The following is a 57,671-nucleotide window of genomic DNA, read 5'->3' on the forward strand; positions in this document are numbered from 1 at the left end:
TGTCGCTGCCGGCACCGGCGAGTTCGCTCACCACGTCCCCGAGCTCGGTGACTTCATAGATATCGCTGCCGTCACCGCCGGCCATCGTATCGGCACCACCACCGCCGATGAGCACGTCATTGCCCGCGTCACCATTGAGGATGTCGTTGCCACCCAGGCCGTTCAGGATGTCGTTGCCATCACCTCCGCTGGCCACGTCGTCGCCTGGCGTGCCGATAAAAATGTCGGCACCGGCGGTACCGACAAACACTGCACCGAGGGTCACCGGGGCCGTGGCGTCGGACGCAATGCTTTCGGCCACACCGAAGTCATCGACGAAATTGACCACCACGCGCACCTGATCGCCGACCTGATCCTGGCCAAGCGTGAATGTGCTAGTGGTGGCTCCGACGATGTCAACGAAGGTGACCCCGTTGGTCTCCTGCCACTGGAAGGTGAACTGCGGATTGCTGAGGCCATCGACGTCGACGATGGTCGACAGGTCGGCGGTCAACACCTGGTTCAGAAACGCAAACCCGAGGATGCCCGGCCCTGCGGTCGGTGCGTTGTTCGCCGACGAGTCGACGATCTCCAGCGTACCATTGCCATCCTGATACACCGCCCGAACGCGGATGTTCAGCCCGGCGACATCGTCCGCCACCAGATAGGTCGCGCCTGTCACTCGCGAAGCCTCGCCTGCGGCGATAACGGTGATGTCATCATAGATGCCCGAACCGGCAATGGTTTCGACCTGCCAATAGTAAGCCACCGGTCCGGTAACCGCACCGGTCGGATTGGCCGCACCCACGCTGTTGGCGTCGCGTATCGACTGACCGCTGACGCGCAGCAGTTGGCCGGCGACAGGCGCATCGACACGCGCACCAGTGGTAGCATCGAGGATCGCCAGACGCCCCACAGGAGCGCTGTTCGAGGCGGTGCCAACACCGGAGGCCTGCGCCTGGTCAGCGAACTGCAAGCGCTCGATGCCGGTCAGGCGATCGACGCCATCACGCCCGGCCACCAGGTCGGTCACGATGACGGCGTTGCCTTCGACAGCGACCGTGTACTCCGACGCGTTACCGGAATACAACGCAGTATCGAAGTTGTCAGTGCCGGTCAGAATCTCCCGCACGATGACCAGTTGGCCCGGGTTGTAGGTACCGTTGAGCATGAACGGCACCAACGGCTCCATGCTGTCGAACGTAGCGATTTCCGCGCCGGTGCCATCAGCGTTTGCCCGTACGCTGATGCGTACGTTCAGCCACTTGTCACCGTCGATGATGTCGTCACCACCGCGACCTTCGATGAGGTCGCTGCCGCTGCCACCGAGGATGATGTTGCCGCCGTCGAAGAACGTAGCTCCCGCTGCCAGCAGATCGGACAGGCCGTTGATCAGGCTGATGTTGGTCAGCACACTGCCGGTTGCACCCGCAGTAGGTAGCGTTGTCGCATCTGTGCTATCGCCGCGCAGGTAATCACCGTGGGACGAACCCGACAGACCTTCCATGGCGTCGAAACGCACCAGCGTCGACGCTCCCGATCCCGGCATCGGAGGTACATCGAAGAAGCGGTCGCTGAAATCGATGCTCACGCCTTGGGCGAGCCCCTTGAAGGTCGCCCAGTCATAGCCCGAGCCGCCGATATAGCGGTCACCAAAGCCGAGACTGCCGACCATGATGTCGTCGCCGCCTTCGCCGTTGAACTTATCGTTCTCGTTGCCGCCGACGTATACATCGTGGCCGATCACAGGGTCGTTGCCGAGCGGGTCGAAGTTGTCGCCAGGTGCACCGTCCGAAGTGCCCTTCTCGATCCAGTCGTCGCCTTCGTTACCCATGTCCTGCTCGTTGGCCTTGCTGCCCAGGATGAAGTCGTTGCCCTGGCCACCAATGGCTTCGGAGGCGTCCTCACCGGTAATGATGAAGTCGTTGCCGAACCCGCCAATGATCAGGTTGACGCCGTTGCCTCCGTGCAGCACGTCATTACCGTCGCCACCCTGGAGGTTATCATCGCCGCCAGTGTCGGTAATGATGTCGTCGCCGGCGCCACCGCGCAGCTGGTCGTTGCCGTCACCGCCTTCGATGCGATCGTTGCCGCCATCGCCCCAGACAGTGTCGTCGCCTTCACTGGAGATGAGGATGTCTGCGTCGTCGGTACCGCCCAGCACGATGTGCTCGTCACCTGTGTACTTGATGTAGTTGGTGTCCGCCCCCGAGGTCAGAGGGTTGTCGCGGAACACCACCTGCTCGCCATTCGGGCCGAGCGGATCGGCGGCGGCCAGGCCTTCGTTGAACTGCCTGCCCGGGTCCACTTCCAGGTAGAGTCCCGGGGTCGAGAACACCAGGCCCGGCAAGTGAGTGGCCGAAGTGTTGGCCATGATCAGCTTGGCAAACGAGTTGCTTTCAAGTTCGGCATTCATCGACAGGCCAGAGGTACGCTCCAGGTAGTAGAAGCGATCGCCATCCTGCAGTTTTTCCAGCTGGTTCTCGAACACGAAGTTGAAGGTCGAGCCGAGCATGCCGCCGAACGGAGTTTTCTGTTCGGCCAGGCCGCCGATCCACAGGTCGATGGCATCGACGCCCGTGATCGTGACATTTCTCAGGTCATCGGCAGTGCCCGCGATATTATCCCTGCCGGGCAGCGTCACGTTGGCAAAGTCACCGGTGCTGTTGAGGAAGTCCAGGCGATCAGCCGGCGCCCCCGCACCACCAAACACCAGCAACATCGCCGCAGCGCGTTTGCCCTCCAGCGTGGCCACCCCGGTGATCGTGTCATGCGTGCCATAGGCGGCGATGAAGTTGATCAACGACTCCGGATGCTTGAGGTGCTGCACCAGGTCGACCCAACTGTTGTACGGCTTGAGTTGGGTGTCACCGGTTTGGCTGTAGATATCGCGGCGGATCGCGTTGAGTGAGGGAATCCCCACATCGCGGCCACGGGCAATGTTGATCGCCGGCAGGTCGAGCGGCAGACCGAGCAGGTTATTGCGCAGCGCCTCGGTGACGAATTCGTCGATTTCGTTACCGGCTTGCCGAGTCACCCCACGTATGATCGCACTGGTCGCATCCTCTGCCGACACGCCACTGGCAGCGTACGCCAACGGGTTGAGGAACGCCGCGATCAGGCCCAGTTGCTGATCGGGATTGGCGCTGCTCGGATCGCCCACCACGTTGAAGTCGATATCGTAGCGATCGACAGTTTCGGTCAGCATCGAGTGGCCAAACCGGTACACGGTGTGGGCGAACTCGGCGACGATCGAGGGATCGAGGTCGACGTCATAGACCTGGGTCGGTGCGAAGAACAGGTCGATGTTGGGCTGGATGGTCCGCGCAAACTCCTCGAACACCAGGTGTTGATACTGCATCTCGGTGCCGAACTTGGCCGCCTGGAACAGGCGCTCGCCATTCCACTGCAGCGCATCGAACTCAGGCTGAGTGGTTGGCAACGAGACCACCGGAGTGAGCAGCCACTCGTTGAGGAAGGCCACGTCACCCGAATCGAGCACGGTGTCCTTGGTTTGCTGGACCAGGCGGTTGTGCTCGGAGTGGAAGATCGCATGCACCGCGGTCAGGCCGATGTTCTCGTTGACCCGGCCGTCGCCGGCGATGTAGTGCTTGTCGAGCAGCTCGTTGTCGTAGGTGCCGGCTAATTGCGGGCCGCCAATGGCGGTGTCCGCGTCAGGCGTCAGGCCGCCGGTCGGATCGGCGCTGTGCGCGATGTCGTTGAGGAAGGCATGGCCGGTGCGCACGGCGTCCGTCAGGCTGATCGGCGCGGCCCGGTTACCCTCGACGAGCACGTCATCGTCCGTACCGGGAAGGCCATCCGCGCCCACCATCACGACTTGTGGGAGGCCGTTAGGCCCCTTGATGAAGTTGCCGTAAGCATCGGTCGCCAGCAGCGGTACGTTGAACACGTCCGCATCAGTCAAGTTGATGCCGAGCAGATCACGGGCCTGGGCCTTGACGATTGCCCAGGTGGCCATGCCGCCCGAAATGTCGTCATCGGTAAACAGGATGCCGTCTACACCAGCAGTCCGATTCTCGATCAGCTTGCCGGTGGCGACCGGATCGCCGGCGGCGTTGAGCTCATAGGCACGCAGGAACACCTGGTGCGAAGGGTGCGAGCTATAGGTCTGGTTCTGGTCCACGAACGGCGAGGTGGTATTGGTGTGCTCATGGATGTCGTCGGGCGTGCCGAGAATGCCATCCTCCCCTGGCTGGTTGGTCGCACGGCTCAGTACCATGAAGTTGGTGTTGCCGCCTGGCACAAACAGCGGATCATCCTCTTTCAGCGGGATGAAGATGGTGCCCGAACCGCCTTTGGTGACCAGGTCCAGACCATGATCGAAGAACTGCCCGAAAAAGGTCATCCAGGCGTTGAACGGCGCGGACAATCCCGCATCCGCCGTGGTGTTCTCGAACAGGTACACATCGTGATCATCGCCAGTACCGAACTGACCATCCAGCCCTGGGCTGGCGACTATCCGTACGCCATCCTTGAGTACGTCGTCATTAAGCGAACCCACCACGCCGAAGTCGAGATGACCATTGGCGCCCGGGTCGAAAGCCGTGGCATAGGCCGCCGGGTTGTTCGACGTCTGGTCGACGATCAGGTTACTGATGGTGCGCGGCTGCGAGTCAAACACAGCGCCAGTGGTCTGCTGATACGTCGTTCCCGGGCCGGCCGGCGAGCCGGGACCAAAGAAGCCGGCAGGAGCACCTTCCGCCGGATTGAAGACCGGATCGGTCACCCGCGGAAAGAGGTTATCGGCGGCGCCGAACTCGGTGTTGTTGGTGCCGTTGAGGTTCAACAGGTTGTTGTTCGACCCGTCGACCGTACGTAGGCCCAACGGCGCGCGGATGTTCGGGATCAGCGAGAGGATGTCCTGACCAGACGCTTCAGCCTCGGCAATCTTGATCTGGTCAAGAATGAAGTTGAGGTCGGAGCGGACCATGTGCAGGCCCGCGCCACCCGCGGTGGCATCGACAACCGGGGTCTGCGCCGTTGGCACGACCGGCGCGCCGGGAGCCACCACTGAAGTGGGTTGCGAGAACAACACTTCAGTCGTGCCATGACCGTCCTGGTAGATCGCCTTGACCCGCAACGACAATCCGGCAAGGTCGGGAGATACCTTGAAGGTGGTGCCGTCGGCACTCTGGAACGCCAGATCGCCAGCCGGCAACAGGACGATGTCCTCGAAAACGCCGCTGCCTGGGTCTGCTTCGAATTGCCAGAAGTAGGACACCGAACCGTTGATCAAGCCCTGCGGATTACCCGCCGTGACGTTGTCGCCATCGCGCACCCCGGCCACGCTGACAGTCAGTATATCGCCCACGACTATCGCGCCGCCGTTGCCATCCGTGACAGTCGGACTGCCAGTCGGTTCGGCATTGAGTCCATCCACCAGCACCAGCTGGTTATCGGCGAATTGCAGGCGTTCGATATGCAGCAGGGTATCGGTGCCGTCACGGCCCGCTACGCTGTCTGTCACCGTATAGACGTCGTCCTCCAGATCGTCGGTACCGCGGTCGTCGACGGTCACCGTATACTCGTCCTGAAGCCCGGAGAAAATGGCGGTGTCGAAGGCCTCCCCGTCAGTCGAGGTGCCGGGCATGATTTCCCGCACGGCCTGGAGCTGACCAGGGTTGATGGTGCCGTCCAGCATGAGCGGAATCATATCGATCATGCTGTCGAAGGAGGCGATTTCGGGACCGGTATGGTTGACGTCAGCCGGATCATAAACGGCAATCCTGACGTTGATCCATTTGTCACCGTCGATCAGGTCATCGCCACCGCGACCCTCGATCAGGTCACTGCCATCGCCGCCGAGGATGATGTTGCCAGTGGCAAAACCGGTGGTCGGCAATCCGGCATCGGCCAGGAACTGCTCCAGCCCGCGGATCAACGCCACATTGGTCAGCGCACTGCCTGTGGTACCGCCGTGGTTGATGATGGTGTCGGCATTGACATTATCGCCTTTGAGCACATCGCCGAAGCTCGAACCGGACAAGCCCTCGACCTCGGCAAAACGGTCGAGAATCGAGGCCGGCGAGGCCCCGACCGGATTGAACACACCGGTGTTCTGGTTTGGCGCATTGCCGTGTGGCTGTGCCAGCGCGGCCATGGTCAGGTCGGCGGTCACGCCGGTCCTGTCATTCTTGTAGGTCACCCAGTCGAAACCGGACATGCCGTCCATCTTGTCCTGAGCGTCGCTGCCGGTGAAGATGTCATCGCCACCCTCGCCGATCATTTCGTCGAAGCCGGGACCACCGATAAAGATGTCGTTGCCTATCACGTCGTCATTGAGCAACGGCGAGGCGTTATCGCCAGGCGCACCGTCTTGGGTGCCCATCTCGATCCAGTCATCACCTTCGCCACCGGTAGGTGGCAGGTTGGTCTTGGCACCGAGAATGAAGTCATCACCCCGGCCGCCGAAGGTAAGGGAGATGTCTTCTGTGGTGATGATGAAATCCTGGCCATCGCCACCCAGGATCAGGTTTCCACCCGCCAGCATGCTGCCGGCCACGATCACATCGTTACCGTCATTACCTTCCAGACGGTTGTCACCGAACGAGTCGCTGATGATGTCATCACCCGCGCCACCCAGTACCGCGTCGTTCCCGGCGCCACCTTCGAGACGGTCGTTGCCGCCGTCGCCGTAAAGGGTGTCATCACCCTCGCCGGAAATGAGGATGTCATTGCCGGCGGTGCCGCCCATGACGATATGGTCTTCACCGGTGTATTGCAGGTAATTGGTGTCTGGACCCACGGTGTCTGGGTTGTCGCGAATCACCAGCGACACGACTTCGACGCCGTTGATCAGGATGCCGCCCGTCGGGTCGGCTCGGCCGTCCGCGCCAAGGCCGGTGAACTGAGCGGTCTGATCCACCTCGAGGGTGAACGTCGGTGTCAGGAACACAGTGTTCGACAGGTGGGTGACATCGGAGTTGAGCATGATCAGCTTGGCAAAGGAGTTGTTTTCCAACTCGGTGCCGAAGTCCAGGCCCGCGGTACGCGCCAGGTAGTAAAAGCGGTCGCCGTTCTGCAATGCCTCCATCTGGGTTTCAAACACGAAGTTGAAGGTCGAGCCGAGCATGCCGCCGAACGGCATCTTCTGTTCGGCGAGGCCACCGACCCAGAAGTCGATGTCGTCCACACCGGTAGTGGTGACGCCATTGACCATGGCGTAGATGCCCGAACTGTTAAGGAATGCCACGCGATCCGCTAAATCGGCGGTAAAGGTACGCGCATTGGCCGTGCCAGCATTGATCACCGCGCTACCGCCAAACACCAGGGCAGCAGCGACCGCACGCATCTCGGCCATCGTATCAACATCGGCTGCCGTCAATGCCCCGTGGGTACCGAAGGCCGCGATGAAGTTGACCAGCGACTCGGGGTGCTTTAGGTGGTCCGCCAGGTCAGCCCAACTAATGTACGGCCTCAGTTGGCTGTCGCCGGTCGATGCGTACATCTCACGACGCGCTTCATTCAAGGTAGGGATGCCAGTGTCGCGACCACGCGCCAGGTTCAGAGCCGGCAAATCGAGCGGCAGACCGAGCAGGTTGTTGCGCAAGGCTTCGGTGACGAACTCATCGATCTCGTTGCCGACCTGGCGGGTCACACCTCGAATGATCGCCCCTGCCGCTTCGTCCGCGGTCGCTCCGCTGCCGGCGAACGCCAGCGGGTTGAGGAAGGCCGCGATCAGACCCAGCTGCGAGTCCGGATTGTTCGGATCAGTGAGCAGCGGATTGAACGCAGGGTCGAAGCGATCGACGGTCTCGGTCAACATCGAGTGACCGAAGCGGTACACCACGTGGGCGAACTCGGCGAGGATTGCCGGATTGATCGAGGTGTCATACCCGCTGGGCGCAAGGAACTCGTCGATCTGTGGCTGAACGGTACGCCCGAATTCCTCGAACACCAGGTGTTGGTACTGCATTTCAGTACCGAACTTGGCGGCCTGGAACAGGCGTTCACCATCCCACACCAGTGCCGCGATCCCGGCGGGTGTAGTCGGTATCGCAGCCACGTCGTCAGCCAGCCACTCATTGAGGAAGGCCAGGTTACCGGAGGCAAGGATAGTGTCCTTGGACTGCTGGACCAGACGGTTGTGCTCGGAGTGAAACACATGGTGCACGGCGGTCAGGCCGATGTTCTCGTTTACCCGGCCGTCGCCGGCAATATAGTGGGCGTCGAGCAGTTCGTTGTCATAGGTCAGGTTGTTGCCGGTCGGGCCAACGGGCTGCGCATTGCCGACAAGGGTGTCGCCATCCGCCTGCAGAACGCCACCGACGACGACGGGTGCAGCATTGTGGGCAATGTCATCGAGGAAGGCATGCCCGGTACTCACGGCGTTGGTCAGACTGATCGGAGCAGCCCGGTTGCCTTCAACCAGTTGCGTGACGTCATCCGCTGTCCCGGCGATGCCGTCGGCACCGTTACTGATGCGAATCACCACCTGCGGCATGCCGCCAGGCCCGCGAATGAAGTTGCCGTAAGCATCGGTTGCCAGCAACGGCACGTTGTGTACATCGGCATCGGTCAGATCGATGCCGAGCATGTCACGGGCCTGCGCCTTGACCACTGCCCAGGTCGCCATGCCGCCATTTTCGCCGCCGGTAATCAAGCGCCCCGTGGCAACAGGGTCACCTGCCGCGTTGAGGACGTACTCACGCAGGAACACCTGATGCGAGGGGTGCGAGCTGTAGGTCTGGCTTTGGTCGACGAACGGCGAGGTGGTGTTGGCCTGGCCATCATCAGCCGTGCCGACTACGCCGTCCGCACCAGCGGTACGCACGGCACGTGACAGCACCATGAAGTTGGGGCCGCCCGTTACGAACAACGGATCGTCCGGCTGCAGCGGAATGAACACAATCTCGGTAGCGCTCTTGGTGACCAGGTCGAGACCGTGGTCGAAGAACTGGCCGAAGAAAGTCATCCACGAGTTGAAGCCGGCGGTCAGGCCGACGTCCGGTGACTCGTTGGGAATGAAGAACACTTCCTTGTCATCGGCCGTGCCGAACACGCCATCCAGGCCAGGGCTGATCACCGGAGTGGCGCCGCCGTTCGCCGCTACCGCGGCCGGGTTGTTGGCAGTCTGGTCGACGATCAGGTTACTGATAATCCGTGGTTGCGGATCGATCACCGTCCCGGTTCCTGCGTATTGCGCCGATAGAAAGGAAGGATCAAGCAGGCGCGGAAAATCAGCGTCCGCCGCGCCGAAATCAGTCTGGCCAGTGACCAGGTTGTTAAAGCTGCCATCGACGGTACGCAGACCGAATGGCACCTGAGTGTTGGGAAGCAAATCAATGAGGCTGGTGCCGGCGGCATTCGCTTCGGCGATAAAGATTTGCTTGAGGATGAACTCCAGGTCCGCTTGGGTGAAATTGGCCATTTTGGATTGCCCTCGATCTGTCTGGGTAAAGGCGCGGGACGAGAAAATCCTCCCGCGCCAAGTCAAGTGCTGGCTTGCGCAGTGTGTTGGTCATGTTTTTTTGCGAGAGCTGGCGTTACCCGGAACCCGGGATACGCGCCTGGAATTCGCGTAGTGAATGGCTCGCCGAACGGTCAGGCAGAGCAAGTACGACCCTTGGGCGGGCCATGGAAACAGGAGGTAAAGGCAAACTTGCTGGAAAGCCCCTTCACTCTGCAAAAGAACGCAATGATCGACATGCTCTGCTCCTTCCGGGAAATCACCGCGCCTTGCGTTGCCAAAACGATGACAAGCTTCAGGCGGGCGGGCCCCCCGATAACTAAGACTAAAGTTCCATAGCAAAACTTTGTCAATTTTACGTCGTTAAAACAGACGACCGGTGTTAGATCGCACAACTAGCTGTTTTTAAACGACATATGTAATTCTGAGTGCAGGTATAGAGCGAAATGTTATTTCTAACTGCCGGTGTGCAAATAACAAAGGAATAACGTCGCAGCACGTAACTGCCTAAGTACCTTTCATGTCCTTCCAGCCTTGGGTGGAGAGATTGCGCGCGCCGAACCGGAGGTACGGGTGGCCGTCGAAAAAGGCCTGAAGCAAATACAGAAAGCCTGGGCCGATCGTCTCGGCAGCCCTGATGCTGCATGGGCCGTCATCGCTCAATGTATGGGAGCGCTAGTCCTGTCCCGGGCAGTCGAGAAAGAACGAACTCGAAAGGAAATCATTGCCTCGACCCGCAAAGCGCGAGAGCAGTTCGCAACGCCAGATCATCGCTATCGCGGCAAAACCCTGGTCGATTCAGCCCTCCCTGAATTCCCACATCGAACGCATTCATGAGGCAATTGAGTGGAAGGAGAACGGGAGGGCATCCATTGCCCTCCCCTCCGTTTTCCACGTTCCCTGCGACAGTACTGACCAGTACCTCAAGTGGCCAGAATGAAGTCCGTCTGATCAACGGTCGCGCTGTTGACACCCACAAGGCGGATGGAGTCCGCTCCGATCCCGACCACCGTGTCCGCCCCGTTAGCCGTTATGGTCAGGCTGGGAGCGAACGTCGCGCTGGTGATCCCCATCGGCCTGAGATCGAGCAAGTCCTGTCCTGCGGCCGGATTGGCTGAGAAGTTCAGGATCGTGTCGTTGCCGAAACCCGCGGCACCAAACACGAACGTATCGTTGCCGGCCACGCCACCACTCATCACGTCGTTACCCCCAGCGCCGACGATGAAGTCGTTACCTGCACCACCCACGATCGTGTTGGCCAGCCCGTTGCCAGTGCCCACAAAGTTGCCGTTGCCGCCGAAAAACAGATTCTCGACGTTGGCATCCAGGGTGTAGCTCGCGAGTGAGGTCCAGATCGTGTCGTTGCCGCCACCGGCGTTCTCGCCTACCACGTCCCCGAGGTCGGTGACTTCGTAGACATCGCTGCCGGCACCGCCGACCATCGTGTCGGCACCGCCGTTGCCGATGAGGACGTCGTTACCCGCAGCGCTCACGAGCATGTTGGCCAGCTCGTTGCCGGTGCCCACGAAGTTGCCGCTGCCGCCGAAAAACAGATTCTCGACGTTGGCACTCAGGGTGTAGCTCGCGAGCGAGGTCCAGACCGTGTCGATGCCGGCACCGGCGAGTTCGACCGCCTGGTCCCCAAGGTCGGTGACTTCATAGATATCGCTGCCGCCACCGCCGACCATCATGTCGGCACCTGCGCCACCGACGAGGACGTCGTTACCCGCTCCGCCCGCGATCGTGTTGGCGAGCTCGTTACCGTTGCCCGCGAAGTTGCCGCTGCCGCCGAAAAACAGATTTTCGACGTTGGCACCCAGGCTGTAGCTCGCGAGCGAGGTCCAGACCGTGTCGCCACCACCACCGGCGAACTCGATCACCTGGTCCCCAAGGTCGGTGACTTCGTAGATATCGTTGCCACCACCGCCGACCATTATGTCGGCACCTGCGGCACCGATGAGGATGTCGTTACCCGCACCGCCCACGATCGTGTTGTCGAGCACGTTGCCGCTGCCCGCGAAGTTGCCGCTGCCGCCGAAAAACAGATTCTCGACGTCGGCACTCAGGGTGTACCTCGTGAGCGAGGTCCAGACCTCGTCAATGCCGCCACCAGCGAGCTCGGTCACCACGTCCCCAGCGTCGGTGACTTCGTAGATATCGTTGCCAGCACCGCCGACCATCGTGTCGGCACCAAGACCGCCGATGAGCACGTCATTGCCCGCGTCACCATTGAGGATGTCGTTGCCGCCCAGGCCGTTCAGGATGTCGTTGCCATCACCTCCGCTGATCACGTCGTCGCCTGCCGTGCCGGTCAATATGTCGGCACCGGCGGTACCGACAATCACATCGCCGACCACAGTCGTTGGCGCTGAGAAGACCTGCTCCAGCGTGCCGAGGCCATCGGTGAAACTCGCGACAACGCGAAGGCTCAATCCGACCTGCGCCTGGGTCGGCGTGAAGGTCAAGCCCGTCGCGCCGGCAATGTCCGTGAAGGGCACGCCGATACCCCCTACTTGCCACTGATGCGTGACCACCCCTACTCCGTTGGCGTCGGTGAACGCATCCGTGGCGGTCAAGGCCGAGCCTTCCGTCGGGCTCGTATCGCTGATCAGCACCGTGCCAACCGGCAGGAGGTTGACGGGGCTGCCGCCGAGCGGCGCAGTTGGCGCGGTCGGGGCCGAGAAAATGCTTTCCAGCACGCCGTGGCCGTCCTGATAGATGGCCCTGACGCGCAGCGCCAGTCCCAACTCAGCCGCAGTCACCGTGAAGGTCGAGCCGGTCGCGGTTCCTAGTCCACCTCCGAGCGCAATACCAATGTCGTCGAAGATACCGGTGCCTGGGTTCGTTTCGACCTGCCATACGAAGGCAATGGGACCGGTGATCGTACCGCCTGCAGTGACATTGTCCGCATCGCTGACGGTGTCGGCCAACACCGTCAACACTTGGCCAACGGCCGGCGTGCCATCGCTGATCCTCAGCAAGCCCACCGGCTCGGCGTTCAAGCCATTGACGAGAACCACCGACTGATCGGCGAACTGCAGCCGCTCGATACTGCTGAGCCTGTCAGTACCGTCCCGACCGACGACGCTGTCGGCCACGGTGATCGTGCCGTCGGCGTTCTCGATGACGGTGTAGTCGGCCAGAAGGCCGGTGTACAGGGCCGTGTCGAAGGAATGGCCAGGGTTAAGGGGGTCAGGCGCATCCGTCAGGATCTCACGGACGGCAACGAGTTGGCCGGGGTTGTAAGTGCCGCTGAGCATGAACGGCTCCAACTGGAGCATGCTGTCGAACGTTGCGATCTCCGGACCTGTGCCATCAATGTTCTGCCGCACGCTGATACGTACGTTGAGCCACTTGTCACCGTCGACCAGGTCATCGCCACCACCACCTTCGATGATGTCGCTGCCGCCGCCGCCGAGGACGATGTTGCCGGCGCCGAACTGATCGTCTGCCGTGCCCACAATGCCGTCCGGGCCGGCTGCTGCGGTGCCGACGAACGAGCGCAGGCCGCTGACCAGGTCGAAGTTGGTGAGCACGCTGCCCTGAGCACCGGCAGCCGCGATCACGGTGGCATCGGCATCATCGCCACGCAGGATGTCGCTGAAGTGCGATCCCGTCAGACCTTCCACCAGTTGGAACCGAGCCACGGTTGCGGCCAACTCCGGCAGTGGCGGCGCGATAGCGATCTCGGCGAGGCTCAGGTCGACGGACACGCCGAACGGGTCGTCCTTGAAGCCGGCCCAGTCGTAACCGGAGCCACCCAGGTAGCGGTCCCCCGCGCCGCCGTTGCCGAACATGATATCGTCGCCACCTTCAGCCATGAATCTGTCGGGCGCGCCGGTGCCGATGAAGATGTCGTTACCGCGTATCAAGTCGAGCCCGTTCGGGTCGAAATTGTCGCCGGGAGCACCATCGGCGGTTCCCCTCTCGATCCAGTCGTCACCTTCGTTACCCATCAGTTGTTCGTCGGCGAGACTGCCCATGATGAAGTCGTCGCCCGCGCCGCCGAAGACCTCCGAGGAGTCCTCGCCGGTGACGATGAAGTCCTTGCCTAAGCCGCCAAGGTTCAGATTCACGCCGCTGCCACTGTGGATGACGTCGTTGCCGTCGCCGCCATGAATGGTGTCGTCGCCGCCCATGTCGGTGATGATGTCATCGCCGTCGCCCCCGACCATGAAGTCGTTGCCGTAGCCACCTTCGAGGCGGTCATTGGCACCGTCGCCATAGAGCGTGTCGTCGCCGTCGCCGGAAACGAGAATGTCATTGACGGCCGAGCCACCGAGCACCACATGGTCTTCGCCGGTGTACTGCAGGTAGTTGGTATCAGGGCCGACCGTCGCAGGGTTGTCCCGAATGACCAGCGGCGTGAGGAGGATGCCGCCGACAGGATCGGTATTACCGGGCAGGTCGTCGATGGTGCCCACGATGCCGTCCGGACCGGCAATCACACTCTCGTTGAACTGCCTGGCCGGGTCGACCTCCAGGGTAAAGGCCGGAGTCAAGAACATGACAGCTGGGAGGTGGGTCGCATCGGTGTTGGCCATCACCAGTCTCGCGAACGAGTTGTTCTCCAACTCGGTGACGAAGTTCAGCCCCGCGTTGCGTTCCAGGTAGTAGAAGCGGTCGGCGTTCTGCAGCTTCTCCATCTGGGTCTCGAACACGAAGTTGAAGGTCGAGCCGAGCATGCCGCCAAACGGCATTTTTTCCTCGGCGAGGCCGCCGATCCAGAGGTCGATGTTGTCCAGACCGGTAATGGTGACGCCGGTCGGGCCACTCGCCCAGGCGCCGGTGCTATTGAGGAAGTCCAGCCGGTCCGCCGGCTCGCCGGCGCCGCCCAACACCAGGAGCGAGGCCGCGGCGCGCTTCCCGTCGAGCGTGGTGGCGCTGGTAATGGAGGCGTGCGTGCCATAGGCGGCGATGAAGTTGATCAGCGATTCCGGGTGCTTCAGGTGTTGCACCAAATCGGCCCAGCTGATGTAGGGCTTCAGGTTGCTGTCGCCGGTCGCGGTGTAGAACTCACGACGCGCCTCGTTCAGGGTCGGAATCCCGGTATCACGGCCGCGCGCGATGTTGATGGCGGGCAGGTCGAGCGGCAGGCCCAGCAAGTTGTTGCGCACCGCTTCAGTGACGAACTCATCGATCTCGTTGCCGACCTGGCGCGTCAAGCCGCGGACGATGGCACCGGCCGCCTGCTCCGGGGTCGGGCCGCTGGCCGCAAACGCCAGCGGATTGAGGAAGGCCTGAATCAGGCCGATCTCGCTGGAGGCGAAGTTGGGGTCCAGCCGGTCGATGGTCTCGGTCAGCATCGAGTGGCCGAGTCGGTAGACCGCGTGCGCGAACTCGGCGACGATCGCCGGGTCGATCTCGGTTTGATAATTCTGGTGTTCGCCAAGGAAGGGATCGATGTTCGGCTGAATGGTACGCGCGAACTCTTCGAACACCAGGTGCTGGTACTGCATCTCGGTACCGAATCTCGCCGCCTGGAACAGGCGCTCTCCGTTCCAGTGCAGGGCAGCGATCTCAGCCGCGGTTGTTGGCAACACCAACAATTGGGCATCAGGCATCAGCCACTGGTTCAGGAAGTTGACATCGTTGGAGGCGATGGCCACATCCTTGGTGTGCTGGACCAGACGGTTGTGCTCCGAGTGGAAAATCGCGTGGACGGTGGTCAGGCCGATGTTCTCGTTGACCCGGCCGTCACCGGCGATGTAGTGCGCGTCGAGCAGTTCGTTGTCGTAGAAGCCTGCGGCTACCGGTCCGCCGGCAACGAGGTCGGCATCGGCCGTCAGTGGCGCACCGGTCTGGCTGTCCACCGGAACGGCGCTGTGGGCGATATCGATGAGGAACTGGTGGCCGGTGCGCACGGCATTGACCAGGCTGATCGGCGCAGCAGGATTACCCTCGACGAGAACATCATCGGCGGTATCAGCAATACCATCCGGGCCCCTCATCATGACCATCGGGAAGCCGTTCGGGCCCTTGATGAAATTGCCGTAGGCGTCGGTGGCGAGCAGCGGCACGTTGTCGAAGTCGGCATCGGTAAGATTAATGCCAAGCAGATCGCGCGCCTGCGCCTTCACCACTTTCCAGGTGGCCATCCCACCGATTTCGACGTCGTCCGCAGTGCCGAACAGGCCATCGGCGCCCAGGTCACGATTGGTGATCAGCCTGCCGGTCGCCACCGGATCGCCGGCGGCATTAAACTCGTAGGCGCGCAGGAACACCTGGTGCGAAGGGTGCGAGGTATAGGTCTGGTTCTGGTCGACGAACGGCGTGGTGGTGTTTGAAGCCTCGTGGATGTCGTCGGCGGTGCCGAGGATGCCATCAGGCCCTGGCAGGTTGGTGGCCCGCGTCAGCACCATGAAGTTGGTCGGGCTGCCCGGAACGAACAGCGGATCGTCCGGCTGCAACGGGATGAACACCGTGCCGCTGCCGCCCTTGGTCACCAGGTCGAGGCCGTGGTCGAAGAACTGACCGAAGAAGGTCATCCACGGGTTGAACGGCGCGGACAGACCCACGTCCGGCGACTGGTTAGGCATGAAAAAGGTCTGGAAGGTCGTGCCGTCGGTACGGGTTCCAGTAATGACCTGCGCACCGTCCTTCAAGACATCGTCAACCGTGCCGAGGATGCCATCCAGACCGGGATCGAACGTGGCCGCGACCGCTGCCGGGTTGCTGGCGGTGTTGTCGGCGATCAGATTGCTGATGGTCCGTGGCTGCGAGTCAGTCACCAGGCCGCTGGTCTGAGCGTAAGAGGTTCCCGCTTCCGCCGTATCGAACTGCGCCGGAACCAGTCGCGGGAAGACCGTGTTGGCTGCACCGAACTCGTTCTGACCCGCCACCAGGTTGTTGAACGACCCGTCGACCGTGCGCAGGCCCAAAGGCAACCGTGCATTCGGCAGCATGCTGAGGAGATCCTCACCGGCCGCATTCCTTTCCGAGATCAGAATCTGGTCGAGAATGAACTGCAGATCGGCCCGGATATAGTGCACACCCGTGCTGGCGACCGGAGTCTCGGCCGGCAGCGGGGCTGCCGGTGGCGGAGCAACGCCGGCTACGACCGCTGCGGTTGGAGCAGAGAACGCAGTCTCAAGCACACCATTTTGATCCTTGTAGACGGCCCTGACGCGCAATTCCAGCCCGGCGAGATCCGGGGTCACCCTGAAGGTCGGCCCGGTTACGTGCGCCAATGCTGCGCCCCCGTCCGCAAGACGGGTGATGTCCTGAAAGACGCCCGTACCCGGGACTGCTTCGAACTGCCAGTAGAAGGCGATCGGTCCAGTGATGGCACCGCCGGCGTTGTCGGCATCGGTCACGTCGGCAGCCGATACCCTCAGCAGTTGACCCGTGGTCGGCGTAGCGTCCGGGGTGTTGCTGGCAGCGTCGAGGATGGTCAGCAAGCCCAGCGGGTCGTTGTTAAGCCCGACCCCGCCAGGCAGGGTGAGCGACTGATCGTTGAACTGCAGCCGCTCGATATTGGTCAGGCGGTCGGTGCCGTCGCGACCGACGACGCTGTCGACCACGGTGGTCACGCCGCCCACAGTGGTGACGGTATAGTCGAGCTGGTTGCCAGTGAACAAGGCCGTATCGAAGGCGGGGGCATCCGTCAGGATCTCGCGGACGATGACCAACTGACCGGGGTTGAATGTGCCATCGAGCATGAACGGGATCATGGGCTCCATGCTGTCGAAGGTGGCAATCTCCGGCCCGGTTCCGTCAAGGTTCTGGCGCACGCTGATGCGCACATTCAGCCACATGTCGCCGTCGACCAGGTCGTCACCGCCGCGGCCTTCGATGATGTCGCTGCCACCACCGCCGAGGAGGATGTTGCCCGCGCCGAACTGATCGTCTGCCGTGCCCACGATACCGTCCGGGCCGGCTGCAGCCGCGCCAAGAAACGCCCGCAGACCGTTGACGAGGTCAATATTGGTGAGCACGCTGCCTGGGACACCGGCAGCGGCGATCGCGAGCGCGTCGGCATCATCGCCGGTCAGCATGTCGCTGAACGCCGACCCCGACAGTCCTTCCACCTCGGGGAACTTGGTATGCACGCCTGCAACCGAGGGCGACAGGGCCGATTGTTCGAAGGCGATGCGGGTCATGTCCACAGTCACGCCGAAACGATCATCCTTGTAGGTGGCCCAGTCGAAACCGGACATGCCCAACATCTTGTCCGGGCCCTCACTGCCGATGAAGATGTCATCGCCGCCTTCACCGATCATTTCATCGAAGCCGCCGTCACCGCTGAAGACGTCGTTGCCGCCGGTCAACTCTTCCAGCAAAGCCAGTGGCAGGTTACCGGCGAAATTGTCGCCGGGGGAGCCGTCCTGGGTCCCGACCTCGATCCAGTCGTCGCCATCGCCGCCCATCATTTGTCCGTTCAGCCGGCTGCCGAGCATGAAGTCATCGCCGGCGCCGCCGAAGACCTCCGAAAAGTCCTCGCCGGTGACGATGAAATCGTTGCCGGCGCCGCCGAGGATGATATTGATGCCGTTGCCGCCGTGGATGACGTCGTTGCCGGCCCCGCCGTGGATGACGTCGTCGCCGCCCATGTCGGTGATGATGTCATCGCCATCGCCACCCTCGATCTCGTCATTGCCGTAGCCGCCTTCGAGGCGATCATTACCGGCGTCGCCCCAGAGCGTGTCGTCGCCGTCGCCAGAGACGAGAATGTCATTGCCGGCGGTACCGCCGAGCACGACATGGTCTTCGCCGGTGTACTGCAGGTAGTTGGTATCGGGACCGATCGTCGCGGGGTTGTCGCGAATGACAAGCGGTGTGATCTCGACCCCGTTGATCATCATGCCGCCAGTGGGATCGGCACGGCCATCGACGCCGAGCCCCGTGTGCTGCAGGGTCGGATCGACCTCGAGCGTCCAGGTCGGGGTCGAGAAGATTAGGCCCGGGAGATGGGTCGCGTCGGTGTTGAGCATCACCATCTTGGCGAACGAGTTGTTCTCGAGCTCGCTCAGGAAGTTGAGTCCCTGGGTGCGGTGCAGGTAGTAGAGCCGGTCGCCGCTTTGCAGCTTCTCGAGTTGGTCCTCGAAGACGAAGTTGAAAGTCGAGCCGAGCATGCCGCCGAACGGCATTTTTTCCTCGGCCAGGCCGCCGATCCAGAAGTCGATGGCATCAACGCCGGAGATGGTGAAGTCGTCTGCGGTGTTCGGAATACCGTCCGCCCCGGCGTTGTTCGCCCAGACACCGGTGCTGTGGAGGAAGTCCAGGCGATCCACCGGCTCACCGACGCCGCCCAACACCAGGAGCGTGGCCGCTGCGCGTTTCGCGTCGAGCGTGGTGGCGCTGGTAATGGAGGCGTGCGTGCCGTAGGCGGCGATGAAGTTGATCAGCGATTCCGGGTGCTTCAGGTGTTGCACCAAATCGACCCAGCTGGTGTAGGGCTTCAGCTGGCTGTCGCCGGTGCCGGCGTAGAATTCACGGCGCGCCGCGTTCAAGGACGGGATGCCGGTATCGCGGCCGCGCGCGATGTTGAGGGCGGGCAGGTCGAGCGGCAGGCCCAGCAAGTTGTTGCGCACCGCTTCGGTGACGAACTCATCGATCTCGTTGCCGACCTGGCGCGTCAAGCCGCGCACGATGGCGCCGGCCGCCTGTTCCGGGGTCGGGCCGCTGGCCGCAAACGCCAGCGGATTGAGGAAGGCCTGAATCAGGCCGATCTCGCTCGAGGTGAAGTTGGGGTCCAACCGGTCAATGGTCTCGGTCAGCATCGAGTGGCCGAAGCGAAAGACCGTGTGCGCGAACTCGGCGACGATCGACGGATTGATTGTGTCATCGAAGTCAAGGAAGGCATCGACCTGCGGTTGAATGGTGCGCGCGAACTCTTCGAACACCAGGTGCTGATACTGCATTTCGGTGCCGAATTTCGCCGCCTGGAACAGGCGCTCACCGTTCCAGTTCAAGGTAGACAGATCAGCAGGAACAGCCGTGACGGGCGTCAGCAGCCACTGATTCAGGAACGTCAGGTCGCCGGCGGCCGCTGAGGCGAGGACCGTGTCCTTGGTCTGCTGGACCAGCCGGTTGTGCTCCGAGTGGAAAATCGCGTGGACGGTGGTCAGGCCGATGTTCTCGTTGACCCGACCGTCGCCGGCGATGTAGTGCGCGTCGAGCAGCTCGTTGTCGTAGGAGCCTGCGGCCACCGGGCCGCCGGCAACGAGGTCAGCATCGGCCGTCAGTGGCGCACCGGTCTGGCTGTCCACCGGGCTGGCATTGTGCGCGATGTCGATGAGGAACTGGTGACCGGTGCGGATCGCCAGCGATGCGTCGATCGGCGCCAGCGGATTGCCCTCAACCAGGCCGGTCGCGGTCACGATCTGCGCAAAGCCGTTCGCCCCCCGAATGAAGTTGCCGTACGCGTCGGTCGCCAACAGCGGCAGGTCGAGGACGTCGAGATCGTCGAGATCAATGCCAAGCATGTCGCGCGCCTGCGCCTTCACCACTTTCCAGGTGGCCATCCCGCCGATTTCGACGTCGTCGGCAGTACCGAACAGGCCATCGGCGCCCAGGTCACGATTGGTGATCAGCTTGCCGGTCGCCACCGGCTTGCCGGCGGCATCGAGTTCATAGGCACGCAGGAACACCTGGTGCGAGGGATGCGAGCTGTAGGTCTGGTTCTGATCGACGAATGGCGTGGTGGTGTTTGAAGCCTCGTGGATGTCGTCGGCGGTGCCCAGGATGCCATCGGGCCCGGGCAGGTTGGTGGCCCGCGTCAACACCATGAAGTTGGTCGGGCTGCCCGGGACGAACAGCGGATCGTCCGGCTGCAGCGGGATGAACACCGTGCCGCTGCCGCCCTTGGTCACCAGATCGAGGCCATGATCGAAGAACTGACCGAAGAAGGTCATCCAGGGATTGAACGGTGCAGACAGACCCACGTCCGGCGACTGGTTAGGAATGAAAAAGGTCTGGAAGATCGTGCCGTCGGTACGGGTTCCAGTAACGACCTGCGCACCGTCCTTCAAGACATCGTCAACCGTGCCGAGGATGCCATCCAGACCGGGATCGAACGTGGCTGCGACCGCCGCCGGGTTGTTGGCGGTATTGTCGACGATCAGGTTGCTGATGGTGCGTGGCTGCGAGTCGATCACCAGGCCGCTGGTCTGGGTGTAAGAGGTGCCCGCCTCAGCCGGACGGAAGACTGGAGTGGTCATGCGCGGGAAAATGTTGTCGGCTGCGCCGAACTCGCTCTGACCGAATCTCAGGTTGTTAAACGTCCCGTCGACCGTGCGCAGACCAAAAGCAAATTCCGGGTTCGGTATCAGGCTGGCGAGCGACTGGCCGGCAGTATCCGCTTCCGCGATGAAAATCTGCTGGAGAATGAACTCCAGGTCCGACTTGTTGAAATTGGCCATTTTGGATTGCCCTCGATCTGTCTGGGTAAAGGCACGGGACGAGAAAACCCTCCCGCGCCAAGTCAAGTGCTGGCTTGCGCAGTTTGTTGGTCATGTTTTTTTTGCGAGAGCTCTGGCGTTACCCGGGACCCGGGATACGCGCCTGGAATTCGCGAAATGAATTGCTCGCCGGGCGATCAGGCACAGCGAATTCGAGCCATGGGCGGGCCATGGAATCTGGAAGTGAAGGCGAACGTCCTGAACAACCCCTTCCGTCTGAAAAAGAACGAAATGATCGACATGATTCGCTTCCTCTCAGGAGATTCACCGTGCCTTGCGTTGCCAAAGTGATGGCAAGCTTCAGGCGGGCGGCCCCCCGATAACTAAGACTAAAGTTCCATAGCATATCTTTGTCAATACTCCGTCATTAAAACAGACGACCGGCTCTAGCCATCACAACTAGCTGTTTTTAAACGACATATAGAAAGTTGAGTGCAGGTATAGAGCGAAACGTTATTTCGAACTGTTTCAGCGCGACCTACGCTCCTGCATAAGGAGCAACGCAGAGATTTCGGAAGACTCGCCATTCACAGAGCGACCAGCCTGCGCGTGCATAAGTCGTTTAACGGACTACATTTACTGTTAGCTGTTGCGCCCCAAGGGCAACCGCCTTTTCGAAGTGGGAGGATCACCATGCCCAAGCAGTCGAGCATCCGTTCCGAACTGGCCGACGCGCTGTTTCGCCTGCGGCGCAGCTTTTATTCGCTGGCAGCGTTCAGCGGCGTCATAAACGTCATGATGTTGACGCCAGCTATTTATATGCTGCAGGTCTATGATCGAGCCCTGGTCAGTCGCAACGTTACGACGCTGACGATGCTGACGGTGCTGGTGGTGGGTCTTTTCCTGTTGATGTCCACGCTGGAAATGGTCCGCACCAAGGTGCTGATCCGGGTCGGCAACTGCCTCGACATGGACCTCAACCGACGCGTTTTCAACGCTGCCTTCGAACGCAACCTGAACCGCGCCGGAGGTAATCCGGCCCAGGCCCTGCAAGACCTCTCCCAGGTTCGTCAGTTCGTCACCGGCAACTCCCTGTTCGCCTTCTTCGATGCACCGTGGACGCCGATCTACCTGTTGGTCGCCTATCTGATCCACCCGATACTCGGACTGATCACGCTGATCGGTTCCCTGATTCTGATAGGCCTGGCTTATCTCACAGAAAAGTCGACGCAGAAGCCGCTGGCCGAAGCCAATCAGGCCGCCATGTCCTCAGCCCAATACGCCAACAACAACCTGCGCAATGCCGAGGTCATCGAGGCCATGGGCATGCTGCCGTCGATCAGCAAGCGCTGGTTCAATAGCCATTTGCGCATCCTGGAAATGCAGACCCTGGCCTCCGACCGCGCCGCCTTGATCAGCAGCACCGGACGCTTCGTGCGTATCACGCTGCAGTCACTGATCCTCGGTGCCGGCGCGCTGCTGGCGATCGAAGGCAAGATCACCCCGGGGATGATGATTGCCTGCTCGATCCTCACCGGCCGTGCACTGGGCCCGGTGGAACAGGTCATCGCATCGTGGAAGCAACTGCTCGGCTGCCGTTCGGCCTGGGGCCGGCTCAACGAGATGCTGCAAGACTATCCACGCCGACCACCGAGCATGTCGCTGCAGCGGCCGCAGGGCATGCTGGCAGTGGAGAATGTGTATGCCGGTGCCCCTGGTACCAACAACACGATTCTGCGCGGCGTGGGCTTCAGCCTGGTCCCCGGTGAAAGCCTTGGCATCATCGGCCCGTCCGCCTCGGGCAAATCCACCCTCGCCCGCCTGCTGGTCGGGGTCTGGCCGGCGCAGGCCGGCAAGGTGCGCCTGGACGGCGCGGACATATTCACCTGGAACAAGGGCGAACTCGGCCCCTGGCTCGGTTATCTGCCACAGGACGTGGAGCTGTTCGAGGGCAACATCGCCGACAATATTGCGCGTTTTGGCGAAGTGGACAGTGAAGCGGTCATCCGCGCCGCCAAGAGCACCGGCGTGCACGAGATGATCCTGCGTTTTCCGCAGGGTTATGACACCCGCCTGGGCACCGATGGCAGCCCGCTTTCCGGCGGCCAGAAGCAGCGCATTGCCTTGGCCCGCGCACTGTATGGCGAGCCCAATCTGATCGTGCTGGATGAGCCGAACGCCAACCTCGATGACGTCGGCGAAAAGGCCCTGGTCGATGCGCTGGCCGAACTCAAGGGCCGTGGCGCCACCGTCGTCCTGATTTCCCACCGTCCCAACGTACTCTGCGCCGTCGACAAGGTGCTGATGCTGCGTGACGGCGGCGTGCAGATGCTCGGCACGCGCGATGAAGTATTCGCAGCGCTGCGCAAGGCCAGTGTGATGCCGGCAGGCGCGTCGACCCCGCTGGCCTCCGTCAAAGCACGGGAGTGACCGATCATGCAAATGAGCCAACACACCGAGATGATTCCTGCCGATCCCCGCAGCGTGGTAGACCTGGACGTCGGCAGACCCGCGCGATGGGGCGTGTGGCTGGTGCTCGCCGGTTTCGGCGGCTTCCTCCTGTGGTCCTGGCTGGCACCACTGGATGCCGGCGTGGTCGCGACCGGCACGGTCAAAGTCACCAACAATCGCAAAGCCGTACAGCACCTCACCGGCGGTACCGTGGAGGCCATTCTCGTTCGCGAAGGCGATTTGGTGAAAAAAGGACAGGAAGTGGTCCGCCTCGACTCGTTGCGGGCCGCTGCCGAAGAGGGTGCGATCAGCGCCCAGTACATCGTCAGCAAGACCGTGGAAAACCGCCTGGAAGCGGAACGGGACGGTCGCGATGTAGTGACCTACGATCCCGAGCTGCTCAAGCGCTTCAAGGGTGACTACCGCCTGGAGGCCGCCATGGACCTGCAGCAGCGCCTGCTGGACACCCGCCGCGCGGGACTCGCTGGCGAAATCAGCATCCTGCAGGAGAACCTGGCAGCGTCGGCAGTGCAGCTCAAGGGCTTGCAGCAGGTCTACAGCGCCCGCGCCTCGCAGATCGGTTTCCTCAATCAGGAACTGCAGGGCACCCGCGTGCTGTCGGCTGAAGGCTATGTGCCGCGCAACCGCCTGCTCGAGCTGGAACGCAGCAACGCCGACCTCGCTGCCGGCCAGGCCGAGAACCTCAACAACATCGCCCGCGTGCGTAGCCAGACCACCGAAATCAAGCTGCGCATCCTCCAGCGCCAGCACGATTACCTCAAGGAAGTCGAATCGCAGTTGACTGAAACCGCCAAGGAAAACACCACCCTGGCCGACCGCTTGCGCGCACTCGACTATGAAGTGACCCACACGGTGATTCGCTCGCCAATCGATGGCATGGTCCAGGGCCTGAGCATTGCCACCGTCGGCGGGGTCATTCAGCCCGGCTTCAAGATCATGGAAATCGTTCCGCTCAACGAACCGTTGCAAGTCGACGCGATGATTCCCGTGCAAGCGATCGACAAGATGGTCCCCGACTTGCCCGTGGACATTTCCTTCCCGGCCTTCAACCATGCCCAGACGCCAAACATCCCGGGGCGCGTGCTGACCATCTCCGCCGACCGCCTGATGGACGAAGAAAGCAAACAACCCTTCTATCTGGCCCAGGTGGAAGTCACGCCCGACGGCATGAACCTGCTCGGCACCAATCACATTCGCCCCGGCATGCCCGCCACCGTCACCATCAAGACCGGCGAACGCAACATGTTGAGCTATCTTCTTAAACCAATGCTCGAACGCGTGGACAGCTCATTCAAGGAACAATGAAATGGAACGTCATTGCCTGCTCTTCTGCTTGTTGGGGTTGGCCCTGCCGGCTGACGCCATGGACCTCAAGCAAGCCTGGGATCTGTTGCAGTACCAGGGCCCTATCTACCAGGCCGCCGTGCATGAAAAACAAGCCGGCGGCGAAAACCGCGCCATCGGCAAGGCCGGCCTGCTGCCGCAGATCAACGCCTCGGCCTACAACAACAAGGTCAACGGCTCCCAAAGCCAGAGCGGCATCGAGAGGGATCTGCACTACGACTCCAAGGGCGCCAACGTGCGCCTGCGCCAGCCGTTGTTCAACAAACAGAAGATGGCTGAGTACCGCCAGGGTCAGCAGCGTGCCGACTACAGCAACGCGGTATTCGATGCCAAGAGCCAGGACGCCGCGGTGCGCCTGGCCGAAAGCTATTTCGACGTGCTCCTGGCCAGCGAAACCATCACCCTGGCCAAGTCCAAGCTGAACGCATTCGACGAGCAACTCGCCTCGGCGAAACGGCGTATGGAGTTGGGGGCCGGCACCATCACCGACATCGACGAGTCGGCCGCCCGCCGCGACCTCGCCGAAGCCGAAGTGATCGAAGCGCAGGACAATCTGGTCAACGCGCGTGCCAAGCTTGAGGAATATATCGGTGAAACGCCCGAATCGCTGACCACCTTGCGTCCGAGCTTCGACACACCGCCGCTGCTGCCGAGCAACCTGCAGGACTGGCTGGTCAAAGCCCAGACCGACAGCCCGCTGATCCATGCGCGCCGCTATAGCCGCGACCTTGCCGCAGAAGAAGTGAAGCGCGCCAGCGCCGGCCACTGGCCAACACTGGATTTCATCGCCGGCTACACCGCGGGTGAGAGCCAATCGCTCTCCGAGCTGAACCAACGCAACCACTACGGCTCGATCGGGCTGGAAGTCAATATCCCGCTGTACAGCGGTGGCGGCGTCAGCGCACTGACGCGCCAGGCCAGCGCCAATAGCGACAAGGCCCTGAATGAGCTTGATGCCGCGCGTCAGGAAGTCATCACCGGAACCACCCGTGAGTATCAAGGCATACTCAGCGGCGCCAAACGCATTCGCGCCCTGGAGAAGGCAGTAGCGTCCAACGAACGCTCACTGGCATCGACACGCAAGGGCTTCAAGGAAGGCGGCACCAGCACCAACTCGGACGTCCTCAATGCCGAAGAACTGCTCTTCGTTGCGCGTCACGACCTGTTCGATGCCAAGTTGCGCTATTTGATGTCGCGTCTGCGCCTGGCTTCTTCGGTGGGCAGCCTGGGCGACGACGATATCGACCAGATCAACGACTACCTCGGCCCGGAACTGCTGGTCACCAACTAACGTTCTCGTGCCGGCCGGTCGAGCAAAATGGTGGCTGACCGGTGCCCCCCCTCCCCCTCAATTCCCCTCGCGTTTAACCCGGTCATTCATTGCTGCATCTCGATGCAGAAAGGCCGCCGACCGCATAAAACCGTCAGCGTGAAATTTGCCCACCAAGCCCTTGATTCCCTTTATGCTTAATCCGGTTCCAAATGAAAAGCCACGCCCGGCTCCAGGCTGTAAACTGTGTCCCCATGCGCAAACTTTTGTACCTGACATTCTCCATGGCGTTGCTCGCCGCCCTCACGACCTACGCGATGTGGGCCGCGGACCGGCCGGTGGGTCACTACCTTTCGGACCTGCGGATCAACCTGGCTGTCGACCAGGGTACGCCTGCCGATCGTGGCAATCTGCTGGGTATTCAGCCCGAACTGTTTCCTACCGATTATCAAAGCCCCGAGCGTTTGCACCGCAAGCTCGCGGCCTATTTGCAAGCAGCCCGGGACCAGGGTTTGTTGAACGGCAAGACCGTCGTCGTGTTGCCGGAACACGTCGGTACCTGGCTGATGGTCAGCGGCGAAAAAGATGAGTTGTATCAGGCCAGCACCCTCAAGGAGGCCATGAACTGGCTGGCGGTGAGCAATCCCCTCAAGTTCGCCAGAGCGCTGATCAGCGCCGAGGGTGGCAACCGCCTGGACGATGCCCACCTGCGCATGAAAGCCAAGGCGATGGCCAGAGACTACCAGGCGTTGTTCGGAGGATTGGCCAGGGAATTCCACGTGACGCTGGTCGCCGGCTCCATCGTGCTGCCCGAACCGAGCATCATCGACGGCACCTTGAAAATCGGTCGCGGCGCGCTGTACAACAGCAGCGTGGTGTTCAACAACGATGGCCTGCCGATCGGCCAGCCCCAGCGCCAGATGCACCCGTTCTTCGCAGAACAGAACGGGATCAAGGCGAACGCCGACCACTCGCTCAACGTCGTTGATACCCCCGCAGGAAAGCTGGGCGTATTGATCGGCCACGACAGCTGGTACCCGGAAAACTACCTCAAGCTCAACGACCAGAGCGTACAGCTGGTTGCGGTACCGGCCTTTGTTCCCGGCCGCGGCACCTGGGAGCAGCCGTGGCGTGGCTACAGGGGGGCATCGGAGCCGGCGTCGGTCAACCTCAAGCCCGGAGAAGTCAGCGAAGGCCAGGCCTGGCAGCGTCTGACCCTCACGACCCGGGTACCGGCCAGCCAGGCTGTCGCTGGCATGAGTGTGTTCCTGCGGGGTCAGTTCTGGGATCAGGGCAGCGCCGGGCACAGTTTCCTCAGTCGCAACGGCCAGCAGTTTGCCGACGGCAACGCCCAGGGTGCGCGTTTGCTGAACCTCTGGTTGTAAGCCATGAAACCACAGCCGATGCGCCTCGGCGATCTGTCGGTGGGCTTTGTTCATAGCCTGGCCGATGCCGTGCGCAGCCATGGCGTCGATCCGCAGCCACTGCTCGATCAATACGGCCTCGATGCAGCGCGACTGAGCGAGGCCGGTGCCCGCCTGTCAATACCGCGCTACATGCGCCTGGGCCACGGCGCCATTCAACTCACCGACAACCCGGCCCTTGGCTTGCGCATGGGTCAACTCAGTCGCCTGAGCCAGATCGGCCTCGCAGGGGTCACCGCTGCCCAGGCACCCACAGTACGTGAAGCCGCACGCTGCCTGATCCGCTTCGAAGCCTTGTATGGTTCCAATTATCGCGGCCAATCAAGCTTCCACGAAGACGCCCAGGGTGCCTGGCTGCGCTTCTATTCGATCAGCCCCTACAACGCCTACAACCGCTTCGTGGTGGATTCGATCATTGCGGGCTGGTTGCAGCAATTATCCAGTGTCAGCCCCATCCCGCTGCGCGCCGAACGTATCGAGATCGAATTCGACGAACCCGGTTACCGCACGGCCTATGACGTCCTGGGTGACTGTCCGATCCAGTTTGGCAGCGAACGCAATCAACTGCGCTTGAACCTGGCAAGCCTCGCCCAGCGCAACCCCGAGCATTGCCCGAGCACCTGGCGGCATTTGCTGCAACTGTGTGAGCAGGAGCTGGAACAACTGACACGCACCCGCAGCCTGCGAGAACGCATCATCGCGCTGCTGGGCCCCTTGCTCAATGGTGGCCGGGAACCCGACCTGGAAGAAGTGGCGGCACGCCTGAAGCTGCCCACCTGGACCCTGCGCCGCAAACTTGCCGAGGAAGGCACGCAATTTCGCGCAATCCTCAATGAAACCCGTCGCGATCTGGCCATGACCTACATACGCGACACCGAACTGGCGTTCGGGGAAATCGCCTATCTGCTGGGCTTTGCCTCAGCCGAAGCGTTTCAACGCGCATTCAAACGCTGGAACGGGCAGACACCCGGCGAGTTTCGCCGCAGTCATAGAAAAACAGCCTGAAGCCTTTAGCTGCAAGCGACAAGTTGGGACCTTAAAGCTCGGTGGCGTCTTCTGCGGGCTCCAGCGGGTCCAGTTCGAAAGCCTGGTACTCGAGCAGTTCTTCTTGATAATCGTCCATCTTTGAATCCCCCCAACCCGTATTGAAAAACGTCAGAACAAATGACCAATGCCTTGAGCATAAGGTGTCCGCATGAAAGAAAAATGACGCGGACACGACACTCCGTCGCTACTGAATAAAACGTAGCAGCTGGTCAGGAATTTATCATTGGTTTTTTTCGCGGGAGGCCGCAGGACAGCGGCCTTGCTTGACGCGGATCAATCCATGCGCTCGCTACGGGATCGTGACTCGTTGGCCGATCCCGTAACGCGAACAATCACTGGCCGGTGACAGGCATCGCCGGAATTGCCTCGCTCGGCGGCGGCATGTCTGTCGGATTTGTCGGTGGCGTGATGGTTTCTACCGACGGTGCCGGATCCATGCTCTGCACCGGGGTAATCGGTGTCGCTTCAGGCGGCGGCATGACCGGCTCAGAGGCCGCTGGAGCGGGTTCCACTGGAGCCGGCGCCGAGATCACCGGGGTTGGCTCTGCGGTCGGTGCAGTGGTCGCTGCAGGCGCCAGGGGAGCCGGTACTGCCTTGGCTTCAGGCATCCCCAGATCTGTTTTCGGTTTTTCGGGGATGTGTGCAGCCTTTTTCGCTTCTGGCGGCAGGAACAGTTCGACCAGTGCAAAGAAACGCTCGTAGAACTTGGCAGACGAGACGGTTTCGCTGGCGACCTTGACCATCGAGTCGTCAGAAGAACCGATCGGCATCGACACCGAGCCCAGCACTCCCACACCAAGACTGGCGGAGTTGTTGGTTTTCTTCAGCGCATAACGATCCTGCAGGGCATTGGCGAACACGGTCGCGTGGTGCCCTTCACTACCGTCATCGGCACACACCACATTGAAGCTGATCTCCATGTGGTTCTCGCCGGTCTGCTGGAAGCTCTTGTGTCCGCTGACCAGCTTCGGATCGTTGCTGGTGATGATGTAACCCTGGCTGAGCAAGGCGCGGCGGGCGGCTTCACAGGTCTGGATATCGGTGACCGGATAGTTTCGGGAAAAGGTGCCGGAATCGTCGAAGTTCTCATGCTCGTAGATGGCAGCCTTGTTCGATGAACAACCGGCTGCAACGGCCAGCACGGCAACCACGCCGACAATCCGCATGGGAAATGATTTAAACATTGAACATCCTGAGGAAAACGGTTCGGGGCATATTGTGCAACAGATCGATGCTTAGCGGAGTATCGATTGTGTCTTAAAACGGTTACAGGCTGATTGACCCCGGTTTTGCACAAAAGTCACCGCGGCAAATGACGTACGGCACAACAAAAAGACCCCGGCGTTTCGGCCGGGGTCTTCTGTGTAGCGCTAAACCTGCAAAGGCATCAGTATTTCTTGATGTCTGCCTGGCTTTCCAGCTGCTTGCGATACGCCGCAAAGTCTTGCTGGCCGATGCGCGAAGCGAGGTAGCGACGATACTGCGCTTTCTCTTCTTCGGTCGGTGCCGCTGCTTCGTTCACGCCATTGAGGCGCACGATCATCAGGCTACCATCCGCCAGCGTCACGCTCGTGAAGGTCGGCTTGTCCTTGGCCACAGGCTTCGCCATGCGGAACAGCGCTTGCAGCACAGCAGGGTCGACCCCTTCCTGAGCGCGAGTCGCCGCTTCGGTGACTTTCCAGGCCTGGCCGTCGACTGCCTGATCCAGCGGGGTCTTGCCATCGCGCAGGCTGGCAATCAAGGCTTCAGCCTTGGTCTTGGCATCGGCGCTGGCGTGCTCCTTGGCCAACTGTACCCGGATCGCAGCAGAAACACTTTCCAGCGGCAGCTGCGAAGGCTTCAGGTGCTCCTTGGCACGCAACACGATCACGGTTTCCGGATCGAGCTCGATGGCGGTGCTGTTTGCACCCTCATCCAGGACTTCCGGGCTGAACGCGGCAGTGATCACGGCGCGGTTGGCTGCAACACCCTCTCCGCCTTCGCGGCCGAACGGCTTGGTCGTCTGCACGGTCAGTTTCAGGTCCTGCGCCGGCTGAGCCAGATCGGACGCTTCGAACGAGGCGTCTTCCAGCTGCTTGCTCGCCTCAACGAAACGCTGCTCGACCTGCTGGGTTTTCAGCGCGCGGGTCAGCTTGTCTTTCAGGCTGGCGAAAGTTGGCACTTCAGGCGCTTCCACACCCAACAGCTTGATCAGGTGGAAACCGAAGTCGGTGCGAACCGGCGTCGAAACCTGGTCCTTGGCCAACGAATACAAGGCTTTTTCGAACGCCGGGTCGTAGACGCCAGGACCGGCATAACCCAGGTCACCGCCGTTGTTCGCCGAACCCGGATCCTGGGAGAACTCCTTGGCCAGCACCTCGAACTGCTCACCCTTGGCCAGACGGGCCTGGATCTCTTCGATCTTCGCCTTGGCTTGCGCCTCGGTGGTCTTGTCGTTCACTTCAATCAGAATGTGCGCAGCCCGGCGTTGCTCGGACAGGTTCGCGATTTCTTTCTGATAGGCCGCTTGCAGGTCTTCGTCGCTGACGCTGACCTGGTCGAAGAAGGAAGCCTTCTTCAACTCGAGGTAATCGATGACCACCTGATCCGGCGTCATGAATTCCTTGGCGTGCTCGTCGTAATAGGCCTTGACCTCTTCGTCGGTCAGCTTCACAGCCGACGGGTCAGCCTTGATGTTCAGCGAAGCGAAATCGCGGGTCTGTTTTTCCAGACGGGCAAATGCCAGCACCTGCGCATCGGTCACGAAGCCGCTACCGGCCAGACCGGCACGCAGCTGGCCAATCAGCATTTCCTGAGCCAGCATCTGGCGGAATTGCATGCGGCTATAGCCGAGCTGGCGAATCACCTGGTCGAAACGCTCGGAGCTGAACTTGCCATCAACCTGAAATTCCGGTGTTTGCAGGATGACCTGATCAAGTGCCGCTTCGGAAAAGGCAAACTTCGATTGTTCTGCGCCTTGCAACAGCAGCTTGCGATCGATCAGGCCCTTGAGAGCCGATTCGCGCAACATTTTTTCATCCAGCAAGGAAGCATCGAAATCCTTGCCCAGCTGTTGCATGAGCTGGCGGCGTTGCATATCGACCGCCTGGCTCAGCTCGTTCTGGCTGATTTCTTCACCATTGACCTTCGCCGCTTCATTCTTGCTCGTCGTGGCCTGAAAAATGGCGTCGAAACCGGTCAAGGCCATCAGTGCAACGATGACCCCGATAATAGTCTTGGCAATCCAGCCTTGTGAATTGTCCCTGATATTCTGCAGCATGCGTCCCCCAGAAACGGTTGAACTTCAAAATTAGGCAACCGTGGAGCGTGGGTAGAATCCGGATAGAAGAAAGGCGCATCCGAGGATGCGCCTTCTCGTAACTGGCGGAGCGGATCAAAGGCTCGAACTGGCGACCCTTGGTGTCTTGAACCGGCGACCTGCAGTCAGGACTGCCGCTCCGCTGCCAAGTCAGGCATGACCCCGACCCGGATGGGTAAAAACCTGAAGCGAACTTAGTTGACAGCTTCTTTCAGTGCTTTACCGGCTTTGAAACCTGGTTTTTTGGCTGCTGCGATTTCCAGCGTCTTACCGGTCTGTGGGTTACGACCAATGCGAGCTGGACGATCGGTTACGGAGAAAGTACCGAAACCTACCAGAACAACAGAGTCGCCAGCCTTGAGAGCGCCAGTGACGGATTCGATTACAGCGTCCAGCGCACGGCCAGCAGCAGCTTTCGGGATATCAGCGGATGCAGCGATAGCATCAATCAGTTCCGACTTGTTCACTCTAAGTCCCCTTATATCTATTTGAGTATGATTCTAAGTTTTTTTGGTGAAAGCAAAAACGAGTGCTGAATGGCCTACAGACACTTAAGAGCCGCTTTATAACAAGGGCTCTAAAAAACTGTCAAGGAAGCCCCCCAGGCAAATACGTACTAATGCGTGCTAATTCTTTCCTTAGAATCCGCGTCGCGTTTCTCATCCTTCGCGACTATCTCCGGAGCCACGTCCGGCAAGGGCTCCGGCGCGTATTGCAACGCAATTTGCAGGACCTCGTCAATCCATTTAACCGGTTTAATCTGTAGATCCTGCTTGATATTGTCCGGAATCTCTTTGAGATCGCGCACATTCTCTTCAGGAATGATCACGGTCTTGATCCCGCCACGATGGGCAGCCAGCAGTTTTTCTTTCAAGCCGCCAATGGCCAGCACCTGGCCACGCAAAGTGATTTCGCCGGTCATGGCGACATCCGCGCGTACCGGAATGCCGGTCAATGCCGAAACCAGGGCCGTACACATGCCCACGCCAGCGCTAGGACCGTCTTTCGGGGTTGCCCCTTCAGGCATATGGATATGCGTGTCGCGCTTCTCATGGAAGTCCAGGGGAATGCCCAGGCTCTTCGCCCGACTGCGAACAACGGTCAACGCGGCCGTGATCGACTCGACCATCACATCACCCAGGGAACCGGTCTTGATCAACTGGCCCTTGCCCGGTACCACAGCGGCTTCGATGGTCAGCAGTTCGCCACCCACCTGAGTCCACGCCAGCCCGGTCACCTGGCCGATCTGATCCTGCTGCTCGGCCAGGCCATAACGGAATTTACGCACGCCCAGGAAGTGCTCCAGCATGTCTGCGGTGACCTTCACCGAGAAGCGTTTTTCCAGCGCATGCTCCTTGACGGCCTTGCGGCAAACCTTGGCAATCTGCCGCTCAAGGCCACGCACACCGGCTTCACGGGTGTAGTAGCGGATGATGTCGCGAATCGCTTCGGCGTCGAATTCCAGCTCGCCTTTTTTCAATCCGTTGGCAGTGATCTGCTTCGGCGAAAGGTACTTCACGGCGATGTTGATCTTCTCGTCTTCGGTGTAGCCCGGCAGACGGATCACTTCCATCCGGTCCAGCAGCGCCGGCGGAATGTTCATCGAGTTGGAGGTGCACAGGAACATCACATCGGACAGGTCGTAATCGACTTCCAGATAGTGATCATTGAAGTTGTGGTTCTGCTCGGGATCGAGCACTTCCAGCAACGCCGATGCCGGATCGCCGCGCATGTCGCTGCCCATTTTGTCGATTTCATCGAGCAGGAACAGCGGGTTGCGCACGCCCACTTTTGTCATCTTTTGAATCAATCTTCCTGGCATCGAACCGATGTAAGTACGGCGATGCCCACGAATTTCCGCCTCGTCACGCACGCCACCGAGGGCCATGCGCACGAACTTGCGGTTGGTGGCATGAGCAATCGACTCCGCCAGGGACGTTTTACCCACCCCGGGAGGACCGACCAGGCACAGCACCGGACCACGAATCTTCTTCACGCGTTTTTGCACGGCGAGGTATTCGAGGATGCGCTCCTTGACTTCTTCGAGGCCATAGTGGTCGGCATCCAGAATGTCTTCGGCACGCGCCAGATCCAGGCGCACCTTGCTCTGGGCCTTCCACGGCACCTGAACCAGCCAGTCGATGTACGAACGCACCACGGTTGCTTCCGCGGACATCGGTGACATCTGCTTGAGCTTGTTCAGTTCGGCCGTCGCCTTGGCCAGCGCGTCTTTCGGCAGGCCGGCGGCGTCGATACGCTTTTTCAGCTCTTCGACTTCGTTATGACCTTCGTCGCTGTCACCGAGCTCTTTCTGAATGGCCTTCATCTGCTCGTTCAGGTAGTACTCGCGCTGACTGCGCTCCATTTGCTTCTTGACGCGGCCGCGAATGCGTTTTTCGACTTGCAGCAGATCGATCTCGGCATCGAGCAACGCCAGAACGTGCTCGACCCGGGCCGACAGATCGATGATTTCGAGGATTTCCTGCTTCTGCTCGATCTTCAGGGCCATGTGCGCAGCCATGGTGTCCACCAGGCGGCCTGGCTCATCGATGCTGTTGAGCGACGAGAGGACTTCAGCCGGGACTTTCTTGCCCAACTGCACGTATTGCTCGAACTGGGACAGCAGGCTGCGAACGAACACTTCCGACTCGCGCTCTGGTGCATCAACTTCGTCGATCAGGGAGACTTCAGCACGGCAGTGGCCGTCCACTTCGCTGAAGCGCTCAACGGCGCCCCGCTGCTCACCTTCGACCAGGACCTTGACCGTGCCGTCAGGCAGCTTCAGCAGCTGCAGAACGGTGGCAATCGTACCAACGCGGTACAGAGCCTCTTCACCGGGATCGTCGTCAGCCGGGTTTCTCTGGGCCAGCAGAAGAATCTGCTTGTCACCCGTCATCGCAGCCTCGAGGGCTTCGATGGATTTCTCGCGCCCCACGAACAGCGGGATAACCATGTGCGGATAAACCACGACATCACGCAATGGCAGGAGAGGCAATTCGATGGTGGTCTTCATGATTTCGCCTCTACGGCGGCCGTAAGGCCGTAAACAGATGGAAGTAAGCTTGAAACCAAGATGGGGGCTAGTTTGGAAAAAAACAAGCGGATAAAAAGTACCACTTAAAAGATTGTCCGATTGCGGCCCGCAATCTGTGGCAGCTTCAGAAAATAGTCGATTGCAAGGCCGTCTTCGCGGGCAAGCCACGCTCCCACAAAAGAAAAGGGGCCCGAAGGCCCCTTCTTTGTTCAAGCTGCGTGACGCTTAAGCGTCTGGCGCGGCCTTGGCGGTCGGCTCACTGTTTTCATAGATATACAGTGGCTTGGACTTGCCTTCTATCACGCTTTCATCGATCACTACCTTGCTCACCTCGGATTGCGAGGGGATTTCATACATAGTGTCGAGCAATACACCTTCGAGAATCGAACGCAGGCCACGGGCACCGGTTTTACGCTCCAGGGCACGTTTGGCGACCGATTTCAGAGCGTCGGAACGGAATTCCAGATCAACGCCTTCCATCTCGAACAACTTGGCATACTGCTTGGTCAGAGCATTTTTCGGCTCGGTGAGGATCTGCATCAACGCAGCCTCGTCCAGCTCGTCCAGCGTCGCGAGTACCGGCAGACGACCGACGAATTCCGGGATCAGACCGAACTTGACCAGATCGTCAGGCTCGACTTCACGCAGGGACTCACCGACTTTCTTGCCTTCTTCCTTGCTGCGCACTTCCGCGTTGAAACCGATACCGCCCTTGGTGGAACGGTTTTGAATAACCTTTTCCAGACCGGAGAACGCACCGCCGCAGATGAACAGGATGTTACGGGTGTCGACCTGAAGGAATTCCTGCTGTGGATGCTTGCGACCACCTTGAGGCGGAACGGAAGCGACCGTGCCTTCGATCAACTTGAGCAGGGCCTGCTGCACGCCTTCACCGGAAACGTCCCGGGTGATCGACGGGTTGTCGGATTTGCGCGAAATCTTGTCGATTTCATCGATGTAGACAATACCCATCTGGGCTTTTTCCACGTCGTAATCACATTTCTGCAGCAGCTTCTGAATGATGTTCTCGACATCTTCACCCACGTAACCCGCCTCGGTGAGGGTGGTTGCGTCGGCGATGGTGAACGGAACGTTCAGCAAGCGGGCCAGGGTTTCGGCAAGCAGGGTCTTACCCGAGCCTGTCGGGCCGATCAGCAGGATGTTGCTCTTGCCGAGTTCGACGTCGTCATTCTTTTTGTCACGCTGATTCAGGCGCTTGTAGTGGTTGTACACCGCTACGGCCAGAACCTTTTTCGCACGCTCCTGACCAATCACATACTGATCAAGGATGCCGCTGATTTCTTTAGGCGAAGGCAATTTATGCGCGCTGCTTTCGGCCTGTGCTTCCTGCACCTCCTCGCGGATGATGTCATTGCACAGGTCGACGCACTCGTCGCAGATAAAGACCGAGGGGCCGGCAATCAATTTGCGTACTTCATGCTGGCTTTTGCCACAGAAGGAGCAATAGAGCAGCTTGCCGTTGTCCTCGCCGTTGCGGGTGTCAGTCATTCGTTCGATCCAAATCCGATAGGCTTGCAACACAAGATGAAGGCTATTGCGGGCTTTTTCAAGCCCGCAGGTGTCGGACCCGCCGACCAACCTTATTTTGAGCTGCTTATTTTAAGCAGGGCGCTGACTGATCACTTCGTCGATCAACCCGTACTCACGCGCAGCGTCCGCACTCATGAAATTATCGCGGTTGGTATCACGCTCGATTTCTTCAAGCGTGCGCCCGCTGTGCTTGGCCATCAGCGTGTTGAGACGCTCACGAATGAAGAGGATTTCCTTGGCGTGGATTTCGATATCCGACGCCTGGCCCTGGAAACCGCCCAGTGGCTGGTGAATCATCACACGCGAGTTGGGCAGGCAGTAACGCTTGCCCTGGGCACCGGCCGTCAGCAGGAATGCGCCCATGCTGCACGCCTGACCGATACAGGTGGTCGACACATTGGGCTTGATGAACTGCATGGTGTCGTAGATCGACATGCCCGCCGTCACCGAACCGCCCGGGGAGTTGATATAGAGATGGATGTCCTTGTCCGGGTTTTCCGCTTCAAGGAACAGCAATTGCGCACAGATCAGGTTGGCCATGTAGTCCTCTACCGGGCCAACCAGAAAGATCACTCGCTCCTTGAGCAGGCGCGAGTAGATGTCGTAGGCGCGCTCGCCACGAGCGGACTGCTCGACAACCATCGGGACCAGGCCGCCTGCGGCCTGGATATCAGAGTTCTGCTGAATATACGAATTACGGAACATGCTCTGCAGTCACTCCCAAATAGTTATGTCTTGAATACGCATAAGCCAGCACGAAGGCTGGCTTATGGTGTTTGCTTCTTACCGCAAAAGTGATCAGTCGGCTTGTGGTGCTTCTACCGGCTTGACCGCTTCTTCGTAAGAGACCGATTTGTCGGTCACGCTAGCTTTCTGCAGAACAGTATCCACAACTTGCTCTTCCAGCACAACCGAACGAACTTCGTTCAGTTGCTGGTCGTTTTTGTAGTACCAGGACACAACTTGCTCAGGCTCCTGATAGGCCGAAGCCATTTCCTGAATCATCTCGCGAACGCGGGTTTCGTCTGGCTTGAGGTCGAACTGCTTGACCACTTCAGCCACGATCAGGCCCAGCACTACGCGGCGCTTGGCTTGCTCTTCGAACAGCTCGGCCGGCAGCTGGTCAGGCTTGATGTTGCCGCCGAACTGCTGGACAGCCTGCACGCGCAGACGGTCAACTTCGTTGGACAGCAGAGCCTTTGGCACTTCGATCGGGTTGGTGGCCAGCAGACCGTCCATTACCTGATTCTTGACCTTGGATTTGATCGCCTGACGCAGCTCGCGCTCCATGTTCTTGCGAACTTCGGCACGGAAGCCTTCCAGACCGGTTTCCTTGATGCCGAACTGAGCGAAGAACTCTTCAGTCAGTTCTGGCAGCTTTGGCTCGGAAACGGTGTTGACAGTCACGGTGAACTCGGCGGTTTTGCCAGCCAGGTCCAGGTTCTGATAGTCCTCTGGGAAAGTCAGGTTCAGAACGCGCTCTTCACCGGCCTTGGCGCCAACCAGGCCATCTTCGAAACCAGGGATCATGCGGCCGGAACCCAGGACCAGCTGGGTACCCTTGGCGGAACCGCCGGCGAACACTTCACCGTCGACCTTGCCGACGAAATCGATGTTCAGCTGGTCTTCGTTCTGGGCAGCGCGATCGGCCACTTCGAAACGGGTGTTCTGCTTGCGCAGGATTTCCAGCATCTTGTCCAGATCGGCGTCAGTCACATCAGCGCTCAGACGCTCGACGGTGATGCCGTCAAAACCGGCAACAGTGAACTCAGGGAACACTTCGAAAACAGCGACGTATTCCAGGTCCTTGCCAGCTTCCAGGGACTTTGGCTCGATCGATGGCGAACCAGCCGGGTTCAGCTTCTGCTCAACCACAGCTTCGTAGAAGGAGGACTGGATCACGTCGCCTACAGCTTCCTGGCGAGCATCGGCACCGAAACGGCGCTTGATTTCGCTCATTGGCACTTTGCCTGGACGGAAGCCAGCAATCTTGGCCTTTTGGGCGGTCTGCTGCAGACGCTTGTTGACCTGGCTCTCGATGCGCTCAGCCGGCACGGTGACGCTCATGCGGCGCTCAAGAGCAGTAGTATTTTCAACAGAAACTTGCATGGATATTCCTCGTTGCACAGACGTTAGCCGGCCGTTTCCGACCCCAGAATCAAGGGCATGCATTCTAGTGGGTCAAACTCAAGAAGTCACCCTACTGAAAACGGGTAAAAAAGCAGCAGGCAATTTATAGGGGCGAATGCACGAGTGCACCTCGCCCCGATGGCAAATACAACCAATCACGCCAGGGCTCTGCGCCGACCCTTCCTATATAGAAGAGGTCGCCAATCATCTCCCTGACAGCCAGCCCCGCACACAGGACCGGCGGACAGGACGGCATCATCGAGAAACATAAATACGACGAAACGCCCCGCCCCTGCGACCCGGAACTTGCGGCCGCCGAAACAAAAAAGGCGCCAGACTTTTCAATCTGGCGCCTTTCGAAATATGGGGTGGACGATGGGGATCGAACCCACGACAACGGGAGTCACAATCCCGTGCTCTACCAACTGAGCTACGCCCACCATATTACCTGTTAAAGAAGCCAAACAACTTCTTTATCAAGCTCCAGCCAGGCCAACAGCCTGATCGAAGCTTTATTTGGTGCGGATGAAGAGACTCGAACTCTTACGCCTCGCGGCGCTGGAACCTAAATCCAGTGTGTCTACCAATTCCACCACATCCGCGGATGAAGCCGTTAAAGCAAAGGCGCCAGACTGTTAATCTGGCGCCTTTCGAAATATGGGGTGGACGATGGGGATCGAACCCACGACAACGGGAGTCACAATCCCGTGCTCTACCAACTGAGCTACGCCCACCATATCGCGTTACTTGTGCCAAAGCTGCCTAATGGCGCACCCGGCAGGACTCGAACCTGCGACCATCCGCTTAGAAGGCGGATGCTCTATCCAGCTGAGCTACGGGCGCCTTGTTAGCTGTACCCTTGGAGGACTACAAACTAAGTGCTTTCCAGTCTCGCAGAACCGTAATCCCGCTCAACCTTCTTAACCAGTGCTAGGCTGTGCCCGACAAGTGCGACGAATAGTATAGAGCCACCCGAAGGTCGTCAATTCCTTTTTAAAAAAAATTCATTTAATTAAAGGAGTTAGGGGAATTTGCAGACCAAGCGCCTTTGCCCTCACCGCATGACATGCGAGAATGCGTTCTCTTTTTTTCCCCTCTCGATGGTTAATCACGCGCAATGACTGCACAACTAATCGACGGCAAATCGATCGCCGCCAGCCTGCGCCAGCAGATCGCCCAACGTGTCACCGAGCGTCGCCAGCAAGGCCTGCGCACGCCCGGCCTTGCGGTGATCCTGGTCGGTAGCGATCCTGCCTCTCAGGTTTATGTCTCGCACAAGCGTAAAGACTGTGAAGAGGTCGGCTTTCTGTCCCAAGCTTATGACCTGCCTTCCGAAACCACTCAAGAAGCGCTGACCGAGCTGATCGATCGCCTGAACGACGATCCTGCGATCGACGGCGTCCTGCTTCAGCTTCCGCTTCCCGAACACCTGGACGCCTCCAGACTGCTGGAGCGCATTCGTCCGGACAAAGACGTCGACGGTTTCCATCCTTATAACGTCGGTCGCCTGGCCCAGCGTATCCCGCTGCTGCGCCCATGCACCCCCAAAGGCATCATGACCCTGCTGGAAAGCACCGGGGTCGATCTTTACGGGATGAATGCCGTGGTCGTCGGTGCGTCCAATATCGTTGGCCGCCCGATGGCGATGGAGTTGCTGCTGGCCGGTTGCACCGTGACGGTCACCCACCGCTTTACCAAAGACCTGGCCGGTCATGTCGGCCGTGCGGACCTGGTCGTCGTCGCCGCCGGCAAGCCAGGGCTGGTCAAGGGCGAATGGATCAAGGAAGGCGCGATCGTGATCGATGTCGGCATCAACCGTCAGGACGATGGCAAGCTGGTCGGTGACGTGATCTACGAAACCGCCCTGCCCCGCGCTGGCTGGATCACTCCGGTGCCGGGCGGCGTTGGCCCGATGACCCGTGCCTGCCTGCTGGAAAACACCCTGTACGCCGCTGAAACCCTGCACAGCTGAGTTTCACCGCAGACGCTGACAGCGAATCGAAGAACCCCGCCCTTGGCGGGGTTCTTTTTGCCTGCGAAACACGCTCGACCACCCGACGGAAAATGACATTTTTTTCATGTTTCTCAGGACTTTCGCCTGTTGTTTGAACAACCATCGACAGTTATTCAGCCATACTCCAGAATGTCGCGCTTTTTACGAAATAGCCCGTTACAGAACGGCCTATCAACACTTTGTGAGTCTGCCAGCGTGAAAATCCGTCTTTCCATCCTGAGCCTATTTTTTGCAGTTACAGGGACTTTCCTCACGCCCATCGCCAGTGCTGACGAGACCACCGCAGCGCCGCGAGATACGAAGACACTCAAGCTCGCTTCCGGCAGTTCCCTGCTGCTGGACATGCAGACCAACAAAGTCATCTATGCCAGCAATCCTGACGTCGTCGTCCCCATCGCGTCCGTCAGCAAACTGATGACCGGCCTGGTCGTGGTCGAAGCCCGCCAGAACATGGATGAATACATCAACATCAACATCAGCGACACACCGGAAATGAAAGGCGTGTACTCCCGGGTCAAGCTCAAGAGCGAACTGCCGCGCCGGGAAATGCTGCTGATTGCCCTGATGTCATCCGAAAACCGCGCCGCTGCAAGCCTGGCCCACCACTATCCGGGAGGCTATGCCGCGTTCATTGCTGCCATGAACGCCAAGGCCCGGGCCTTGGGCATGACCAACACGCATTTCGTCGAGCCGACCGGTCTCTCCCCGCGCAACGTGTCGACCGCTCGCGATTTGAGCAAACTGTTGATCGCCGCGCACAAGTACCCGCTGCTGACCGAGCTGAGTACGACCAAGGAAAAAACCGTCTCGTTCCGTAAACCCAACTACAGCCTGGGTTTCCGCAACACCGACCATTTGGTCCGCAAGCCGGACTGGGACATCCAGCTGACAAAAACCGGTTTCACCAACGAAGCAGGCCACTGCCTGGTGCTGGTGACCCGAATGAGTAATCGCCCGGTGGCCCTGGTGATCCTTGACGCCTATGGCAAGTACACCCATTTTGCCGATGCCACGCGCATGCGTAATTGGGTAGAGAGCGGAAAGAGCGCAGACGTGCCTTCCGTAGCCTTGCAGTACAAGGCAGACAAGAACCTCAAGCAGCGGCAGAGCGGCGTGGTTGAAGCGTCGCAGTAACCTTGCTGCAGACACATGAAAAAGCCCCGATCACTCGGGGCTTTTTTTTGGTTCTTCACGGAACACAGATTACGAAACATCCTACAGGTGGCGGCTATTCAGTCGTTGGGCAGCGGCATCTGGTCGTCGTCCGGGATGCCGTCGCCGGTACTTGGATCTCTCCACCCCTTCGGTTTTTCAGTGGGCACCACCGTTGGCCGCGCCAGGGGATCCCTCAACGGGCTGTCCGGATCCATCACCGGATCGGTGCTTTGCTCGGGGGTCGTGGGGACGGTTTCCGGACGCTTGTCGTCAAAACTGGAATCGGTAGACATACACACCTCCATTGAACCTAAGGTTTCAGATCACCCAGTGGATCGTAGGGCTTGGCCGGAGCCTTGGGGTTGTCACCCGGCTTCACGTCCCTCGGTGCCTTGGCAGGCCCGATCGGGTCGACCTGAGGATCGGCAAGGTCCGGAGAATCGGGATCGAAACCCAGCTCATCGCCAGAGGAATGTTCAGACGAGTGCGGACCGACGGGCGTTGTGGAGTGAGCCATGGGTGCCTCCTGATCTCGGCCCGGAACAATGATCCGGGCCTTTGAAGATCAGAGGCCGGCGGCGAACGATGGTGCCCGTCGGGTGACCAACGGACTTAGTGTGCGGCCAGGGCTTTTTTCGCCTTGGCGGCGGCCTGCTCCTGACCGGCTTGAGCCAGCTCGTTGGCGGCATTGAGCCATCGCTGCTGATCGACCTGCGACGGGATCTGCGTCGGATTCTGGATCAGCACGGCCCAGCCACCGGCGTCCTTGAATGCCGACTCGAAGGCGCTGAAGCTCATCAGTTCGCGGCGATCCATCCCCGCGCGCAACAGGACCGTCTGCTTCTGGCGGTTGTAGCCGGCTAAAATGGCGTAACGCGGTTCGGCCCACATGGCCGAGCCCTCGGTGAAGCGCACCATCACCGGATAACCGGCGGCGACCTGCGTCAACAAGGCTGCAAGGTTGCTGTCGAGGGGATAAACCACCATCCCGTACTCGCGGGCCAGGTTCTGCATGTTCTGTTGCAACTGCGCTTCGCCCCCCGGCAAATGCAGGGGCTTTTCGAGCAAGCCTGGGGTGATCACGATACCCTGCTGGGACAACATACTGGCCAGCACCTGCGGTCCGCTTTGATACGCATCGCCCCTGTAGAATCGGCCGCTGAGTTCGACTCGCTCCGGCAAACGCTTGATCTCGGGTGTAACGCTCCCGGCGCAGCCCGCCAGACTTGCCACGCAACCGGCCATCAGCATGGCCGACAAAATTCGAGAAAATACCCGCACCATCAGCTCTCTCTTGTTCAGGTTCAGACGCCAGGCAATCCCATTTCTGGCTCGGTCGTCGATCATAGGTCGCCGCGCTGCCCGGGTATAGCTTTAAACGGCAGACGAGTGCATCCGATAGAGCGAACTGGTTGGTGACTGCCGACTTTCGGTCAATAGTCTGAAATGCAGTAACGGCTAGACTGTGTTCTAAAGAGACGGCAGTGAAGCGTGTGTGCCCGCAGCAGGGCAAAGAGGAGGCGCAGATGAGCCTGACCATGATCATTGCGATGTTGATTGGCAGCTGGCTGGCGGTAGCCGCTGCCATGCTGTGGGGCGTGCTGCGCATCACTCGCCGCCACCATCACCCTGCCCCACCCGCAACGGCGCCAGAAGCGGACGAGACGCGCAGCCAACACGCCAACGCTCACTGACCGATATTTTCTTCGAACAAACAAAAACGGCCGCCTGGGTTCAGGCGGCCGTTTGGCTTTCATCTACCGTCAAGCGTCAGCGTTTACCTGCTTCTGCCGGGCCCGGCGGGACATCATGTTCAACACCTCGATCGAAGCCGAGAACGCCATGGCCGCATAGACGTAGCCTTTCGGTACATGGGCGCCGAAGCCTTCGGCGATCAGCGTCATGCCGATCATGATCAGGAAGCCCAGGGCCAGCATCACCACCGTCGGGTTGTCGTTGATGAACTTGGCCAACGGATCAGCGGCAAACAACATCACCAGCACCGACACCACCACCGCGATGATCATGATCGGCAAATGCTCGGTCATGCCGACAGCGGTAATGATGCTGTCGATGGAAAACACCATGTCCAGCATCAGGATCTGGCCGATCGCCGCAGCAAAGCCCAGGGTCACGGTGGATGTCTTGGACGTCGGATCATCCGGCGCCGGGTCCATGCTGTGATGGATCTCGGTGGTCGCCTTCCACAACAGGAACAGGCCACCGGCGATCAGGATCATGTCTTTCCAGGAAAACGCGTGGCCGAGAATCTCGATCACCGGAGCGGTCAACTGGACGATGAACGCGATGGTGCTCAGCAGACCCAATCGCAGGATCAGCGCCATGCCGATACCAATGCGCCGCGCCTTCTGCCTGTGTTGCTCGGGCAGCTTGTTGGTCAGGATCGAAATGAAGATCAGGTTATCGATGCCGAGCACGATTTCCATCACCACCAGGGTGGCCAGGGCAACCCAGGCAGTGGGGCTGGCGGCAAGTTGTAAAAGGTAGTCCATGGGTCAGTCCTGACTCGTTGTAATACGGTTTAGATTTCCTGGGAGGAAGATTCGGTTTTTTCCGATTCTTTTTCCGATGATTCTTTTTTGCTGATCAACCCACTGGTGGCATCGTTGAGTGCCTGTTCGGCAGCCTTGTGGGTATCGTCAATCGCCTGTTTGGCGCTTTCGGCGGCCTTGCCCATCAACTGTTGAGCGCTTTTCTCGGCCTGGTCGCAACCGGCCAATACCAGTAAAGATGTGATCAACAGCGCCGTGGCTTTAATTTTCATGATGCTTCCCTCGATAGAACGAACGGGACCGAAACGATGGCCCGTTGATAGCGATGCATTCTAGGGAAGCAAACACTTCAGGAAAATTCGTATTTTTGCGGTATATACTTCGATTTTTACGAACCCATACTTCCTCGCTTTTATGTAGGGACCGTACCTATGTTGAATTATCGACAACTGCATTATTTTTGGGTGGTGGCCAAGACCGGCAGCATCGTGCGCGCCTGCGAACAACTGAACCTCACGCCGCAAACCATCAGCGGGCAGATTTCATTGCTGGAACAGACCTTTGGCATCGAGTTGTTTCGGCGCGTCGGACGGCAACTCGAATTGACCGAGGCCGGTCGCCAGGCACTGCCCTACGCCGAACAAATGTTTCAGCTGGGCGGCGAACTGGAACTGATGCTGCGGGCACAACCCAACGAGCAGCAGATTCTGTTTCGTGTCGGGGTGGCCGACGTGGTGCCCAAGTCCATCGTCTATCGCCTGATTGCACCGACCATGGAACTGAGCGAACCGCTGCGCATCACCTGCCGCGAAGACAAGCTTGAACGTTTGTTGGCCGACCTGGCGATCCAGCGCCTGGACCTGGTGATCTCCGACAGCCCGATGCCGTCGCACTTGGACATCAAGGGCTACAGCCAGAAACTGGGTGAGTGCGGGATCAGCTTCTTCGCCACCCCAGAGCTGGCGGCCCGTTACGGTCAGGACTTTCCGCGCAACCTGCACGGTGCGCCGTTGCTGATTCCAGGTCCGGAAACCGTAGTGCGCAGCCGTTTGCAGCGCTGGTTCGCCGAGCAGCAGATCCAGCCGCAGATTGTCGGCGAGTTCGACGATAGCGCCCTGATGCAGGCCTTCGGCCAATCCGGCAGCGGGATCTTCATTGGCCCGAGCGTGATTGCCGATGAAGTGCGACGCCAGTATGGCGTGCAAGTGATCGGCCAGACCGATGCGGTGAGCGAGTCGTTCTATGCCATCTCAGTAGAGCGCAAGGTCAAGCACCCCGGCATTGTCGCCATTACCGAAGGTGCCCGACGCGAGCTGTTTACAGCGCTGTAACCGCTTCGCGCGGCTTGAACGTCATCAGGGCGATGGCCAGCAGGATCGAAGCCAGAATGAACGCGGCGGCGGCAAAACCAAGGCCTTGCAGGCCGACGCTGTCGATCACCCGGCCACCGATCATCGCGCCCAGGCCGATACCGAGGTTGGCCCCGGCGATGTTCAGCGACGCGGCAAATGCCGGCGCTTCGGGCGCGGCTTTCATCAGGCGCACATGGCTGACCAGGAACAACGCCGCCTGAGTCACGCCCCAGATGCCCATCGCCGCCGCCAGACCGAGCGGCGAATGGATGTTCGGCACCAGCGCCACCAGGCCGGCAATCATGAATGCGCAGAACATCATCGACGCCATCAGCGGATGCCGATCCACCGCACGGCCGCCCAGGGAGTTGCCGATCAACCCGACCGCGCCGAAGCCCATCAGGCACCAGCCGACCAGGGTGCCGTTGAAGCCGGCCAGACGCTCGAGGATGTCGGCCAGATAGGTATAGGCCGTGAACATGCCGCTGAACACGATCACAGACAGCAACACATGACCGAGCATCAGCGGGCTGCGCAGTATCTTGAACTGCGACACAAAGCTCACCTGATGCTGGTGCAGGTGGGTCCTGGGCAGATAGATAAACAGCAGCAGCGCCTTGGCAAAGGCGATGACCGCCAGAATCGCAAAGGCACTGCGCCAGCCGAACGCATCGCAAATCAGCGTGCCCACCGGAATGCCGAACACCGTGGCGCAGACAATGCCGAAGCCGATCTTGGCGATGGCGCGACCGGCGTAATCCGGCCCGACGATGTCCACCGCCGTTTCGCTGGCCAGCGCCCAGAACACCGGTAACCCCAGCGCCGGGATCAACCGGGCAAACGCCATCACCCAGATGTTCGGCGCCAGTGCCGCCAGCGTATTGGCCAGGCCAAACAGGATCAGCACCGAGATGAACAGCTTGCGTCGCTCGAAGCGAGCGAAATAAGCCGTGAGGAACGGCCCGAACGCGGCCACGGTGAACGCGAACAAGGTCACCAGCAAACCGGCCTGCGGGATGCTGACCTCCAGGTCCCTGGCGATCGCCGGCAACAGGCCAACGATGATGAATTCCGTGGTCAGCACCGTGAAACCGGCGGCAGACAACAGAAGAATGGGCAACAACCGCATGCACAACTCCAGAAAAACGAAAACACCAGCGATAGCCCGAAGGCCCACTGGCAGACATGAAAATGAGGATGGCGAATCTTAACAGAGTGTTTTCGGATGCGGTTGCACGAACCTGCAATTCGCGTTGAAGACCAGGGCGGCAGTTCGTCACAGGCCTGAAGGATCGTACCTGCGCTGTGATAAAGTCCGCGCCCTGAAAAACGTACACCCTGTGTTCATCGGTCATTTTGTCGTCGATGTCACGATCCTCTTCGGTTTCCAGCGGGCTGCATGCGCGGTGAAACCTCGCACTAATAAAAAATCAGAGATGCTGCTTTATGACTGCTTCATCCCCCTCTCTATTGCACCGCCTTAAACGCTTGAGCCTGGTTACACAAATTGTGATCGGCCTGATCGCCGGTATTGCCCTGGCGCTGATTGCCCCCGATGTGGCGAAATCCACGGCGTTCATCGGCAAAGTGTTTGTCTCGGCACTGAAAGCCGTCGCGCCGATTCTGGTGTTCGTGCTGGTCATGGCGTCGATTGCCAACCACAAGCACGGCCAGGAAACCCACATCCGCCCGATTCTGTTCCTGTATCTGCTGGGCACTTTCGCCGCCGCCGTGGTCGCGGTGGTTGCCAGCATGACGTTCCCGTCCAGCCTGGTGCTGTCGACCCAGGACGTCGCGGTCACAGCGCCAGGCGGGATTGGCGAAGTGCTGCAAAGCCTGTTGCTGAGCGTGGTCGACAATCCGGTCAGTGCGCTGATGAACGCCAATTTCATCGGCATCCTGGCGTGGGCCATCGGCATGGGCATTGCCATCCGCCACGCCGGAAACACCACTCGCGAAGTGCTGGGCGATCTGTCCAATGGCGTGACCGTGATCGTGCGTCTGGTAATCCGCTTTGCCCCGCTGGGCATCTTCGGCCTGGTGGCCTCGACCCTCGCCACCTCTGGCTTCGGCGCCCTGATCGGCTACGCGCACCTGCTGGTCGTACTGCTGGGCTGCATGCTGTTCGTGGCACTGGTGATGAACCCGCTCATCGTATTCTGGAAACTGCGCCGCAACCCATACCCGCTGGTGCTGACCTGCCTGCGCGAAAGCGGCATCACCGCATTCTTCACCCGCAGTTCGGCGGCGAACATTCCGGTCAACCTGGAATTGAGCAAGCGCCTGGGCCTGCACGAAGACACCTACTCGGTATCGATCCCGCTGGGCGCCACCATCAACATGGCGGGTGCTGCGATCACCATCACCGTGCTGACCCTGGCGGCCGTGCACACCCTGGGCATCACCGTGGACATTCCCACCGCGATCCTGCTGAGCGTGGTCGCGGCGATCTGCGCCTGCGGCGCTTCGGGTGTGGCCGGCGGTTCGCTGTTGCTGATTCCGCTGGCGTGCAGCCTGTTCGGCATCCCGAGCGAAATCGCCATGCAGGTGGTGGCAGTCGGTTTCATCATCGGCGTGTTGCAGGACTCGGCGGAAACCGCGCTGAACTCCTCCACCGATGTGCTGTTTACCGCGGCGGCTTGCCTGGGTGAAGAGCAGAAAGCCGAGCGTCTGGCCTGACCCCACCGCCCCATGTGGGAGCGGGCTTGCTCGCGAAGGCGGCATGGCAGGCAACATCAATTTTGAATGTGCCGGCCTCTTCGCGAGCAAGCCCGCTCCCACAGGATTTGTGGTGTAGCTGAAGAATGCGTGCACATGAAAAAGCCCCCGCAACCTGAGGTTGCGGGGGCTTTTTTGTACCTGGGCGGTTTAGAACGCGCCCATGTAGTCGCGCTTGCCCACTTCCACGCCGTTGTGGCGCAGCAGTGCATAAGTGGTGGTGACGTGGAAGAAGAACTGCGGCAGGCCGTAGGTCAGCAGATAGGACTGGCCGCTGAAGCGCTTCTCTTTAGGTGTGCCCGGACGGGTGACGATCTCGATGCCTTCCTTGCCGTTGATCTGCGCAGGCGTGAACTCGCCGATGTAAGCCAGAACTTTGCTCAGCAGCGCTTGCAGTTCGGCGAAAGTGGTTTCGGTGTCGTCGTACTTCGGCACTTCAACTTCAGCCAGACGGGAAGAAACGCCCTTGGCGAAATCAACGGCGATCTGTACCTGGCGCACCAGCGGGAACATGTCCGGGAACAGGCGCGCTTGCAGGAAGGCGTTAGGGTCGATGTTTTTTTCGGCGGCGTGCACCTCGGCCTTTTTCAGTACATCGCTCAGGGCGTTGAGCATTTGCTGGAAAACAGGCACGGAAGCGTCGTACAGGGAAATGGTCATGGCAGGTCTCGTGTGGAGGAACGTGGGTCATGTGCATCTGTAGGAGCGAGCTTGCTCGCGATGGACGTTAACGAAAACGCGTCCTGTCTGGATGAACGCGTTGCACCTGAGTCCATCGCGAGCAGGCTCGCTCCTACAGGGGATCGGCTTTGGATCGTGGGCCGATTATAGCCATGCCGCCCTCCAGAGACCGGTCTTTTTCAGCTGCCGTACACTTTGGCCGCCGGGACCGCTTGCGTCAGCAGTTGCGCGACGGCATCGCCCATCTCGCCAACCGCCCAGCGGCCCTGGCGATCCAGTTGCGGGCCACGGCGCCAGCCATCGGCGATCGACAACTTGCCGCCCTCGACTTCAAACATCTGTCCGGTCACCTCGGCGGACGCCTCGGAACCCAGCCACACCACCAGCGGTGCGACGTTTTCCGGGGCGAAGTAATCGAAGCCCGCTTCAGGCTTTTTCATGGTGTCGGCGAACACCTGCTCGGTCATCCCGGTCCGCGCGGCCGGCGCCAGGGCGTTGGCGGTGATCCCGTAACGACGCAGCTCAGCCGCCTGCACCAGCGTCAGCGAGGCAATACCGCCCTTGGCCGCCGCATAATTGGACTGTCCAATGGAACCCTGCAAACCGGCGCCGGAACTGGTGTTGATGATCCGCGCATCGACCTTGGCGCCGCCCTTGGCCTGCTCACGCCAGTACTTCACGGCGTGGCTGGAAATGCAGAAGTGGCCCTTGAGGTGCACGGCCACCACGGCGTCCCAGTCGGATTCGCCGAGGCTGGCGAACATGCGGTCGCGGCAGATGCCGGCGTTGTTGACCACCACGTTCAGGTCGCCAAAGGTTTCGATGGCCTGGCGCACGATCAGCCCTGCCGAATCGTAGCGGGTGATGTCGTCGCTGTTGGCCACGGCACTGCCGCCCTGGCCGAGGATGTCGCCGACCACGGCCAGGGCTGCTTCGCGGTTGATGTCGTTGACCACCACCTTCGCGCCTTCGGCGGCGAAGGCCATCGCGTAGGCGCGGCCCAGACCACCGCCGGCACCGGTGATGATCACGACGCGGTTTTCACAGATTTTCATGTTCTAAATCCTTCAAATTCATCACTACTCGCCACAATTCCCTGTAGGAGCGAGCCTGCTCGCGATGGTCGTTAACGAATACGTGGGGTATCTGAATCACCGCGTCGTTCTTGAGTCCATCGCGAGCAGGCTCGCTCCTACAGGATCGGTGTGATTCCTGATTACAAACGTTCGATGATGGTCACATTGGCCTGCCCACCGCCTTCGCACATGGTCTGCATACCGAAGCGTCCGCCGCTGCGCTCCAGCTCATGCAGCAGGCTGCACATCAAACGGGTGCCGGTGGCGCCCAACGGATGGCCGAGGGCAATCGCGCCGCCGTTGACGTTGGTCTGTTCGTGCGGATAGCCGGTCTCTTTCAGCCAGGCCATGGCCACCGACGCGAAAGCCTCGTTGATCTCCACCCGGTCGATGTCTTGCAGTTTCATCCCCGCACGCTTGAGCGCATAAGCCGTGGCCGGGATCGGCGCGGTGAGCATCCAGATCGGGTCTTCGGCGCGCACGCTCAGGTGATGGATGCGTGCCCGTGGCGTCAGGCCGTAACGCTTGAGCGCCGCCTCCGAGACGATCAGCATCGCACTGGCCGCGTCACAGGTCTGGCTCGACACTGCCGCGGTGACCCGGTCACAGCCGAACAGGAACTCCAGCTCGGCCATTTTTTCCAGGCTGGTCTGGCGCGGGGTTTCGTCATGCAGCACACCGGCCAACGGCACGATCTCGCGATTGAAGCGGCCTTGCTCGATGGCCTGCAAGGCCCGTCGATGGGACTCCAGCGAATAGGCTTCGAGCTGCGCCCGGGACAGGTCCCACTTTTCGGCGATCATCTGCGCTGAACGGAACTGCGTCGGTGGTTGCGCGCCGTAGCGCCGTACCCAGCCTTCGGAACCGCTGAACGGATCGGTGAAGCCCAAAGGCTCGGCAGCGATCATCGCCGAGGAAATCGGGATCTGGGTCATGGTCTGCACGCCACCGGCGATGACCACGTCCTGGGTGCCGCTCATCACCGCCTGGGCGGCGAAGTGCACCGCTTGCTGGGACGAACCGCACTGGCGATCGATGGTGGTGCCCGGCACCGATTGCGACAGGCCGGCCGCCAGCCAACTGGTGCGGGCGATGTCACCGGCCAGCGGGCCGATGGTGTCGACACAGCCGAAGATCACGTCGTCGTAATCCTCGTCGGGAATGTCATTGCGCTCGACCAGTGCGCGCAAAACATGCGCACCCAGGTCGGCGGCGTGGATCTGGCTCAGACCACCCTTGCGCCGCCCGGTAGGCGTGCGCAGGGCGTCGACGATATAGGCTTCAGGCATGGTCTACCTCGGTGAAGAAATTAAAATCAGGCGCCGATAACCTGTGGGAGCGGGCTTGCTCGCGAATGCGTCAGTTCAGTCGACAAAAATGTTGAATGTGCTGCCGCCTTCGCGAGCAAGCTCGCTCCCACAGGAGGGGGGGCGTCACCCTTACTGACGGGTTAAAACGTACTGCCCGCACCCAGCGCGTGTTGTCCGTCGAACAGCGCCGTGCGAATCCGTCCTTTGTGACGGCCGCGATCGCCCCAGACCTTGTCCAGCGCCCAGGCGCGTTTCATGAACAGATGCAGGTCGACTTCCCAGGTGTAACCCATGGCGCCGTGGGCCTGGATGGTGTTCTTCGCCGCGAGCATGGCCGCTTCCGCCGTTGCCAGCTTGGCGTGGGACACCAGCACGTCCTGCCCCGGTTGCTGCTCGGCCAGCGCATGAGCGGCGCGGTACAGCGGGCCTTTGGCGAACTCGATCTGCACCGCGACGTTGGCCATCAAATGCTTGACCGCCTGGAACGAGCCGACCGGCTTGCCGAACTGCTTGCGCTCGAAGGTGTAGTCCACCGCCAGGTCGACCATGCGTTTGGCCAGCCCGAGCAATTGCGCGGCGCTGGCGAGGGCGCCACGGTTGAAGGCGGCCGCCCACAAGCGCCGGCCTTGTTCGCCGCTGGCTACGCAAGTAGCGGGAGTCGGCGTCCATTCGACCTGGAACAGTTGACGGCTCGGGTCGACCGACTCGTTGCGGGTCAGGCCCACGGCATCGCGCTCCAGTGCATGCACTTCATCGCCATGGGCCAGCAACAGCAGATCGGCAACATGGGCATCGCTGACCAGCGGGTTCCCCGGTTCGGAAACGGCCAGTCGTGCACTGCCCTCGGCGACCCGCGCCAACCAGTATTGCTTGAGCGCCGCGTGTTGCTCATCGAGGGCGGCGAGCATCGGCACGCCCACCAGCATGGTGTCCACCAGCGGTTCGGGCAGACCGGCGTAACCGCACTCCTGGGCAATCAGCACGAAATCCAATTCATTCATGCCCATGCCGTCCTGCGCCTCGGGCACGGTCAGCGCGGTCAGGCCCAGCTCCACCAGTTGGGCCCAGAGTCGCTCACTGCGCCCGCTGTCGCTCTGCCACAGTTCGCGAATGCGCTCCGGGGTGACTTCGTTGATCAGGAAGCTGCGGACGTTGTCCTGAAACAGCAGTTGGTCGCGGCTGAAACTAAAGTCCATGGTCTATTCCTCAGGCACGCGGCATGCCGAGCATGCGTTCGGCAATGATGTTGCGCTGGATCTCGTTGGTGCCGGCGTAGATCGGCCCGGCCTGGGCAAACAGGAAACCGTCCAGCCAATGGCCGACGTCACCGGCGGCCGGGGCTTGGGGCAGCAGCTCGCCACGCAGACCAAGAATGCTCATGGCGGTGTCGTGCATGCGCTGGTCGAGTTCGGACCAGAAGATCTTGTTGGTCGAAGACTCCGGCCCGATCTTGCCGCCCTGCACCAGTTGCGAGGCGGTCATGTAGGTGCTCAGGGTGTAGGCCTCGGCATCGAGCCAGGCGCGCATCACCGCCTCACCGATGGCCGGGTCGCGGTCGGCCTGCTCGCGGTTGGCCAGGTACAGTTGCACCAGACGCTTGGCGGTTTCCTGGAAACGCGCCGGTGAGCGCAGCAACAAACCGCGCTCGAAACCGGCGGTGGACATCGCCACGTGCCAGCCCATGCCTTCGCCGCCGAGGGCGTTTTCCACCGGCACCTTGACGTCGTCGAAGAAGATCTCGGCAAATCCCGGCAAGCCGTTGAGCTGCGGAATCGGGCGCACGGTGATGCCCGGCGTATTCAACGGCAGCAGGATGAAGGTCAGGCCGTGATGGCGCTGGGACTGTGGATCGGTACGGAAAATACCGAACACCCAATCGGCCCACACCGCGCGGGTCGACCAGGTCTTCTGGCCATTGATCACATAGTGGTCACCCACCCGCTCCGCCTTGGAGCGGATCGCCGCCATGTCGGAACCGGCACCCGGCTCGGACCAGGCCTGGGCCCAGATGTCTTCGCCGGTGGCCATGCGCGGCAGAAACCGAGCCTTTTGTTCTTCGCTGCCGTACTCCATCAGGGTCGGGCCGAGCAGGAAAATACCGTTCTGGTTGACCCGTGCCGGTGCCCCGGAACGGTAGTATTCCTCCTCGAAAATCAGCCACTCGATCAGGTCGCAGCCGCGCCCGCCGAGTTCGGTCGGCCAGGTGACCATGCCCCAACGGCCTTCGTTGAGCTTGGCTTCCCAGGCGCGGTGCTCGGCAAAGCCCTGTTCGGTGTCGAACGATTGCAGCGGTTCACTCGGTACATTGGCCGCCAGCCAGGTTCGCGCCTCAACGCGAAAGGCCTGCTGGGCCGGGGTATAGGTCAGGTCCATGGATATGCCTTCAGCCGTTGAATCGGGCATCGCGTTTCTCGACGAACGAGTCGCGTGCTTCCTGAGAGTCCAGTGAGCGGTAGGCTTCGAGGGTGAAGCCCTGCTCCCAGCGGTATTTGTCTTCCAGATTGCCGTCTTCGATGCCGGTCAGCGCTTCCTTGGCCAGGCTGATCATGCCCGGGCTCTTGGCGGCGATGGTGCGGGCGATCTGCAACGCGGCTTCGCGCAAGTCTTCGCGCTTGACCACCTGCTCCACCGCGCCCAGGCGGTAAGCTTCGGCGGCGTCGATCGGCTCGCCGGTGAAGTACATGTGGCGGACCTTCTGCACCGGGAACAGGCGCTGCAAATGCGCGCCGCCACCCATGGCCCCGCGATCCACTTCCGGCACGCCGAAGGTGGCGCACTCGGACGCGACAATGATGTCGGCAGCGCCGCAGATGCCGATGCCGCCGCCCAGCACGAAGCCGTGCACGGCGACGATCACCGGTTTCGGGTTGCGGTGAATGGCCTTGAAGCTGTCGTAGTTGCCTTTGTTCACCGCAACGATCAGGTTGCCGTCGGCCGCCAGTTCCTTGATATCGACCCCGGCACAGAAGCCGCGACCTTCGGCGCGAATCACGATCACCCGCACGTCGTTGTTGCGGCCCAGGCCCTCGATCTCGCTGGCGATATCAGCCCAGCCCTGGTTGTTGAAGGCGTTGACCGGTGGCCGGTTGAACACCAGTTCGGCAATGCCGTGTTCGATGCTGACGCTAAATGGTTTCATGGTTTCCTTCCTTCACAATGCATGGCCCCTTACGACACACGGCAGCACAGTTCGCCCAGGCGCGCTTCGGCGTCGCGGACGATCTGTTCAATCAATTGGGCGCAGCTGGGCAAGCTGTCGATGGATGCGGCGATCTGTCCGGCAGGCAACACGCCCGCGGCCGGTTGCCCGTCGACCATGGCTTTCTGGATCACCATCGGCGCGTTGGCGGCCATGATGCTTTGCGCGGCGGTCAGCTCTCCGGCACCGCGCATCTTCAGGGCACTGCCGAGCAGTTGCGTCAGGCTCGTGCCGGTGTGGCGGCGGTAGGCCAGACCACTCTGCAAGGCCAGCAACAGGCGCTTGAGACCGCCGCTGTTTTCCAGTTGGTTGAGCAATTCGTTGCGGATCATCCGTTGCGGCATGCCGTCGATGGCGCGGCTGATGATGATCGCCGCCGGGTCTTTCACTGCCAGGTAACGCGCCAGGGTCGCCTGGGGCACCGGGCTGTCGGCACACATCAAAAAACGTGTGCCCATGGCGATGCCTTCGGCACCGTAGGCCAATGCAGAAACCAGGCCCTTGCCGTCCTTGAAACCGCCGGCCGCCACCACCGGCACCGAGACCGCATTCACCACTTGATCAAGCAGCATCAAGGTCGGCACGGAACCGGTGTGCCCACCGCCCTCGCCGCCCTGTACGGTCACCGCATCGGCGCCCATTTCCACGGCCTTCTGCGCATGCTTGAGCGCGCCGACCGTGGGAATGCACACCACCCCGGCATCTTTCAGGCGGCTGATCATTTGCTTGCCCGGCGAACGGCTGTAGCTGACCGCCCGGACTTTGTGGCGCAGTACCAAATCGACGATCTCGCCGGCATTGGCCTGGTACATGTGGAAATTCACCCCGAACGGCTGGTCGGTCAGACGCCGGGTTTCAAGAATCGCCGCTTCCATCTGCTGCGGTTCGATGGTCGCCCCGGCGAGAAAACCGAAACCACCGGCATTGCCCGTGGCCGCCACCAGTTTCGGATCGGCGACCCAGCCCATGGCGGTCTGGATGATCGGGTAGCGGCAACCGAGCAGTTCGGTCAGGCGGGTATTCAACGAGATCGCCATGCTCACGCCTCGCCCGTTTTGCGCTGGGAACTGGCCATGGCCTTGGCGTCGTAGCCGCCGAGGCGGTCGCCGGACACCAGTTCGTTGTGGGCGTGGGCGAAGTGATGCAGGCCGAACACCATGTCCATGGTCGCGCGCTTGCCCATCAGGTCTTCGGCGTTGTTCACCGCTTGCTTGCTCAATTGCAGGCCCAGGCGCGGCATCTGGGCGATGCGCCCGGCGATGTCGAGGGTCTGTTGTTCCAGCTCGTCGCGCGGTACCACCCGATTGAGCATGCCCATCTGATAGGCGCGCGGTGCCGGCATGCGCTCGCCGAGGAACAGGAATTCCTTGGCAATACGCGGGTTCAATTCATGCACGTGGGCGAAATACTCGACCCCGGGAATGCCCATGCGCACCACCGGATCGGCGAAGTACGAATCCTCGCTGGCGACGATCAGGTCACACACCCAGGCCAGCATCAGTCCGCCGGCAATGCACGCGCCCTGGACCATGGCGATGGTCGGCTTGGGCATCTCGCGCCAACGCCGGCACATGCCCAGATAGACTTCCTGCTCGCGGGCATAGAGAAACTCGCCGCCCGGTTTGTTCACATGGTCGTACCACAGGCTGGCGCGATCGAAGCTCTTGTCGACGTCGCGGCCGGGGGTGCCGATGTCATGCCCGGCGGAGAAATGCTTGCCGGCGCCGCGCAACACGATGACCTTCACTTCATCGTCATCGCAGGCCCGGCGAAACGCCGCGTCCAGCGCATAAGTCATCTGCGAGTTCTGTGCGTTGTGGTACTCGGGGCGGTTCATGGTGACGATTGCCACCGCGTCGCGCACTTCGTACAGGACCACCTCGGCCTCGTTCTTGTCGTTATGTTCAGCCATCACTTGTCTCCGAAAACGCGGGCGCTCAGCGCTGGCCTGGCGGGTTGTCTTTAAGCTGCAGGGCGCGCAGGTTGTGCGGGTCCAGACGCTGGATCAGTTGCAATTGCTCGGTGGTCGGGGCTGCGGTGGTCGGGCAGTCGTCCGGCACGTGCAACTCGAAGCCGGTGTTGTCCTGGACCTGCGCCGCCGTCACGCCGGGGTGCAGCGAACGGATGCGCATCTGCCGTTGCGGGCCCTGGAAATCCAGGACGCAGAGGTCGGTGATGATCAGGCGAATGTCGATGTCGTCCAGCTTCCAGCCCCGCGCCAGGCGGGCCGGGTTGTAGCCGACCGAGGCGACCATATCGACCTCGCCTTCGACGAACACCCGACGGTTGTGGCTTGGCACGCAAAACGAGTTGGCGTGGCTGATCGAGTTGCCGGGGAAACCGCGCACACCGAGCATCTGCGCCTTGGGTTTGGCGTAGTCGCCGATGCAGGAAATGTTCGCCTGGCCAAAGCGGTCGATCTGGGTCGGGCCGACCAGTGCGTGGCGCTTGCCGCCCCAGACGTTGTCGAAAATCCGCGAGAAACCCATCCAGCTGTCACGCTTGGGCTCGTAGCCCTTGCGTGCGCCCAAAGGCACCGGTTCGGCGACCATGTAGGCTTCGGAGTCGGTCATCAGCAGTTGCGGGTTGCTGCTGAGCATGGCCAAGGATGCCGCCAGGCGCGGGATCACGCCGATGCCGGTGGCCAACACTTCGCCGTCTTCGCGCCAGGCTTCGGAGGCTGCGCAAACCATCAGTTCGGCGAGGCTGTAAGTGGTAGTGCTCATCGGAAGGCTCCCTTAGAAAATCGGCAACGGCAGTTCACGGATCGCAGCCAGGCCGCCAACCTTGTCCAGGTACTGTTCGTGGGTGCAGTCGACGTAGTCGCGCACGTACCCTTCCCAGCCATCGGCCGCCTGCACGGTGGCGTTGTAGGCCTTGAAGTGCGCGACGTCGAAACCGTACAGCGGCGCGCAGGACGACGGATGCGCACCGCCCGGCACGTGGGCTACAGCTGTGGTCAGGTTGCGTTCCCAGAACACTTGATGGGCATGGGCGCTGTCCTGATGGAAGTAGTCGCTGTCGACCAGTTCATCGCAGGTCACGTAGCTGTGGGTTGCGGCACGCACGAACAGGTCGTCCATGTAATGATCCGGGCCGCTGATCTGGCACACGCCACGTTTGTCGGCACGGTCGACATGCACCAGCGCCGCGTCGAGCTTGAGCGCTGGCATCGCCACCCAGTCCTTGCCATCGGCGTAGGGCGAGGCGATCAACTTGATCTGGCGGTTGTGGCGCAGCACATCGGTGCCCAGGCCCACGGCGGTCGGAATGAACGGCACATTCATCGCCGCCGCCCGCAGGCCGAGCAGCAGCATGCCTTCGTCGATTTC

The 57,671-nt window shown here is 60.7% G+C and carries 36 protein-coding genes and 4 tRNA genes (1 of these 40 running past the window's edge); 11 read left to right on the top strand and 29 right to left on the bottom strand.

What is annotated here, in order from left to right; all coding sequences use genetic code 11:
* On the bottom strand, positions 1-9,370 hold a 9,370-nt coding region (locus BSF40_RS25730; protein WP_141249798.1), incomplete at its 3' end, for a peroxidase family protein.
* 612 nt (positions 9,371-9,982) lie between these two features.
* On the opposite strand from BSF40_RS25730, the gene BSF40_RS32875 reads away from it, so the two are divergent.
* Positions 9,983-10,246, top strand: coding sequence for a hypothetical protein (locus BSF40_RS32875; protein WP_207258375.1), 264 nt, complete (start codon positions 9,983-9,985; stop codon positions 10,244-10,246).
* An 86-nt stretch (positions 10,247-10,332) separates the two neighbouring features.
* Here BSF40_RS32875 and BSF40_RS25745 read toward each other — a convergent pair whose 3' ends face one another.
* On the bottom strand, positions 10,333-20,772 hold the full coding sequence (locus tag BSF40_RS25745) for a peroxidase family protein (protein ID WP_095967377.1): 10,440 nt from the start codon (positions 20,770-20,772) through the stop codon (positions 10,333-10,335).
* Positions 20,773-21,444: 672 nt separating this feature from the next.
* Here BSF40_RS25745 and BSF40_RS25750 point away from each other — a divergent pair.
* The 5 genes from BSF40_RS25750 to BSF40_RS25770 all read left to right on the top strand — a co-directional run bounded on the left by BSF40_RS25750 (position 21,445) and on the right by BSF40_RS25770 (position 28,266).
* Positions 21,445-23,181 carry a type I secretion system permease/ATPase gene (locus tag BSF40_RS25750; protein WP_095967378.1) on the top strand — a complete coding sequence of 579 codons (1,737 nt, stop codon included), beginning with the start codon at positions 21,445-21,447 and terminating at the stop codon, positions 23,179-23,181.
* Between the two features lie 6 nt (positions 23,182-23,187).
* Positions 23,188-24,528 carry an HlyD family type I secretion periplasmic adaptor subunit gene (locus BSF40_RS25755; RefSeq protein ID WP_095967379.1) on the top strand — a complete coding sequence of 447 codons (1,341 nt, stop codon included), beginning with the start codon at positions 23,188-23,190 and terminating at the stop codon, positions 24,526-24,528.
* A 1-nt stretch (position 24,529) separates the two neighbouring features.
* Complete coding sequence (locus BSF40_RS25760) at positions 24,530-25,858, top strand: TolC family outer membrane protein (protein ID WP_095967380.1); 1,329 nt, start codon at positions 24,530-24,532, stop codon at positions 25,856-25,858.
* A 233-nt stretch (positions 25,859-26,091) separates the two neighbouring features.
* A complete protein-coding gene (locus BSF40_RS25765; RefSeq protein ID WP_095967381.1) occupies positions 26,092-27,222 on the top strand; it encodes a carbon-nitrogen hydrolase family protein in 1,131 nt (376 codons plus the stop codon).
* A gap of 3 nt (positions 27,223-27,225) precedes the next feature.
* The gene (locus tag BSF40_RS25770; protein WP_095967382.1) at positions 27,226-28,266 is read left to right on the top strand and encodes an AraC family transcriptional regulator; all 1,041 of its coding nucleotides are present in this window, start codon (positions 27,226-27,228) and stop codon (positions 28,264-28,266) included.
* 374 nt (positions 28,267-28,640) lie between these two features.
* Here the strand turns inward: BSF40_RS25770 and BSF40_RS25775 are convergent, their stop codons facing one another.
* The 11 genes from BSF40_RS25775 to BSF40_RS25825 form a co-directional block, all read right to left on the bottom strand.
* Positions 28,641-29,492 (bottom strand): DUF2242 domain-containing protein, encoded by an 852-nt coding sequence (locus BSF40_RS25775; protein ID WP_095967383.1) that lies wholly within the window; start codon positions 29,490-29,492, stop codon positions 28,641-28,643.
* A 203-nt stretch (positions 29,493-29,695) separates the two neighbouring features.
* Positions 29,696-31,567: a SurA N-terminal domain-containing protein gene (locus BSF40_RS25780; protein WP_095967384.1), complete on the bottom strand. Its 1,872-nt coding sequence runs from the start codon at positions 31,565-31,567 to the stop codon at positions 29,696-29,698.
* Positions 31,568-31,800: 233 nt separating this feature from the next.
* Positions 31,801-32,073 (bottom strand): HU family DNA-binding protein, encoded by a 273-nt coding sequence (locus BSF40_RS25785; protein ID WP_002552737.1) that lies wholly within the window; start codon positions 32,071-32,073, stop codon positions 31,801-31,803.
* Positions 32,074-32,222: 149 nt separating this feature from the next.
* Entirely contained in the window at positions 32,223-34,619 is a 2,397-nt protein-coding gene (gene lon / locus BSF40_RS25790; protein WP_015094303.1) for an endopeptidase La, read from the bottom strand.
* Between the two features lie 246 nt (positions 34,620-34,865).
* Positions 34,866-36,149: an ATP-dependent Clp protease ATP-binding subunit ClpX gene (gene clpX, locus BSF40_RS25795; protein WP_007982210.1), complete on the bottom strand. Its 1,284-nt coding sequence runs from the start codon at positions 36,147-36,149 to the stop codon at positions 34,866-34,868.
* Between the two features lie 111 nt (positions 36,150-36,260).
* Positions 36,261-36,896 carry an ATP-dependent Clp endopeptidase proteolytic subunit ClpP gene (gene clpP, locus BSF40_RS25800; protein WP_015094302.1) on the bottom strand — a complete coding sequence of 212 codons (636 nt, stop codon included), beginning with the start codon at positions 36,894-36,896 and terminating at the stop codon, positions 36,261-36,263.
* Positions 36,897-36,989: 93 nt separating this feature from the next.
* Complete coding sequence (tig, locus tag BSF40_RS25805) at positions 36,990-38,300, bottom strand: trigger factor (protein ID WP_095967385.1); 1,311 nt, start codon at positions 38,298-38,300, stop codon at positions 36,990-36,992.
* A 385-nt stretch (positions 38,301-38,685) separates the two neighbouring features.
* A tRNA-His gene (locus BSF40_RS25810) sits at positions 38,686-38,761 on the bottom strand.
* Positions 38,762-38,838: 77 nt separating this feature from the next.
* A tRNA-Leu gene (locus tag BSF40_RS25815) sits at positions 38,839-38,923 on the bottom strand.
* Between the two features lie 56 nt (positions 38,924-38,979).
* A tRNA-His gene (locus BSF40_RS25820) sits at positions 38,980-39,055 on the bottom strand.
* Positions 39,056-39,087: 32 nt separating this feature from the next.
* Positions 39,088-39,164 (bottom strand) — tRNA-Arg (locus BSF40_RS25825).
* 274 nt (positions 39,165-39,438) lie between these two features.
* Here BSF40_RS25825 and folD point away from each other — a divergent pair.
* Both folD and pbpG read left to right on the top strand, forming a co-directional pair.
* Entirely contained in the window at positions 39,439-40,293 is an 855-nt protein-coding gene (folD, locus tag BSF40_RS25830; RefSeq protein WP_008001570.1) for a bifunctional methylenetetrahydrofolate dehydrogenase/methenyltetrahydrofolate cyclohydrolase FolD, read from the top strand.
* A 237-nt stretch (positions 40,294-40,530) separates the two neighbouring features.
* A complete protein-coding gene (gene pbpG, locus BSF40_RS25835; RefSeq protein WP_015094299.1) occupies positions 40,531-41,469 on the top strand; it encodes a D-alanyl-D-alanine endopeptidase in 939 nt (312 codons plus the stop codon).
* A 98-nt stretch (positions 41,470-41,567) separates the two neighbouring features.
* Here the strand turns inward: pbpG and BSF40_RS25840 are convergent, their stop codons facing one another.
* The 3 genes from BSF40_RS25840 to BSF40_RS25850 form a co-directional block, all read right to left on the bottom strand.
* Complete coding sequence (locus tag BSF40_RS25840) at positions 41,568-41,783, bottom strand: hypothetical protein (protein WP_007977127.1); 216 nt, start codon at positions 41,781-41,783, stop codon at positions 41,568-41,570.
* A 17-nt stretch (positions 41,784-41,800) separates the two neighbouring features.
* Positions 41,801-42,007: a DUF6021 family protein gene (locus BSF40_RS25845; RefSeq protein WP_015094297.1), complete on the bottom strand. Its 207-nt coding sequence runs from the start codon at positions 42,005-42,007 to the stop codon at positions 41,801-41,803.
* A 95-nt stretch (positions 42,008-42,102) separates the two neighbouring features.
* The gene (locus BSF40_RS25850) at positions 42,103-42,837 is read right to left on the bottom strand and encodes a peptidase C39 family protein (protein ID WP_095967386.1); all 735 of its coding nucleotides are present in this window, start codon (positions 42,835-42,837) and stop codon (positions 42,103-42,105) included.
* A gap of 137 nt (positions 42,838-42,974) precedes the next feature.
* Between BSF40_RS25850 and BSF40_RS25855 the strand changes: the two genes are divergently transcribed.
* Entirely contained in the window at positions 42,975-43,184 is a 210-nt protein-coding gene (locus BSF40_RS25855) for a hypothetical protein (RefSeq protein ID WP_095967387.1), read from the top strand.
* 69 nt (positions 43,185-43,253) lie between these two features.
* Here BSF40_RS25855 and BSF40_RS25860 read toward each other — a convergent pair whose 3' ends face one another.
* Entirely contained in the window at positions 43,254-44,003 is a 750-nt protein-coding gene (locus BSF40_RS25860; protein ID WP_007977136.1) for a TerC family protein, read from the bottom strand.
* Positions 44,004-44,032: 29 nt separating this feature from the next.
* A complete protein-coding gene (locus BSF40_RS25865; protein WP_095967388.1) occupies positions 44,033-44,275 on the bottom strand; it encodes a hypothetical protein in 243 nt (80 codons plus the stop codon).
* A 159-nt stretch (positions 44,276-44,434) separates the two neighbouring features.
* On the opposite strand from BSF40_RS25865, the gene nhaR reads away from it, so the two are divergent.
* A complete protein-coding gene (gene nhaR / locus BSF40_RS25870) occupies positions 44,435-45,334 on the top strand; it encodes a transcriptional activator NhaR (protein ID WP_095967389.1) in 900 nt (299 codons plus the stop codon).
* On the opposite strand, the gene BSF40_RS25875 is transcribed toward nhaR, so the two are convergent.
* Complete coding sequence (locus BSF40_RS25875; RefSeq protein WP_095967390.1) at positions 45,321-46,484, bottom strand: MFS transporter; 1,164 nt, start codon at positions 46,482-46,484, stop codon at positions 45,321-45,323. The two genes, nhaR and BSF40_RS25875, sit on opposite strands and share 14 nt — an antisense overlap.
* 317 nt (positions 46,485-46,801) lie before the next feature.
* Between BSF40_RS25875 and sstT the strand changes: the two genes are divergently transcribed.
* The gene (gene sstT, locus BSF40_RS25880) at positions 46,802-48,034 is read left to right on the top strand and encodes a serine/threonine transporter SstT (RefSeq protein ID WP_095967391.1); all 1,233 of its coding nucleotides are present in this window, start codon (positions 46,802-46,804) and stop codon (positions 48,032-48,034) included.
* Between the two features lie 189 nt (positions 48,035-48,223).
* On the opposite strand, the gene BSF40_RS25885 is transcribed toward sstT, so the two are convergent.
* The 10 genes from BSF40_RS25885 to BSF40_RS25930 all read right to left on the bottom strand — a co-directional run.
* On the bottom strand, positions 48,224-48,733 hold the full coding sequence (locus BSF40_RS25885; protein WP_095967392.1) for a DUF1993 family protein: 510 nt from the start codon (positions 48,731-48,733) through the stop codon (positions 48,224-48,226).
* A 200-nt stretch (positions 48,734-48,933) separates the two neighbouring features.
* Positions 48,934-49,809, bottom strand: coding sequence for an SDR family oxidoreductase (locus BSF40_RS25890; RefSeq protein ID WP_095967393.1), 876 nt, complete (start codon positions 49,807-49,809; stop codon positions 48,934-48,936).
* A 161-nt stretch (positions 49,810-49,970) separates the two neighbouring features.
* Complete coding sequence (locus BSF40_RS25895; RefSeq protein WP_095967394.1) at positions 49,971-51,119, bottom strand: acetyl-CoA C-acetyltransferase; 1,149 nt, start codon at positions 51,117-51,119, stop codon at positions 49,971-49,973.
* Positions 51,120-51,280: 161 nt separating this feature from the next.
* Positions 51,281-52,336, bottom strand: coding sequence for an acyl-CoA dehydrogenase family protein (locus BSF40_RS25900; protein WP_095967395.1), 1,056 nt, complete (start codon positions 52,334-52,336; stop codon positions 51,281-51,283).
* Positions 52,337-52,346: 10 nt separating this feature from the next.
* A complete protein-coding gene (locus BSF40_RS25905; protein WP_015094286.1) occupies positions 52,347-53,513 on the bottom strand; it encodes an acyl-CoA dehydrogenase family protein in 1,167 nt (388 codons plus the stop codon).
* A 10-nt stretch (positions 53,514-53,523) separates the two neighbouring features.
* Positions 53,524-54,279, bottom strand: coding sequence for an enoyl-CoA hydratase family protein (locus BSF40_RS25910; RefSeq protein ID WP_095967396.1), 756 nt, complete (start codon positions 54,277-54,279; stop codon positions 53,524-53,526).
* Between the two features lie 29 nt (positions 54,280-54,308).
* Positions 54,309-55,376 carry a nitronate monooxygenase family protein gene (locus BSF40_RS25915; protein ID WP_095967397.1) on the bottom strand — a complete coding sequence of 356 codons (1,068 nt, stop codon included), beginning with the start codon at positions 55,374-55,376 and terminating at the stop codon, positions 54,309-54,311.
* 2 nt (positions 55,377-55,378) lie between these two features.
* Positions 55,379-56,251: an enoyl-CoA hydratase gene (locus BSF40_RS25920; protein WP_095967398.1), complete on the bottom strand. Its 873-nt coding sequence runs from the start codon at positions 56,249-56,251 to the stop codon at positions 55,379-55,381.
* A gap of 25 nt (positions 56,252-56,276) precedes the next feature.
* Positions 56,277-57,065, bottom strand: coding sequence for a CoA-transferase subunit beta (locus tag BSF40_RS25925; RefSeq protein ID WP_095967399.1), 789 nt, complete (start codon positions 57,063-57,065; stop codon positions 56,277-56,279).
* A gap of 12 nt (positions 57,066-57,077) precedes the next feature.
* A protein-coding gene (locus BSF40_RS25930) for a CoA transferase subunit A (protein ID WP_095967400.1) crosses the window boundary here: on the bottom strand, positions 57,078-57,671 show its 3' portion. Its footprint extends 288 nt past the window's final position; 594 of the gene's 882 nt are visible here — the last part of the coding sequence; its start codon lies beyond the right edge, outside the window — the gene reads right to left on this strand; the stop codon is at positions 57,078-57,080.

It is taken from the genome of Pseudomonas sp. ACN5 (genome assembly GCF_002303975.1).
Lineage (GTDB): Bacteria > Pseudomonadota > Gammaproteobacteria > Pseudomonadales > Pseudomonadaceae > Aquipseudomonas > Aquipseudomonas laurylsulfatiphila.

Excerpts from the sequence above, each read along its gene's own strand:
- BSF40_RS25860 (WP_007977136.1), bottom strand. The coding sequence starts at position 44,003 with ATGGACTACCTTTTACAACTTGCCGCCAGCCCCACTGCCTGGGTTGCC.
- BSF40_RS25900 (WP_095967395.1), bottom strand. The coding sequence starts at position 52,336 with ATGGACTTTAGTTTCAGCCGCGACCAACTGCTGTTTCAGGACAACGTC.
- BSF40_RS25765 (WP_095967381.1), top strand. The coding sequence starts at position 26,092 with ATGCGCAAACTTTTGTACCTGACATTCTCCATGGCGTTGCTCGCCGCC.
- BSF40_RS25770 (WP_095967382.1), top strand. The coding sequence starts at position 27,226 with ATGAAACCACAGCCGATGCGCCTCGGCGATCTGTCGGTGGGCTTTGTT.
- BSF40_RS25775 (WP_095967383.1), bottom strand. The coding sequence starts at position 29,492 with ATGTTTAAATCATTTCCCATGCGGATTGTCGGCGTGGTTGCCGTGCTG.
- BSF40_RS25925 (WP_095967399.1), bottom strand. The coding sequence starts at position 57,065 with ATGAGCACTACCACTTACAGCCTCGCCGAACTGATGGTTTGCGCAGCC.
- BSF40_RS25890 (WP_095967393.1), bottom strand. The coding sequence starts at position 49,809 with ATGAAAATCTGTGAAAACCGCGTCGTGATCATCACCGGTGCCGGCGGT.
- BSF40_RS25850 (WP_095967386.1), bottom strand. The coding sequence starts at position 42,837 with ATGATCGACGACCGAGCCAGAAATGGGATTGCCTGGCGTCTGAACCTG.
- BSF40_RS25780 (WP_095967384.1), bottom strand. The coding sequence starts at position 31,567 with ATGCTGCAGAATATCAGGGACAATTCACAAGGCTGGATTGCCAAGACT.
- clpX (WP_007982210.1), bottom strand. The coding sequence starts at position 36,149 with ATGACTGACACCCGCAACGGCGAGGACAACGGCAAGCTGCTCTATTGC.
- lon (WP_015094303.1), bottom strand. The coding sequence starts at position 34,619 with ATGAAGACCACCATCGAATTGCCTCTCCTGCCATTGCGTGATGTCGTG.
- BSF40_RS25915 (WP_095967397.1), bottom strand. The coding sequence starts at position 55,376 with ATGGCGATCTCGTTGAATACCCGCCTGACCGAACTGCTCGGTTGCCGC.
- BSF40_RS25745 (WP_095967377.1), bottom strand. The coding sequence starts at position 20,772 with ATGGCCAATTTCAACAAGTCGGACCTGGAGTTCATTCTCCAGCAGATT.
- BSF40_RS25885 (WP_095967392.1), bottom strand. The coding sequence starts at position 48,733 with ATGACCATTTCCCTGTACGACGCTTCCGTGCCTGTTTTCCAGCAAATG.
- tig (WP_095967385.1), bottom strand. The coding sequence starts at position 38,300 with ATGCAAGTTTCTGTTGAAAATACTACTGCTCTTGAGCGCCGCATGAGC.
- sstT (WP_095967391.1), top strand. The coding sequence starts at position 46,802 with ATGACTGCTTCATCCCCCTCTCTATTGCACCGCCTTAAACGCTTGAGC.
- BSF40_RS25840 (WP_007977127.1), bottom strand. The coding sequence starts at position 41,783 with ATGTCTACCGATTCCAGTTTTGACGACAAGCGTCCGGAAACCGTCCCC.
- BSF40_RS25845 (WP_015094297.1), bottom strand. The coding sequence starts at position 42,007 with ATGGCTCACTCCACAACGCCCGTCGGTCCGCACTCGTCTGAACATTCC.
- BSF40_RS25895 (WP_095967394.1), bottom strand. The coding sequence starts at position 51,119 with ATGCCTGAAGCCTATATCGTCGACGCCCTGCGCACGCCTACCGGGCGG.
- BSF40_RS25750 (WP_095967378.1), top strand. The coding sequence starts at position 21,445 with ATGCCCAAGCAGTCGAGCATCCGTTCCGAACTGGCCGACGCGCTGTTT.
- BSF40_RS25920 (WP_095967398.1), bottom strand. The coding sequence starts at position 56,251 with ATGGCTGAACATAACGACAAGAACGAGGCCGAGGTGGTCCTGTACGAA.
- clpP (WP_015094302.1), bottom strand. The coding sequence starts at position 36,896 with ATGTTCCGTAATTCGTATATTCAGCAGAACTCTGATATCCAGGCCGCA.
- BSF40_RS25865 (WP_095967388.1), bottom strand. The coding sequence starts at position 44,275 with ATGAAAATTAAAGCCACGGCGCTGTTGATCACATCTTTACTGGTATTG.
- BSF40_RS25755 (WP_095967379.1), top strand. The coding sequence starts at position 23,188 with ATGCAAATGAGCCAACACACCGAGATGATTCCTGCCGATCCCCGCAGC.
- BSF40_RS25760 (WP_095967380.1), top strand. The coding sequence starts at position 24,530 with ATGGAACGTCATTGCCTGCTCTTCTGCTTGTTGGGGTTGGCCCTGCCG.
- BSF40_RS25910 (WP_095967396.1), bottom strand. The coding sequence starts at position 54,279 with ATGAAACCATTTAGCGTCAGCATCGAACACGGCATTGCCGAACTGGTG.
- BSF40_RS25905 (WP_015094286.1), bottom strand. The coding sequence starts at position 53,513 with ATGGACCTGACCTATACCCCGGCCCAGCAGGCCTTTCGCGTTGAGGCG.
- BSF40_RS25875 (WP_095967390.1), bottom strand. The coding sequence starts at position 46,484 with ATGCGGTTGTTGCCCATTCTTCTGTTGTCTGCCGCCGGTTTCACGGTG.
- folD (WP_008001570.1), top strand. The coding sequence starts at position 39,439 with ATGACTGCACAACTAATCGACGGCAAATCGATCGCCGCCAGCCTGCGC.
- nhaR (WP_095967389.1), top strand. The coding sequence starts at position 44,435 with ATGTTGAATTATCGACAACTGCATTATTTTTGGGTGGTGGCCAAGACC.